Source organism: Mesorhizobium sp. M0001, assembly GCF_040324255.1.
GTDB lineage: Bacteria > Pseudomonadota > Alphaproteobacteria > Rhizobiales > Rhizobiaceae > Mesorhizobium.
The window spans coordinates 287840-344913 of record NZ_JAMYVS010000001.1 but is presented as its reverse complement, the minus strand read 5'-3'; the positions used below and the strand labels follow the sequence as shown (position 1 = coordinate 344913).

At 63.0% G+C, this 57074-nt stretch carries 52 protein-coding genes (2 of these 52 running past the window's edge); 14 read left to right on the top strand and 38 right to left on the bottom strand.

The window, feature by feature from the left end:
- From NKK50_RS01600 to ettA, 3 genes are all read right to left on the bottom strand, one after another.
- A protein-coding gene (locus NKK50_RS01600) for a beta-ketoacyl-ACP synthase III (protein WP_023833915.1) crosses the window boundary here: on the bottom strand, window positions 1–657 show its 5' portion. Its footprint begins 465 nt before the window's first position; the window shows 657 of its 1122 coding nt (coding positions 1–657); it begins with the start codon at window positions 655–657; its stop codon lies off the left edge, out of view.
- 131 nt (window positions 658–788) lie between these two features.
- The gene (gene tam, locus NKK50_RS01595) at window positions 789–1559 is read right to left on the bottom strand and encodes a trans-aconitate 2-methyltransferase (protein WP_023682165.1); all 771 of its coding nucleotides are present in this window, start codon (window positions 1557–1559) and stop codon (window positions 789–791) included.
- Window positions 1560–1608: 49 nt separating this feature from the next.
- Window positions 1609–3258, bottom strand: coding sequence for an energy-dependent translational throttle protein EttA (gene ettA, locus NKK50_RS01590; RefSeq protein ID WP_023688009.1), 1650 nt, complete (start codon window positions 3256–3258; stop codon window positions 1609–1611).
- Between the two features lie 235 nt (window positions 3259–3493).
- On the opposite strand from ettA, the gene NKK50_RS01585 reads away from it, so the two are divergent.
- On the top strand, window positions 3494–4780 hold the full coding sequence (locus NKK50_RS01585) for a GGDEF domain-containing protein (protein ID WP_023725380.1): 1287 nt from the start codon (window positions 3494–3496) through the stop codon (window positions 4778–4780).
- Between the two features lie 5 nt (window positions 4781–4785).
- Here NKK50_RS01585 and NKK50_RS01580 read toward each other — a convergent pair whose 3' ends face one another.
- From NKK50_RS01580 to NKK50_RS01565, 4 genes are all read right to left on the bottom strand, one after another.
- Window positions 4786–5400, bottom strand: coding sequence for a hypothetical protein (locus tag NKK50_RS01580; RefSeq protein WP_155923541.1), 615 nt, complete (start codon window positions 5398–5400; stop codon window positions 4786–4788).
- A 70-nt stretch (window positions 5401–5470) separates the two neighbouring features.
- Entirely contained in the window at window positions 5471–6478 is a 1008-nt protein-coding gene (locus tag NKK50_RS01575; RefSeq protein WP_023833916.1) for a ribonuclease T2 family protein, read from the bottom strand.
- Between the two features lie 98 nt (window positions 6479–6576).
- The gene (locus tag NKK50_RS01570) at window positions 6577–7026 is read right to left on the bottom strand and encodes a MarR family winged helix-turn-helix transcriptional regulator (RefSeq protein WP_023705574.1); all 450 of its coding nucleotides are present in this window, start codon (window positions 7024–7026) and stop codon (window positions 6577–6579) included.
- Window positions 7023–7898 carry an alpha/beta fold hydrolase gene (locus tag NKK50_RS01565; protein WP_023833917.1) on the bottom strand — a complete coding sequence of 292 codons (876 nt, stop codon included), beginning with the start codon at window positions 7896–7898 and terminating at the stop codon, window positions 7023–7025. The genes NKK50_RS01570 and NKK50_RS01565 overlap by 4 nt, the downstream gene beginning before the upstream one ends.
- A 137-nt stretch (window positions 7899–8035) precedes the next feature.
- Between NKK50_RS01565 and NKK50_RS01560 the strand changes: the two genes are divergently transcribed.
- The 3 genes from NKK50_RS01560 to NKK50_RS01550 are packed head-to-tail and all read left to right on the top strand — an operon-like array spanning window position 8036 to window position 11870.
- The gene (locus NKK50_RS01560) at window positions 8036–9013 is read left to right on the top strand and encodes an alpha/beta fold hydrolase (RefSeq protein WP_352499716.1); all 978 of its coding nucleotides are present in this window, start codon (window positions 8036–8038) and stop codon (window positions 9011–9013) included.
- 35 nt (window positions 9014–9048) lie between these two features.
- Window positions 9049–10224 (top strand): CaiB/BaiF CoA transferase family protein, encoded by a 1176-nt coding sequence (locus tag NKK50_RS01555; RefSeq protein ID WP_352543043.1) that lies wholly within the window; start codon window positions 9049–9051, stop codon window positions 10222–10224.
- On the top strand, window positions 10221–11870 hold the full coding sequence (locus NKK50_RS01550; protein ID WP_352543042.1) for a thiamine pyrophosphate-binding protein: 1650 nt from the start codon (window positions 10221–10223) through the stop codon (window positions 11868–11870). Before NKK50_RS01555 ends, NKK50_RS01550 begins: the two co-directional genes overlap by 4 nt.
- 133 nt (window positions 11871–12003) lie before the next feature.
- Here the strand turns inward: NKK50_RS01550 and NKK50_RS01545 are convergent, their stop codons facing one another.
- On the bottom strand, window positions 12004–13287 hold the full coding sequence (locus NKK50_RS01545; RefSeq protein WP_023688001.1) for a cystathionine gamma-synthase family protein: 1284 nt from the start codon (window positions 13285–13287) through the stop codon (window positions 12004–12006).
- A gap of 123 nt (window positions 13288–13410) precedes the next feature.
- Between NKK50_RS01545 and NKK50_RS01540 the strand changes: the two genes are divergently transcribed.
- The gene (locus NKK50_RS01540) at window positions 13411–13869 is read left to right on the top strand and encodes an Lrp/AsnC family transcriptional regulator (RefSeq protein ID WP_023682177.1); all 459 of its coding nucleotides are present in this window, start codon (window positions 13411–13413) and stop codon (window positions 13867–13869) included.
- A gap of 48 nt (window positions 13870–13917) precedes the next feature.
- On the opposite strand, the gene NKK50_RS01535 is transcribed toward NKK50_RS01540, so the two are convergent.
- From NKK50_RS01535 to NKK50_RS01520, 4 genes are all read right to left on the bottom strand, one after another.
- Window positions 13918–14889, bottom strand: coding sequence for an ABC transporter substrate-binding protein (locus NKK50_RS01535; protein WP_023668223.1), 972 nt, complete (start codon window positions 14887–14889; stop codon window positions 13918–13920).
- 38 nt (window positions 14890–14927) lie between these two features.
- On the bottom strand, window positions 14928–16082 hold the full coding sequence (locus NKK50_RS01530) for an ABC transporter permease (protein ID WP_352543041.1): 1155 nt from the start codon (window positions 16080–16082) through the stop codon (window positions 14928–14930).
- A complete protein-coding gene (locus NKK50_RS01525) occupies window positions 16079–16957 on the bottom strand; it encodes an ABC transporter permease (protein WP_352446029.1) in 879 nt (292 codons plus the stop codon). The genes NKK50_RS01530 and NKK50_RS01525 overlap by 4 nt, the downstream gene beginning before the upstream one ends.
- 340 nt (window positions 16958–17297) lie before the next feature.
- On the bottom strand, window positions 17298–18089 hold the full coding sequence (locus NKK50_RS01520; protein ID WP_023682182.1) for an ABC transporter ATP-binding protein: 792 nt from the start codon (window positions 18087–18089) through the stop codon (window positions 17298–17300).
- Window positions 18090–18199: 110 nt separating this feature from the next.
- Here NKK50_RS01520 and NKK50_RS01515 point away from each other — a divergent pair, with 110 nt between their 5' ends.
- Window positions 18200–18604, top strand: coding sequence for a cupin domain-containing protein (locus NKK50_RS01515; RefSeq protein WP_031193071.1), 405 nt, complete (start codon window positions 18200–18202; stop codon window positions 18602–18604).
- Between the two features lie 17 nt (window positions 18605–18621).
- Here the strand turns inward: NKK50_RS01515 and NKK50_RS01510 are convergent, their stop codons facing one another.
- From NKK50_RS01510 to aptA, 6 genes are all read right to left on the bottom strand, one after another.
- The gene (locus NKK50_RS01510; protein WP_352543040.1) at window positions 18622–19005 is read right to left on the bottom strand and encodes a hypothetical protein; all 384 of its coding nucleotides are present in this window, start codon (window positions 19003–19005) and stop codon (window positions 18622–18624) included.
- Window positions 19006–19021: 16 nt separating this feature from the next.
- The gene (locus NKK50_RS01505; RefSeq protein WP_245260000.1) at window positions 19022–19315 is read right to left on the bottom strand and encodes a hypothetical protein; all 294 of its coding nucleotides are present in this window, start codon (window positions 19313–19315) and stop codon (window positions 19022–19024) included.
- An 80-nt stretch (window positions 19316–19395) separates the two neighbouring features.
- Complete coding sequence (hydA, locus tag NKK50_RS01500; protein WP_023699634.1) at window positions 19396–20847, bottom strand: dihydropyrimidinase; 1452 nt, start codon at window positions 20845–20847, stop codon at window positions 19396–19398.
- A 61-nt stretch (window positions 20848–20908) separates the two neighbouring features.
- Entirely contained in the window at window positions 20909–22159 is a 1251-nt protein-coding gene (locus NKK50_RS01495; RefSeq protein WP_023690832.1) for a Zn-dependent hydrolase, read from the bottom strand.
- Between the two features lie 3 nt (window positions 22160–22162).
- Entirely contained in the window at window positions 22163–22582 is a 420-nt protein-coding gene (locus NKK50_RS01490; protein WP_352543144.1) for an endonuclease domain-containing protein, read from the bottom strand.
- Between the two features lie 139 nt (window positions 22583–22721).
- A complete protein-coding gene (gene aptA / locus NKK50_RS01485; protein WP_352543039.1) occupies window positions 22722–24050 on the bottom strand; it encodes an omega-aminotransferase AptA in 1329 nt (442 codons plus the stop codon).
- A 255-nt stretch (window positions 24051–24305) separates the two neighbouring features.
- Between aptA and NKK50_RS01480 the strand changes: the two genes are divergently transcribed.
- Window positions 24306–24935, top strand: a complete 630-nt coding sequence (locus NKK50_RS01480) for a TetR family transcriptional regulator C-terminal domain-containing protein (protein ID WP_352543038.1) — start codon at window positions 24306–24308, stop codon at window positions 24933–24935.
- A 10-nt stretch (window positions 24936–24945) separates the two neighbouring features.
- Here NKK50_RS01480 and NKK50_RS01475 read toward each other — a convergent pair whose 3' ends face one another.
- The gene (locus NKK50_RS01475) at window positions 24946–25818 is read right to left on the bottom strand and encodes a helix-turn-helix transcriptional regulator (protein ID WP_023697054.1); all 873 of its coding nucleotides are present in this window, start codon (window positions 25816–25818) and stop codon (window positions 24946–24948) included.
- A 99-nt stretch (window positions 25819–25917) separates the two neighbouring features.
- Here NKK50_RS01475 and NKK50_RS01470 point away from each other — a divergent pair, with 99 nt between their 5' ends.
- Both NKK50_RS01470 and NKK50_RS01465 read left to right on the top strand, forming a co-directional pair.
- On the top strand, window positions 25918–26757 hold the full coding sequence (locus tag NKK50_RS01470) for an SDR family oxidoreductase (protein ID WP_352543037.1): 840 nt from the start codon (window positions 25918–25920) through the stop codon (window positions 26755–26757).
- Entirely contained in the window at window positions 26754–27476 is a 723-nt protein-coding gene (locus NKK50_RS01465) for an SDR family oxidoreductase (RefSeq protein ID WP_352543036.1), read from the top strand. The genes NKK50_RS01470 and NKK50_RS01465 overlap by 4 nt, the downstream gene beginning before the upstream one ends.
- Before the next feature lie 3 nt (window positions 27477–27479).
- Here NKK50_RS01465 and NKK50_RS01460 read toward each other — a convergent pair whose 3' ends face one another.
- From NKK50_RS01460 to NKK50_RS01435, 7 genes are all read right to left on the bottom strand, one after another.
- Entirely contained in the window at window positions 27480–27857 is a 378-nt protein-coding gene (locus NKK50_RS01460; RefSeq protein ID WP_023699639.1) for a DoxX family protein, read from the bottom strand.
- Window positions 27858–27938: 81 nt separating this feature from the next.
- On the bottom strand, window positions 27939–28397 hold the full coding sequence (locus tag NKK50_RS01455; protein WP_023668206.1) for a carboxymuconolactone decarboxylase family protein: 459 nt from the start codon (window positions 28395–28397) through the stop codon (window positions 27939–27941).
- 31 nt (window positions 28398–28428) lie between these two features.
- Window positions 28429–28947 carry an RrF2 family transcriptional regulator gene (locus NKK50_RS01450; RefSeq protein WP_023668205.1) on the bottom strand — a complete coding sequence of 173 codons (519 nt, stop codon included), beginning with the start codon at window positions 28945–28947 and terminating at the stop codon, window positions 28429–28431.
- Window positions 28948–29056: 109 nt separating this feature from the next.
- Entirely contained in the window at window positions 29057–30370 is a 1314-nt protein-coding gene (gene preA / locus NKK50_RS01445) for an NAD-dependent dihydropyrimidine dehydrogenase subunit PreA (RefSeq protein WP_023729383.1), read from the bottom strand.
- A gap of 59 nt (window positions 30371–30429) precedes the next feature.
- The gene (locus NKK50_RS01440; RefSeq protein WP_352543035.1) at window positions 30430–30783 is read right to left on the bottom strand and encodes a hypothetical protein; all 354 of its coding nucleotides are present in this window, start codon (window positions 30781–30783) and stop codon (window positions 30430–30432) included.
- Between the two features lie 109 nt (window positions 30784–30892).
- On the bottom strand, window positions 30893–31216 hold the full coding sequence (locus NKK50_RS31305) for a hypothetical protein (protein WP_023729384.1): 324 nt from the start codon (window positions 31214–31216) through the stop codon (window positions 30893–30895).
- Window positions 31209–32576: an NAD(P)-dependent oxidoreductase gene (locus NKK50_RS01435; protein ID WP_352543034.1), complete on the bottom strand. Its 1368-nt coding sequence runs from the start codon at window positions 32574–32576 to the stop codon at window positions 31209–31211. The genes NKK50_RS31305 and NKK50_RS01435 overlap by 8 nt, the downstream gene beginning before the upstream one ends.
- Window positions 32577–32788: 212 nt before the next feature.
- On the opposite strand from NKK50_RS01435, the gene NKK50_RS01430 reads away from it, so the two are divergent.
- Window positions 32789–33232: a hypothetical protein gene (locus NKK50_RS01430; RefSeq protein ID WP_156935986.1), complete on the top strand. Its 444-nt coding sequence runs from the start codon at window positions 32789–32791 to the stop codon at window positions 33230–33232.
- Between the two features lie 68 nt (window positions 33233–33300).
- On the opposite strand, the gene NKK50_RS01425 is transcribed toward NKK50_RS01430, so the two are convergent.
- On the bottom strand, window positions 33301–34020 hold the full coding sequence (locus NKK50_RS01425; RefSeq protein WP_023699643.1) for a gamma-glutamylcyclotransferase: 720 nt from the start codon (window positions 34018–34020) through the stop codon (window positions 33301–33303).
- Between the two features lie 194 nt (window positions 34021–34214).
- On the opposite strand from NKK50_RS01425, the gene NKK50_RS01420 reads away from it, so the two are divergent.
- Window positions 34215–34991, top strand: coding sequence for a VOC family protein (locus NKK50_RS01420; RefSeq protein ID WP_023699644.1), 777 nt, complete (start codon window positions 34215–34217; stop codon window positions 34989–34991).
- A gap of 76 nt (window positions 34992–35067) precedes the next feature.
- Here the strand turns inward: NKK50_RS01420 and NKK50_RS01415 are convergent, their stop codons facing one another.
- Complete coding sequence (locus NKK50_RS01415) at window positions 35068–35556, bottom strand: hypothetical protein (RefSeq protein ID WP_023735990.1); 489 nt, start codon at window positions 35554–35556, stop codon at window positions 35068–35070.
- Window positions 35557–35763: 207 nt separating this feature from the next.
- Here NKK50_RS01415 and NKK50_RS01410 point away from each other — a divergent pair, with 207 nt between their 5' ends.
- On the top strand, window positions 35764–36156 hold the full coding sequence (locus NKK50_RS01410; protein ID WP_023735991.1) for a DoxX family protein: 393 nt from the start codon (window positions 35764–35766) through the stop codon (window positions 36154–36156).
- A 93-nt stretch (window positions 36157–36249) separates the two neighbouring features.
- Here NKK50_RS01410 and NKK50_RS01405 read toward each other — a convergent pair whose 3' ends face one another.
- Together NKK50_RS01405 and NKK50_RS01400 are read right to left on the bottom strand one after the other, a co-directional pair.
- A complete protein-coding gene (locus tag NKK50_RS01405; protein ID WP_023804946.1) occupies window positions 36250–38691 on the bottom strand; it encodes a GcvT family protein in 2442 nt (813 codons plus the stop codon).
- Between the two features lie 78 nt (window positions 38692–38769).
- Complete coding sequence (locus NKK50_RS01400) at window positions 38770–40308, bottom strand: trimethylamine methyltransferase family protein (protein ID WP_023815599.1); 1539 nt, start codon at window positions 40306–40308, stop codon at window positions 38770–38772.
- A 217-nt stretch (window positions 40309–40525) separates the two neighbouring features.
- Between NKK50_RS01400 and NKK50_RS01395 the strand changes: the two genes are divergently transcribed.
- On the top strand, window positions 40526–41116 hold the full coding sequence (locus NKK50_RS01395) for a transglycosylase SLT domain-containing protein (RefSeq protein ID WP_023682203.1): 591 nt from the start codon (window positions 40526–40528) through the stop codon (window positions 41114–41116).
- A gap of 56 nt (window positions 41117–41172) precedes the next feature.
- On the opposite strand, the gene NKK50_RS01390 is transcribed toward NKK50_RS01395, so the two are convergent.
- The 8 genes from NKK50_RS01390 to NKK50_RS01355 form a co-directional block, all read right to left on the bottom strand.
- Entirely contained in the window at window positions 41173–41610 is a 438-nt protein-coding gene (locus tag NKK50_RS01390; protein WP_023682204.1) for a TA system VapC family ribonuclease toxin, read from the bottom strand.
- Window positions 41607–41834 carry a hypothetical protein gene (locus tag NKK50_RS01385; protein ID WP_023668191.1) on the bottom strand — a complete coding sequence of 76 codons (228 nt, stop codon included), beginning with the start codon at window positions 41832–41834 and terminating at the stop codon, window positions 41607–41609. The genes NKK50_RS01390 and NKK50_RS01385 overlap by 4 nt, the downstream gene beginning before the upstream one ends.
- A gap of 143 nt (window positions 41835–41977) precedes the next feature.
- Window positions 41978–44194 (bottom strand): dipeptide ABC transporter ATP-binding protein, encoded by a 2217-nt coding sequence (locus NKK50_RS01380; RefSeq protein ID WP_023804942.1) that lies wholly within the window; start codon window positions 44192–44194, stop codon window positions 41978–41980.
- A gap of 42 nt (window positions 44195–44236) precedes the next feature.
- The gene (locus NKK50_RS01375; protein ID WP_023690814.1) at window positions 44237–45394 is read right to left on the bottom strand and encodes an ABC transporter permease; all 1158 of its coding nucleotides are present in this window, start codon (window positions 45392–45394) and stop codon (window positions 44237–44239) included.
- Between the two features lie 13 nt (window positions 45395–45407).
- Window positions 45408–46442: an ABC transporter permease gene (locus NKK50_RS01370; RefSeq protein WP_023668188.1), complete on the bottom strand. Its 1035-nt coding sequence runs from the start codon at window positions 46440–46442 to the stop codon at window positions 45408–45410.
- Window positions 46443–46665: 223 nt separating this feature from the next.
- The gene (locus NKK50_RS01365; RefSeq protein ID WP_023668187.1) at window positions 46666–48318 is read right to left on the bottom strand and encodes an ABC transporter substrate-binding protein; all 1653 of its coding nucleotides are present in this window, start codon (window positions 48316–48318) and stop codon (window positions 46666–46668) included.
- A gap of 253 nt (window positions 48319–48571) precedes the next feature.
- A complete protein-coding gene (locus tag NKK50_RS01360; protein WP_023833930.1) occupies window positions 48572–54619 on the bottom strand; it encodes a translocation/assembly module TamB domain-containing protein in 6048 nt (2015 codons plus the stop codon).
- Window positions 54620–54621: 2 nt separating this feature from the next.
- Complete coding sequence (locus NKK50_RS01355; RefSeq protein WP_352543033.1) at window positions 54622–56550, bottom strand: autotransporter assembly complex protein TamA; 1929 nt, start codon at window positions 56548–56550, stop codon at window positions 54622–54624.
- Between the two features lie 277 nt (window positions 56551–56827).
- On the opposite strand from NKK50_RS01355, the gene NKK50_RS01350 reads away from it, so the two are divergent.
- On the top strand, window positions 56828–57074 hold the 5' portion of the coding sequence (locus NKK50_RS01350; RefSeq protein WP_352543032.1) for an alpha-2-macroglobulin family protein. The gene runs 5240 nt beyond the window's last position; 247 of the gene's 5487 nt are visible here — the first part of the coding sequence; it begins with the start codon at window positions 56828–56830; its stop codon lies off the right edge, out of view.

Genomic DNA, 57074 nt, shown 5'->3' with positions numbered 1-57074 from the left:
GAAGCGCCCCGGCCGCTTCTCGCCCCTGGCCAGCCCCTCGACCACCATCGCCACCGACGCATCGCCGAAGATGAAATGCGTCTGCCGGTCGCGGAAATTGAGATGGCCGGTGATGATCTCCGGCGTGACCACCAGCACGCGTTTGTGCGCGCCCGCCCGCACCAGATTGGCCGCAATGTGCAAGGCGGCCGCGGCCGATGAACAACCAAGCCCCATATCGAAGCCGGCGCCCTTGGTGCCCAGCGCCTGCTGCATTTCGATGGCGATCGCCGGATAGGGCCGCTGCTGGTGCGAGGCCGAGCAGATCACCAGGTCGATGTCGGACGGCTTCAGGCCGGCATGGTCGAGCGCCTTCCTGGCTGCGGCGACGCCGAACTCGGCCTGCAGCGACAGCGCATCGTCGGGCCGCGCCGGAATGCGCGGCGCCATGCGGGTCGGATCGAGAATGCCTTCGCGCTCGATCACATGCCGGGTCTGGACGCCCGAGGCATGAACGATGAAGGCGCTGTCGGATTTCTGCAGCAGCGTCTCATCCGTGCCTTGCCGGCGTGCATTCTCGGTGTCGACCCAGGCATTGAAGCTGGCGACCAGTTCTTCATTGGTGATCTTGGCTTCAGGGATTTCAACGCCAATGCCGCTGATGATGACGCGATGCATATCCAGTCCGTCCATGCGCAGGCGTTGTCGTTCTCATGTGAACGACGAAGGGGCGCGACACAACACTTTTCTCACCCCACCGGTTTACGCCGGCTTAAACCATAGGCTGTGGCCGGATGTCATCGGGAGTGCTAGCCGGCCCGCTTGGCGACGATGAAGATACGCGGAAAGCGCAGCAGCACCTTGCCGTTTGCGGTCTTCGGATAGGCCTCGGTGATCTTGGCCGTGTAGCTGTCGAGGAAGGTCTTGCGCTCGCCGGCGTCCAGCGGATCGAGGAAAGGCTTCAGCCCCGTCGACTTCACCCATTCGACGATCGCCTCGGCGTCGGTCAGCGGATGATTGTAGGCTGTATGCCAGATATCCACCCGGTCGGAGAGCGGCGACAAGAGATCATAATAGAACGACACCGCCGGCAGCGGTCCGCGCGCAGCACCTGCCATCTTGGCGGCGAACGGCATTTCGGCGGCCGTCTCGCGCATCACCTGATGCGACGGCTCAAGCAGATTGTCGGGCATCTGGACGGCGAGCGCGCCACCGGGGGCGAGAAAGCCCATCAGCCGCTGAAACACAGCCGGATGGGTGGGCAGCCACTGGAACACGGCATTGGCGAAGATGACATTGACCGGCTCGGCCGGCTGCCACGTCGAGGCATCGGCGAGGTCGAAATTGACGCTGGGCAGGCGCGCCCTCGCCTTCTCGATCATGTCGGGCGAGGTGTCGAAACCGCTCACCTCGGCATCCGGCCAGCGCTCGACCAGCAGCTCGGTCGAATTACCCGGCCCACAGCCGATGTCGACGACCCGGCGCGGGAAATCCACCGGCACCTGCGCAACAAGATCGCGCGCGGGCCGCGTGCGCTCATCCTCGAATTTCAGATATTGGGCGGCTGACCAGTCGGTCATTCAAGCTTTCCTCGTATCAGTTGAGAAATTCGCCGCCCCGGTTGCTCCCTTACCGCGTCAGCCTCTTGTAGGTCATGCGGTGCGGGTTGACGGCCTCGGGGCCGAGCCGGCGGATCTTGTCCTGCTCATAATCCTCGAAATTGCCCTCGAACCATTCGACATGACTGTCACCTTCAAAGGCCAGGATGTGCGTGGCCAGACGGTCGAGGAACATACGATCATGCGAGATGATGACGGCGCAGCCACCAAAATTTTCCAGCGCGTCTTCGAGCGCCGCCAGCGTTTCTGTGTCGAGATCGTTGGTCGGCTCGTCGAGCAGCAGCACATTGCCACCGGTCTTCAGCATTTTTGCCAGATGCACGCGGTTGCGCTGGCCGCCGGAGAGGTTGCCGACCTTCTGCTGCTGGTCGCCGCCACGGAAGTTGAACGACGCACAATAGGCGCGCGTGTTGGCCTCGAACTTGCCGAGCTTGACCACTTCTGCGCCGCCGGAAATCTCCTCCCACACCGTCTTTGACGGATCGAGCGCATCGCGGCTCTGGTCGACATAGCCGAGCTTCACCGTTTCGCCGATGCGGACAGAGCCGGCATCCGGCGTTTCCTGGCCGGTGATCATGCGGAACAGCGTCGTCTTGCCGGCGCCGTTCGGGCCGATGACACCGACGATGCCGCCCGGCGGCAGCTTGAATTCCAGGCCTTCGATCAAAAGCGTGTCGCCAAAGCCCTTCGACAGGCCTTCCGCCTCGATCACCACATTGCCGAGCCGCTCGCCATGCGGAATGACGATCTGCGTATCGCTCGGCCGCCGCTTGTCGGCTGCATCCAGCAGGTCCTGGAACGCCTGGATACGCGCCTTGGACTTGGTCTGGCGGGCTTTCGGGCTGGACTGGATCCACTCGCGTTCGCGACCGATGGCGCGCTGGCGGGCGTCGTCCTCGCGACCTTCCTGCTTGAGGCGCTTGGCCTTGGCTTCGAGGTACTTGGTGTAGTTGCCCTCATAGGGGATGCCGCGGCCGCGATCGAGCTCGAGAATCCATCCGGTGACATTGTCGAGGAAATAGCGATCGTGGGTGATGATCATCACCGCGCCGGGATAGGCGCGCAGGTGTTTTTCCAGCCACGCCGTGGTCTCGGCGTCGAGATGGTTGGTCGGTTCATCGAGCAGCAAGAGGTCGGGCTGACGCAGCAGCAGCTGGCAGAGCGCGACGCGGCGGCGCTCACCGCCCGAAAGCTTGGTGACCTCGGAATCCTTGGGCGGGCAGCCCAGCGCTTCCATCGCCATCTCGACCTGCTGTTCGAGATCCCACAGGTTCAACCGGTCCATCTCGTCCTGGAGCTTGGCCGACTCGTCAGCCGTCTCGTCGGAGTAGTTCATCATCAATTCGTTGTAGCGCTCGATGATGGCGGTCTTGGCGGCGACGCCTTCCATGATGTTCTCGAACACCGTCTTGTTGGCATCGAGCGCCGGCTCCTGCGCGAGATAGCCGACGGTGGCGCCTTCGGCGAGCCACGCTTCGCCGTTCCACTCCTTGTCGAGCCCGGCCATGATCTTGAGGATCGTCGACTTGCCCGAGCCGTTGGGGCCGAGGATGCCGATCTTGGCGTCGGGATAGAAGGAGAGATGGACATTCTCAAGCACCTTCTTGGTGCCATAGGCCTTGTTGAGGCCGGCCATGTGATAGATGAACTGGCGTGCCACGCGCGCTTTCCTTGATGATTGACCGAAAATGTCGGATTGAATGGAGGTTGGCCGCTATGTAGGCGATGCCGGGCCGAACGGCAATCGCTTTTGCCATTTCAAGCCGGGTGTACACCGCACGTTAAGTTTTCCGCCGGTTGTAGGGAGCGTTGAAATCCCCGGTTAACCCTTCAGCGTCAAAACAGGATCGATCGCTGGCCTGTCGCGATCGAAAGTAGAGATCGGACCGAAGGTAGTGCTGAACAGTTTCCTGCTCCTTGCCGAAGCGGTCGTCTACTTCAGCGTCATGGTCACGCTGTTCCGCTTCAGGGATCGCATCGGCCTCGGCGTCTTCGTATGCGCGCTGGGCGCCATGCATTTCCTCGAAACCTATCTCGCCAGCGTCTTCTATGTCGCCCTGCCCTTCGGCATGGTCTCGCCAGGCTCGGCGGTGCTGTTTTCCGGCAAGCTGGTGATGCTGCTTCTGCTCTACATGAAGGAAGATGCGGCCACGGTGCGCCAGCCGATCTATGGCCTTTTGCTCGGCAACGCCTTGATGATCGGGCTGGTCCTGATCCTGCGCCTGCACGATATTTCAGCCCTTTCCGACGGCAAGCTTCCCGATATCGGTTTCATCGACCAGTTGGGCTGGCTGATGGTGTGGGGCACGACGCTGCTCTTCATCGACGCCATCCTGATCATCCTGCTTTACGAAAAGCTCGGGCGTTATCTGCGCAAGGCGCCGTTCTCCCGCATCCTGATTTGCGTCGCCTGCGTGCTCACCTTCGACCAGGCCGGATTTTTCACCGCCCTGCATTTCGTCGCCGGCGCACCGATTGCGGTCTTCTTCGGCGGCTGGTTGGCCAAGATGGGTGCCGCTTTTGCCTACAGCGCCATGCTTGTCGCCTACCTCAGATGGTTCGAAACGCGTCAGGTCGTGGCACCCCGCGGGCTGTCCGACGTCTTCGACACGTTGACCTATCGCGAGCGCTACGAAGCCCTGGTCGAACATGTCGGCCGCGACGGCCTCACCGGCCTCTTGCACAGGGGACGCTTTGACAGCGACGGCGAACGTCTGGTTGCTGTCAGCTTGCGCACGGCCCAGCCGCTCAGCCTGCTGATCGTCGACGTCGACCATTTCAAGTCGATCAACGATCGCTTCGGCCATGCCGAGGGCGACAGGGTGCTGAGATCGATCGCCCAGGTACTGACCCAGGCGGCCGGCGCGCACGATCAGGTTTTCAGGATCGGCGGCGAGGAGTTCGCCATCCTTTGCTCGCAGCCGCATGCGGTCGCCAGGTTGCTCGGAGAAAACCTCCGCCAGGCCGTCAAGGCGTGCGTAAACCGGTTCGACATCAGCGTCAGCGCCGGCATCGCCACTGTCGACGAGACCGTAGCCTCGCTTGCCGATCTCTTCGCCCTTGCCGACGAGCGTCTCTACAGGGCCAAATCCACCGGGCGTGACCGCGTCGTCGGCGAAGCGCATGACGATGCCGAAGACCTCAGTGCCTGGACATTGTCCACACGTGGCGTCAGCGGATAAGGTTGTCAGCTCCGCTTGCGCTGCTGCAACGCGCCGACCGCAACTGAAACGGCTATCAGCGCGATGGCCAGCCATTTCAGCGTGGTGATGATCGGACTGGCGTCGATGTCATAAGCGATGAACAACAGAATGCCGGGCACCAGCAGGCCGCACATGACCAGCATGATGCGGTTGATCTGCCAAGACACTTTTGCTGCCAGCGCTTCGTCACCGGCTTCGCCGACAAGACCGGCGCGCATCTCCCGGGAGATGGCCAACGCGCTCGACAGGCGCATGGAGATCGGCAAGCCGAGCCCGATTATGAGAAAGGCACACGCCGCCAGCAGAGCCGAGAATTTGAGCGCGCTGGTGTCGGCCGGCACCGGAAACAAAAGTGTCGCCAGCGGCAGGAAGACACAGACGATGCCGAGCGCGGCAATGGCGATGAAGATCGCGGCATTGACCCAAGTGAACAGCTGGTAGCGGCCTGCCCCGATCGGCGCGGCAAGCACGCGCATGCGCGCCCACTCGGCATCGGTATAGGAAAAGCCCGGCCATTCCATGCGGCCGTCTTTTATGGCGGTCATCCCCCTGGCCCAGAAAGCCAGCCGCGCCAGCGCGCCTGATGTCATGCCACTCATCGCCACCCCCGCCGAATGAAACACATCCAGACCATATCACCGCGTCACTGCCAAGCGACAGACGGATATCCTACTGGAACCCGGCCGCATCGACCGAGCCCTTCGGACAGCCCGCCTTGGTCGTCGGCGCCGAGGCGAGCATGAGAGTGCCCAGCGAACTGTCGGGGCCGATCGGGCCGGTCAGGCCGAGCGTCAGCTCGCCGATCAGCCGCCTGCCGCTCGACGGATCGACCAGGCAGGAGACACGCACCCGCGCGCCGGCTCCATTGCCGAAGGCGCTGTCGAAGGCGCTGCGGATCTGGTCCGAGGTCAGCTGCTTGCCGACGTTCCTGGTGAAGAGCTCGCGCACAGGCGAGGCATTCACCGCCCGCATCAGGTTCAGCGCCTCGGCAAAATACTCCTGCTGGCTCTTGCCGTAGCAGGTGCCGTGCTTGGTCCATTCATGCCGCTCGAGCTTGGATGCGGTGCCGGGCATCACCTGGTCGAGTTCGGCGCGCGTATTGGCATCGAGATCGACCGGCGGCAGGTCGGCCCAATGTGCCGGATTATCATTGGCCTTGTCGCCCGCCGGCACCTGGCAATAAAAATTGCCGTTCGGCTGCGGCCAGAGCCCATGCAACGTGAAATGCGACGCGTCGAAGCCGCCCGCCGTCTGCGCCTGGCATTCGGGCTTGCTCGACTTGGTTTCGCAGAAGGCCGGCTGCCAGCTCAGCGCGAAAACATATTCGGGTTTTCCCGAAGCCGCAGGCTTGCCCTGATCGGCGGGCGCGGCCGGCAGGGCGGCTGCGCTGCCGCCGGCGACGTGACCGCAGCTGATCTTGACCCAGCGACGCTCAGGATCGGCGCCCGGCACGCGGATGAGGTAATGCGTCGGCGCATCCTTGTTGCCGGCCAGGAGGTCGTAGCTCTGTCCAGCCGTTGTCGCGATATTGCCGGGGTTCTTGCCGCTCTTGATTGCCTGCGTTGCTGGACAGGCAGCATCGGCCACGAAGGAGCCGCTCATCTTCACATCGGCGCGCGCTAGGCCGACACCGGCCAGCGCCACCAACACCGCACCCCATATCGCCGATATCCGCATTCCAGCACTCCTAGCGTTTCATAGCGCAAGCTAGAAACGTGTGACATGTCAGAATTACGATTTCTTTCGTCCGCCGCAAAAAACAATCGCTCGGTCGATCAGACCCCGCCCTCCTCGACCCGCTTCGTCAACATACGCAGCAGATCAAGCGCGGTCTCAAGCACGCGAGGCTCGATGCCCTCGCTGATGCGGTTGGCCCAGACATGCTGGCGCGTGCCGATATCCCTGATCGCGGCCCGGCCCGCATCGGTCATCGCCAGGAGCTTGGCGCGGCGGTGCGCCGGGTTGTCCGCATAGGCGGCGAGCCCTTCGGCGGCCAGAATGTCGGCAAGGCGCTGCACGCTCTGACGGGCAAGCCCCATGTCGCGGGCAATGTCGGCCACCGATTTCGGCTCCTTCAGCACCGCGCCCAGAACCTGCCAGCGCGCCGCCGTCAACCCGGCAGGCTCCGCCAGCCGGTCGGCCGCGTCGAGAAACCCGCCATTCAGCCGGAACACGGCAAGCACCAGTTCGGTGAGCACATCTCCGGCTTCGGTCCTGCTTGTCATTTCTGGCCGGCCTCGATGGTGGAAACGAAAGTGTTGACGGCTTCAGCCACCGCCTCCGGCTTGTCAAGCATCACCCAATGGCCGGAACCGGCGACGGTTCTGTGGCCAATTCCGCTGCGCAGCCGAAACAGGGCCGCCGCATTGTCATTGGCCTCCGTGGCCAGCACGAAGATCGGCCCGTGATAGGCGTCGAGCGTCGGTTCGGGATTCCATTCCGCCAGCGCCTTGCCGACGCCTGCCCGAGCCGCCGGATCGACCACCGCCGCATCGGCGATGACCTGTTTGCGGACATCTTCATTGGAGCCGGCGATCGAGGTGTAATAAGCGCTCAGGACATCGCCGCCGTTTGGCCCCGCCAGATCGCGCACGAACCCGTCGCGAATCTCTTTGGGCAGGGCGCGCGGATCGGTCGCCGGATCGACCAGCAGGATGCCGGCAACACGGTCGGCATGGCCGGCGGCATAGGCGAGCGCGGCCCCACTGCCGCCGCTATGTGCAACGAGGACAAACCGCTTCAGGCGGAACGCATCGGCCACCGCACCAATATCGTCGGCACGGCCGTCATAGCCGTAGTCGGCATCAGCTGCAGGCGCCGATGCGCCATGGCCGCGAAAATCGAAGGCGACCGCCTCACGGCCACCTGCGGTGAGCTGCATCACCCGGTTCCACTGTGTGGCGCGGCTGCAATCACCATGCGCGAACAGGATCGGCAGGCCGTCGCCGGATTTGATGTCGTAGCCGGCAAGCTGGCCCTGCGGGCCGGCAATGGTCTTCATGGTCATCTCCCTGGTTTGGCTGGAAGCAATGCCGGGCAGGAGCATTGCGGATGAAAGGCTCGCCAGCAGAAACGCGCGGCGCGAAACGGTTTTCATGGTCATACTCCGATCCAATTGACAGTATGCTGTCATATAGCCAAATTGACAGCAAGCTGTCAATAGTGGCCCCGGCTGATTTCGACCTCCCCTTGACGTCGGTCCCGCGTCGCTCAACAGTCGCCGAGGAGCGAGACATGGCATTTGACAAGCAGACGACGCTGGCCTCACCGACCGGGGCCACGCTCAACCTCTATGTGAAGCACGCGAGCGGCTCTCCACGGGCCGTCGTCCAGATTAACCATGGCTTGGCCGAACACGCCGCGCGCTATGCCCGCTTCGCGGATTACCTCAGCACCCGCGGTTTTCACGTCTACGTCCACGACCATCGCGGCCATGGCGCGACCAAGGCGCCCGATGCCCCGCTCGGCAGGTTCGCCGGCACAGGCGGCCCGGCCAAGGTGATCGCCGATGTCGATGCCGTCCACGATTTGATCGCAAGGGAGCAGCCCGGCCTGCCGGTCATCCTGTTCGGCCATTCGATGGGTGCGTCGGTGGCGCTCAACTACCTCCTGGCGCACTCGCCGCGCGTCCACGCCGCGGCGATCTGGAACGGCAATTTCTCACAAGGCCTGCTTGGTCGGCTTGCACTCGCCATCCTCGCTTATGAGCGCTTCAGGCTCGGCTCCGATGTTCCCTCACGCGTCTTGCCCAGGCTGACCTTCCAGGCCTGGGGCAAGGCGGTGCCCAACCACAAGACGCTGTTCGACTGGCTGTCGCGCGACGAGGCTGAAGTGGCCAAGTACATTGCCGACCCGCTGTGCGGCTGGGATGCCTCGATCTCGATGTGGCGCGACGTCGTGGAGATGACGCAGAAGGGCGGCAAGGATGCGGGCTTTGCCGGCATCAGGCGCGACCTGCCCGTCAGCATGGTCGGCGGCGAGAAGGATCCGGCCTCCGACTATGGCAAGGGCATCGACCATCTCGCCAAACGCATGCGCGCGATGGGCTTTTCGAATCTGGTTTCAAAAATTTACGCCGACACCCGCCACGAAAGCCTGAACGAGGTGAACCGCGACACCGTCATGAACGATTTTGCCGCGTGGGCCGATGGTGTTGAAACGCTGACATCGCTGGCCTACCGCAAGGCCCGTGACAGCGGCATCCCGGGTTGATAGAGGCTGCGGTTACGACCCGTTTTTGGTGATTTATGGCTGAACCTCCGCTGAAAGGCATCCGCGTCGTCGAACTCGCCCGCATCCTGGCCGGCCCGTGGGCAGGACAATTGCTGGCCGATCTCGGCGCCGATGTCATCAAGGTCGAGAGCCCCGATGGCGGCGACGATACCCGCAAATGGGGTCCGCCCTTCGTCATGAGCCATGATGGCGAGAACCTGTCGGCCGCCTATTACCACTCCTGCAATCGCGGCAAGCGCTCCATCGCGGTCGATTTCTCGACGCCCGAAGGGGCCGAGACGGTGCGCCGGCTGGTTGCCACGGCCCACGTTCTGATCGAGAACTTCAAGTTCGGCGGCCTCAAGAAATACGGGCTCGATTACGAGAGCCTGAAGGCGATCAATCCAAAACTCGTCTACTGCTCGATCACCGGCTTCGGCCAGGACGGACCTTACGCCCCACGCGCCGGCTATGATTTCATCATCCAGGCCATGGCCGGCATGATGTCGATCACCGGCGAGGTCGGGCGCGAGCCGCAAAAGGCCGGCGTCGCTATTTCCGACATCTTCACCGGCCTTTACTCTGTGATCGCCATCCAGGCAGCGCTTCGCCATGCCGAAAAGACCGGCGAAGGCCAGCATATCGACATGGCGCTGTTCGACACGCAGATTTCCGCACTCGGCAACCAGAACCTCAACTATCTCGTCTCCGGCAAGGCGCCGGTGCAGATGGGCAATGCGCATATGAACATTGCGCCCTATGAGGTTGTCCCGGTCAGGGACGGCCACATCATCCTGGCGGTCGGCAATGACGGCCAGTTCGCCAAATTCTGCGCTGCCGTCGGTCTCGACCATCTCTCAGCGAATCCCGATTTCGCCACCAATCCGGCCCGCGTCGCCAACCGGGTGAACTTGCGCGAGCACTTGATCGAGACGCTGAAGAATTGGGATCGCGACCCGTTGCTGGCCAGGCTCGAAGCGTCAAGCGTGCCGGCGAGCCCGATCAACGACATCGGCCAGATGTTTGCCGACCCGCAGACGATCGCACGCGGCATGCGCCTCGACCTCGACGATGGCCATGGCAATCGTCTGCCCTCGGTGCGCGCGCCGATGGTGATGTCGGGCACGCCGCTCGTCTATGAGCGTCCCTCGCCTCGCCTTGGCGAACATACCGAAGAAATTCTTGCCGAACTGGAGAAGTCTGGACGATGAAGACCGGTGGACAACTGATTGTCGACGCACTCGAGGCGAACGGCACCGACCGCATCTTCTGCGTGCCTGGCGAATCCTATCTCGCTGTGCTGGACGCGCTGCATGACTCGCCCATCCGCACCATTGTCTGCCGCCAGGAAGGCGGCGCCGCCATGATGGCCGACTGCCAGGGGCGGCTGACCGGCAAGCCCGGCATCTGCTTCGTCACCCGCGGCCCCGGCGCCACCAATGCGTCGGCCGGCATTCACATTGCCATGCAGGATTCGATACCCGTCATCCTGTTCATCGGCCAGGTCGCCAGCCACGCCAAGGAGCGGGAGGCTTTCCAGGAGGTCGACTACAAGCGCTTCTTCGGCGACATCGCCAAATGGGTGGTGGAGATCGACGATGCCGCGCGCATCCCCGAACTCGTCACCCGCGCCTTTGCTGTCGCGACATCGGGCCGCCCCGGCCCCGTCGTCGTCTCGCTGCCGGAGGACATGCTGACCAGTCTTGTCGACGCGCCCGCGGCCTTGCCGCACACGCCGGTCGAAACCCGGCCCGGCGAAGCCGAACTCGATGCTTTGGAAAAGCTTCTGGCCAAGGCCAAGCGTCCCTTCGTCATCCTCGGCGGCACACGCTGGGACGAGGAAGCGGTGGCACGTATGCGCACCATTGCCGAGGCCTGGTCGCTGCCGGTCGGCTGCTCCTTCCGCCGCCAGATGCTGTTCGACCATCTGCACCCGAACTATGCCGGCGATGTCGGCATCGGCATCAACCCGAAGCTGGCCACCGCCATCAAGCAGGCCGACCTGGTGCTGCTGATCGGCGGCCGCATGGGCGAGATGCCGTCCTCCGACTATACGCTGCTGAAGAGCCCTTACCCCGACCAGACGCTGGTCCATGTCCATGCCGATGCCGGCGAACTCGGCCGTGTCTACCGGCCGACCCTGGCGATCAACGCTGCGCCGTCAGCCTTCGTCGAAGCCTTCGCCAAGCGCAAGCCAACCTCCACGCCAGCCTGGGCGGAGGAGACAGCGAAAGCACACGCTGCCTACCTCGACTGGTCGACGCCTCCTGAGACCGGCCCCGGCACGGTCCAGATGGGGCCGATCATGAACTATCTGGAAAAGATTTTGCCCGATGACGCCATTTTCACCAACGGCGCCGGCAATTACGCCACCTGGGTGCACCGCTTCCACCGCTTCCGCCGCTTCGCCACGCAAGGCGCGCCGACCTCCGGTTCGATGGGTTACGGCACCCCGGCTGCGGTCGCCGCCAAGGCGCTCCATCCCGACCGCACCGTGATCGCCTTTGCCGGCGACGGCTGCTTCCTGATGAACGGACAGGAATTCGCTACCGCCGTGCAATACGACCTGCCGATCATCGTCATCGTCGTCAACAACGGCATCTACGGCACCATCCGCATGCACCAGGAGCGCGATTATCCCGGCCGTGTCGTCGCCACCGATCTGAAGAACCCTGACTTTGCCGCTCTTGCCCGCGCCTATGGCGGCCACGGCGAGACGGTCGAGAACACGGCAGATTTTGCCCCTGCCTTCGAGCGTGCCCGCGCCAGCGGCAAGCCGGCGATCGTCGAGATAAGGCTCGATCCCGAGGCGATCACGCCGACGCGGACGATGACGCAGATCCGCGACAAGAGCTGAGAAGTTGGCAGCTAAAGCCGAGTTCCGTCACACCCCCCTCTGTCCTGCCGAACTGTCCGGCAGGCCAGAGGGGGGTGGTCCCGCCGACGCTGCCAAGGCGATCGCCCCTTTCCTGATATCTACAAGCGAGCTATCAGACCGCTGCCAGCGCCTGCGTCAGGTCGGCGATAAGATCGTCCGGATGCTCGACGCCGATCGACAGCCTGACCGTGGTCTCCAGCACGCCGATGCGCTGGCGCACGTCGAAGGGAATGCCGGAGTGCGTCATCGCCGCCGGGTGGCTGGCGAGTGACTCCGTGCCGCCAAGGCTCACCGCCAGCTTGAATATTTGCAGCCCGTTGAGAAAGGCGAAGGCCGCCTTCTCTCCGCCCTTGATATCGAAAGAAAATGTCGAGCCGGCGCCGCTGCATTGCGCTTTGTAGGCCCGTCCCGCTGCCGTGTCCTCGCCCAGGAACGGCAGGTAATGCACCTTTTCCACCTTGGCGTGATCGCGCAGGAATTCAGCCACGAGCCGCGCATTGTCGTTGGCGCGCTCCATGCGGATCGACAGCGTTTCCAGCGAGCGGCCGAGCATCCAGCAGGAATGCGGATCGAGCTGCGTGCCGATTGCGCCGCGCAACGCCTTGATCGGCTTGGTCACCGCCTTGCTGCCCATCGCCGCACCGGCGATCAGGTCGGAATGGCCGCCGACATATTTGGTCAGCGAATAGACGGAGACATCGGCGCCATGTTCGATCGGCCGCTGGAACACCGGGCCGAGCAGCGTGTTGTCGCAGACGATGATCGGCGTTGATCCTTGGCTTGCGCCGATCTCGTCGGCAAACTTCCGGATCAGTGCGATGTCGACCAGGCTGTTGGTCGGATTTGACGGCGTTTCGATGAGAATGACCGAGACACGCCCCTTCGCCACCGCTGCATCAGCAGCGGCCCGCACCGCCTTCTCGTCGACGCCGTCGGCGAAGCCGACAGCGCCGATGCCGAAGCCGGACAGCGTGCGCGTCAAAAGCGTCTCAGTGCCGCCGTAAAGCGGCTGCGAATGCAAGATGACATCGCCCGGGCGGGCATAGGCGAGCAGCGTCGTGGCGATCGCCGACATGCCCGACGAGAACAGGATGCAGGCGTCCGTTCCCTCATAGACCGCCAGCCGGTCCTCGACGATCTCCGAGTTGGGATGGTTGAAGCGCGAATAGACCAGGCCGGACGCCGTGCCGCTCGGCGGCTCCTTGCGGCCGGATGTGTAGTCGAAGAAGTCGCGCCCCTCCTCCGCCGATTTGAACACGAAGGTCGAGGTCAGGAACACCGGCGGCTTGACGGCGCCTTCCGACAGTTGCGGATCGAAGCCATAGCTCAACATCAACGTTTCCGGATGGAGCTTGTGGTTGCCGATGTGGGTTTTCGACGGGCGCGGCGCGGTCATGGCTTTTCCTGCGTTCTGGAGGAGTCTCGTCCAGCAATTTATGCGATCCCGGTCCACCAGTCCTTGCTATTTTCGGCCTCGCATGGCTGCATCCCGGCAACAAATTGCCGAGCGAGAGCAAAAGTGCAGCAGAAGATAGCCGACGATTTCGACCGCAAGATCCTGCGCGAGCTGCAGGCCGACGCCCGCATCACCAACAATGAGCTTGCGGAGCGCATCGGCCTGTCGCCGTCGCCATGTTTGAGGAGGGTACGCCGGCTGGAGGAGGCCGGCATTATCCGGGGCTATACCACGCTGGTCGACCCGGCCGCCTTCGGCTGGAACATGGTCGCCATCGCCACCGTTCGGCTCAGCCGCCAGAACGAGGACGAGATCGTCATGTTCGAGGACGCCATCCGCGGGTGGGAGGAGGTGCTGGAATGCCACCTCGTCACCGGGTCGCGCGACTATGTGCTGAAGGTGGTGACCGGCAGCCTCGAACAGTACGAGCGCTTCATCAAGGAAAAGATCGCGCGGCTGAAATGCGTCGCTTCGATCGAGACCAGCTTCGTCATGAACACCATAAAGGAACGGCGCCTCTGACATTTGGTCAAAGGCGCCGCTCTCGAGGTCGAAATTGCCTGGCCAGGCTTATTTGATCGCCTTGTCGGTGATGGCCGTGGTGTAGGCGCCGGTCGGCGCCTTGGTGATGATCTTCTGGTCGAGCAGCGCCTTGGCGGTGCGCTCGTAGGTCGCCGGGTCGAGCTTGCCGTCGGCATTGTCGATCAGCTTGGCGACTTCGCTCATCATCCGCTTCTGGTGGTTTTCGTCCTGGCCACCGCCGTCCATGACAATGCCCGCGGCCTCGTCATTGTTGTCGATGGCATATTTCCAGCCCTTCATCGAGGCGCGCACGAAACGCACCATCTTGTCTTCGAAAGCCGGATCCTTGAGCTTGTCTTCCGAGGCATAGAGCCCGTCCTCAAGCAGGTCGTTGCCCATCGCCGAGTAGTTGAACACGGTGAGCTGGTCCGGCTTGTAGCCGGCATCGATCAGCTGCCAGTACTCGTTGTAGGTCATGACCGAAATGCAATCCGCCTGCTTCTGGATCAGCGGCTGCACGTCGAAGCTCTGCTTCAAAACCGTGACGCCATCCGGGCCGCCTTCGGTCTTCAGGCCGAGCTTGTTCATCCAGGCGTAGAAAGGATATTCGTTGCCGAAGAACCAGACGCCGAGCGTGTGACCCTTGAAATCGGCTTCGGTCTTGATCGGGCCATCCTTCGGGCAGACCAGCTCCATGCCGGCCTTCTTGAACGGCTGGGCGATGTTGACCAGCGGCACGCCCTTTTCGCGCGCGGCGAGCGCCCCACCCATCCAGTCGACGATGACGTCGGCGCCACCGCCGGCGATCACCTGCTCGGGTGCGATATCGGGACCGCCCGGCTTGATGTCGACGTCGAGGCCTTCGGCTTCATAAAAACCCTTGGCCTTGGCGACATAGTAGCCGGCAAACTGCGCCTGCGTGACCCATTTCAGCTGCAAGGTCACCTTGTCGGCGGCCATTGCCTGGAACGCGCCCAGCGACATCGCGCCGGCCAGCATCGGAATGATCAGTCTTTTCATGTTTTTACCCTCTGAAGTTAACACCCGAACCCACCGCCCTATCCACCACGGACAGAGGGATGCCAAAACGTGACGGCTCTCTCGACGAGAGCGACCACGCCATAAAAGACCGAACCCGCCAGTGCTGCAACTGCGATTTCGGCCCAGACCATATCGATGTTCATCCGCCCGACCTCGGTCGAGATGCGAAAGCCCATGCCGACCACAGGCGTGCCGAAGAACTCGGCGACGATGGCGCCGATCAGCGCCAGCGTCGAGTTGATCTTCAGCGCGTTGAAGATGAAGGGCGCTGCCGCCGGCAGCCGGAGCTTCAAGAGTGTTGGCCAGTAGCCCGACGCATAGGTGCGCATCAAATCGCGCTCCATATGGCCGGAGGCGGCAAGACCGGCAACCGTGTTCACCAGCATCGGGAAGAAGGTCATGATGATGACGACCGCGGCCTTGGACGGCCAGTCGAAGCCGAACCACATCACCATGATCGGCGCCACACCGATGATCGGCAGCGCCGAGACCATATTGCCGATCGGCAGCAGACCGCGGCGCAGGAACGGCACGCGGTCGGCCGCAATCGCCACCAGGAAGCCGGCGCCGCTGCCGATGACATAACCGAAGATCACCGCCTTGAAGATGGTCTGCCTGATATCGGCGCCGAGCACCGGCAGGGAACTGGCGATGCGCACACCGATGGCGCTCGGCGGCGGCAAAAGGATGAAGGGAATGCCGGCGCCACGCGTCACCGCTTCCCATATGATCAGGATCCAGGCGCCGAAGATCGCCGGGATGATGAGGCGCAGCGCCATCCGCGCCCCTTTTGCCATCGGGCGAAGCCCCGACAGCACCGCCACACAGCGCCAGGACAGCAGCCAGGCAGCGGTGAGCAGCAGGAAATACGGCGCCAATGCCGTGCCTTCGAAACCTGTAATGCCCGAGATCAGCATCCAGGCGACGAGATGAGCGCCGATGAACAGCACCGCAGCCTCGGCCAGCGGCGAAATCCTGAGCATCGAGATCAGCCCCGCCAGCACGGCCAGGCCGATCATCGGGGTCTTTATACCGAAATAGGGGTAGTCGAAACTTGCCGTCGGGTCTGCAAGGGTGGCCGCTTCCGGCTTCGACATCGCGCCGAGCGCGACGGCGACGAGGCACAGCGCAATGGCCAGCACGGCTTGCCAGGAGGGCTTCAGCCAGTTCATGCCGGCCTCCCGCCCATCGCGCGGTCAACGAGGCGCCCGGCTATGCCGACCACCATGACCAGAAGGGCCGCCACCACCGAGCCCGCCACAAGGGCGGACCAGATGTCGATGGACTGGCTGTAATAGGCGCCTGCCAAAAGCTTGGCGCCGATGCCGGCGACAGCACCGGTCGGCAGTTCGCCGACAATGGCGCCGACCAGGCTCGCCGCCACCGCCACCTTCATCGAGGTGAACAGGAACGGCACCGAGGCCGGCACCCGCAGCTTCCAGAAGGTCTGCGAGACACTGGCATTGTAGGTGTGCATCAGGTCGAGATGCATGAGTTCGGGCGAGCGCAGGCCCTTCACCATGCCAACCGTCACCGGGAAGAACGACAGGTAGGTCGAGATCATCGCCTTTGGGATCAGACCGCTGATGCCGATCGCCCCCAGCACGACGATGATCATCGGCGCCACCGCCAGAATGGGAATCGTCTGGGAGGCGATGATCCACGGCATCAGGCTGCGGTCGAGCGTCGCCACATGCACGATGCCAACCGCGATGACGATGCCGAGCGCCGTGCCGAAGGCAAAGCCGAGCAACGTCGACGACAGGGTCACCCAAGCATTGTAGACAAGGCTGCGGCTCGATGTGATGGGCCGCAGGAACGTGTTCTCGAAGAAGTTCACCGCCACCTGATGCGGTGCCGGCAGCGTCGGCTTCGGCTGCGACAGCGTCTTGCGGATGAATTCGACGGTGCCGTGGGTTTCCCCGGCGCGCCGGTCGAGGTCGCGCTGGAAGGGCGCGTTTAGGATGACGGCGAAGACATACCAGAGCACCACCACGCCCAGGAGGATGGAGGTCACGGGGATGAATTTTTCGCGGAAGGTGTCCATCTATCGCGCCTCGCCAGCGGGGCGCCCTCCTCTCCCCAACGGGGAGAGGGTGGCCGGAGCGAAGCGGAGGCCGACCACCTCCGCGTTCGTCATCCTAGGGCGGAGCGACGCGAAGCGTCGTGCAGACCCTAGGATCCATTCCGTGACGTTGGCCGAGGGGTATAAGCGGTTGAGAATGTTCGCCTTCGCGGGCGCAGCGGCGTGTGCACCGTTTTGCACCGTTGCGAACCGTATAGGTAACGGCATGGATCCTAGGGTCTGCGCCGCGTCGCTTCGCTCCTTGCTTCGCCCTAGGATGACGAAGGCGTGGCGGCGACGTCCGCACTCATTCGCTACCCCCTCAATCATCATAGCTGTGCCCTGCCCGCAAGCCATCGCGTACCCTGGCCGCGATCGCCAAAAATTCCGGCGTCTCGCGGATATCCAGTGGCCGCTCCTTTGGCAGCGTCGATTCGATGATGTCGGTAACCCGACCTGGGCGCGGCGACATGACGACGATGCGCGTTGACAGATACACCGCCTCGGGGATGGAATGGGTGACGAAGCAGATCGTCTTGTTGGTGCGCGCCCACAATTCCAGAAGCTGTTCATTGAGATGGTCGCGCACGATCTCGTCCAGCGCGCCGAAGGGCTCGTCCATCAGCAACAGGTCGGCGTCGAAGGCGAGCGCGCGGGCGATCGAAGCGCGCTGCTGCATGCCGCCGGAAAGCTGCCAGGGGTATTTCTTCTCGAAGCCGGAGAGGTTGACGAGCTCCATCGTGCGCTTGATGCGCTCGGCCTGCTCCGCTCTCGAAAGGCCGATGATCTCCAGCGGCAGCGCCACGTTACGCTCGATCGTGCGCCACGGGAAAAGGGCTGCCGCCTGGAAGACGTAGCCATAAGCGCGTTTCTCGCGCGCCTGTTCCGGCGTCATGCCGTTGACCGAGATCATGCCCGATGTCGGTTTTTCCAGATCGGCGATGACGCGCAGCAAGGTGGTCTTGCCGCAGCCCGATGGGCCGATGAAGGAGACGAACTCGCCCTTGCCGATGGTCAGGTCGACATTGGAGAGCGCCTCTACCGGACCGTCATTGGTCTGAAAGGTAAGGCCAAGTCTGCTTGCCGAGACGACGGCTGGCGATTGTCCCGTCATCGCTTGCTGCCTGCCTCTCGCAGCCGCCCAGGATGAAATGCCGTTGCATTCGCGTTGATGTTGCTTTCCACTCGTCCAATCCCACCCAATCGACGCCCGGAGCCTTGCCGATGTCGCCCAAACCCACTTGTCACCTTATCCGTCCTGAAAGCACTTATGAAGGCAAGCAGGGACTGACCTATTTTGCCGGCATTGCAGCCGAGACGGTCGGCTCGTCCGGCATCTGCATGCATCTGCTCACCCTGCCGCCTGGCGCCCGCGCCAAGGCGCATCTGCATGAAAGCCATGAGACGGCGATCTATGTGCTCTCGGGCGAGGTCCACACATGGTATGGCGACAGGCTCGAGAACCACATCGTCGTCAAGGCCGGCGACCTCTTCTACATCCCGGCCGGCGTACCGCATCTGCCGGCCAATCTGAGCAACGCCCCGTCCTCGGCCGTCATCGCCCGCACCGATCCCAATGAACAGGAAAGCGTCGTCCTGTTGCCGGAGCTGGATGCGCTGGTGGCCTGACGCTGACGGGACTGCCGTCATTTGCACCGCGCCACTTCGCCCATGACATTGCCGCCGTCGTCGGCGACCGTCAGCTTCTTGGCGTTCTTGGCGCTGCGCTTGATGGTGAATTTGGTCGGCTCCTGTCCTTCTTCGCCTTCCGCCTCGCATGTTGCCGTCACCACCAGCGAACCATCAGCCTGCGCTTGCTTCTCCGTGAAGGTGCAGGCGCTGGCGGCGGTGACCAATGCCTCGTCGGTCAAAAGCAGCATCCGATCGGCGGCGACTTCCTGGCCGTTGCGGTTGATGCAGCCATATTTGTCCCCATAGGGTTTCGTCAGGTCGATGCCTGCCGCAAGGGCCTGACCCGCAGCCAGAACGACTACCATCGCAACAGACGGCCCCAAACCGCGCGCGCTCATTCCCCCAGCTCCAACGTCACGAACACGGTTGCAACGGCCCCATTTCTTCAAGACCGGGAATGGTCACGAAGAACCCACCCTCGCCCTTGTTGGTGACCACAACGGTTTCAGCCGTCGTCCCCGCCTCGCCTTCGGCGGAACAGGTCGCATCAAGTGATTGCGTGCCCGGCGCCCACGTCAATTGCTGCGCGAACCGGCAGCCGCTGCCATAGGTCTCGATGCCCTCGGCGGTCAGCACGATATAATCGTCGCGGCCCTGAAAGCCGGCCTTTGCAAAGACACAGCCGGCATCGTTGCCCCAGAAGCCCACCAGCCTCTCGGCCCCTGTTGCCGGACCAGCGACCACCATCGCCACGACCAGTGAAATGAGCGCCCCCGGGCTCCGCAACGTCAAACGCCTGTCGCCGGAATGCCGGTGCGTTCGACCTTGCGCGGCGCGGTGATGTCCTTCCAGGTCGATAGAGCCCGGTTGACCGCCGCGTTCGGCTCGCGGGCGACGAATTCGCCATGGCCGGGCTTGGCCTTGACCTCCGCTTCCTCGACCGACAATTCGCCGCGCGAAAAGACGAAGCGCGGCAGGCCGGTCACCTCAAAACCTTCGAAGACGTTGTAGTCGATCACCGATTGCTGCTTCTTCGAGGTGATGGTCTTCTTGGCGCTGGGGTCCCACACCACGATGTCGGCGTCCGCGCCTTCGACGATGGCGCCCTTCCTAGGATACATGTTGAGGATCTTGGCGATGTTGGTCGAAGTCACCGCGACGAACTCGTTCATCGTCAGCCGCCCGGTGTTGACGCCCGTCGTCCACAGCACGGGCAAGCGGTCTTCAAGCCCGCCAGTGCCGTTCGGGATCTTGGTGAAATCGCCGACGCCGTTGCGCTTCTGCTTGGTGGTGAAGGCGCAGTGGTCGGTCGCCACCACCTGCAGCGATCCCGCCTGCAGGCCGGCCCACAGCGAATCCTGGTGCAGCTTGTTGCGGAAGGGCGGACTCATGACGCGGCGCGCCGCATGGTCCCAATCCTTGTCGAAATACTCGCTTTCATCCAGCGTCAGATGCTGGATCAGCGGCTCGCCGAAAACCCGAATGCCCTTCTGGCGGGCGCGGCGGATGGCTTCGTGGCTCTGCTCGCAGGACACATGCACGACATAGAGCGGCACGCCGGCCATGTCGGCGATCATGATGGCGCGGTTGGTCGCCTCGCCCTCCACTTCCGGCGGCCGCGAATAGGCGTGTCCCTCGGGGCCATTATTGCCGGCGGCGAGCAGCTTTTGCGACAGCGCCGCAACCACGTCGCCATTCTCGGCATGAACGAGCGGCAGCGCGCCGAGATCGGCGCAGCGCTGGAACGACGCGTACATCTCGTCGTCGTCCACCATCAGCGCGCCCTTGTAGGCCATGAAATGCTTGAACGAGGTAATGCCTCTGTCGACGACGGTGGCCATCTCGTCGAACACCTGCTTGCCCCACCAGGTGATCGCCATGTGGAAGGAGTAGTCGCAGGCAGCCTTCGAGGTCTTGTTGTCCCACATCTGCAACGCTTCCAGCAGCGATTGCTGCGGCGCCGGCAGGCAGAAATCGACCACCATCGTGGTGCCACCGGAAAGGGCCGCACGCGTCCCGGACTCGAAATCGTCGGCCGAATAGGTGCCCATGAACGGCATTTCGAGATGGGTGTGCGGATCGATGCCGCCCGGCATGACGTAACAGCCGCTGGCGTCGAACTCATGGTCGCCATGCAGGTTCGAGCCAATGGCGACGATCTTGCCGTGCTGCATCAGCACATCGGCCTTCCAGGTGCGGTCGGCGGTGACGATGGTGCCGTTTCGGATGACTTTGGTCATTGTCGTGTTCCCTTGTTCTCTTCGCGCTTCTTGTGAGCGTCGTTTTGATACAGATCTTAGTTCACGCCACGATCCCCGCTGTCTCTACCACCGCATGGAACAGCACGTCGGCGCCGGCGCCGGCCCATTCCTTGGTGATTTCCTCAGCCTCGTTGTGTGACAACCCGTCAACGCAGGGGCACATCACCATGGCGGTCGGCGCAACGCGGTTGATCCAGCAGGCGTCGTGGCCGGCGCCGGAGACGATGTTGCGGTGGGAATAGCCGAGCCGATCGGCGGCGTCGCGGATCGCCTTGACGCAGCCGGCATCGAAGGTGACCGGATCGAAAGCGCCGACCTGCTCGACCTTGTACTGGATGTCGAGCGCCTCACAGATTGTGTCGATGCCTTCGCGTATGCGCCCATCCATCGCGTCCAGCACTTCCTTCTCGGGCGAGCGGATGTCGATAGTGAAGACGGTGCGCCCGGCGATGATGTTGCGCGAGTTCGGAAACACCTCCATGTGGCCGACCGCGCCGACGGCGTCGGGCTGGTAGTCCATGGCGATCTCGTGCACCAGTTCGATGACCCGAGCCATGCCGAGCCCGGCATTACGGCGCTTGGGCATCGGGGTCGAGCCGGTATGCGCCTCCTTGCCGGTCAGCGTTACCTGCAGCCATTTCAGGCCCTGGCCGTGGGTGACGACGCCAATGTCGATGCCTTCGTCCTCAAGGATCGGCCCCTGCTCAATATGCAGTTCGAAGAAGGCGTGGATCTTGCGATCACCGACTTTCTCGGTGCCTTTCCAGCCGATGCGCTCCAGCTCCTCGCCAAATTTCCTGCCCTGTTTATCAGTGTGCTGATACACGTCCGCCTGATCGAGCACACCGGCGAACACGCCGGACGCCATCATAGCCGGGGCAAAGCGCGAGCCTTCCTCATTGGTCCAGTTGGTAACGACGATTGGATGCCTGGTCTGGATGCCGAGATCGTTAAGCGAGCGAATAATCTCCAGCCCGCCGAGCACGCCGAGCACGCCGTCATATTTGCCGCCGGTCGGCTGCGTGTCGAGATGGCTGCCGACATAAACCGGCGGCAGGCTGGGATCAGCGCCTTCCCGGCGGGCAAACATGGTGCCCATTTCGTCGAGCCCCATTTCGAGCCCGGCCGCCTCGCACCAGCGCTTGAACAGATGCCGTCCCTCGCCGTCCTCGTCGGTCACGGTCTGGCGATTGTTGCCGCCGGCAATACCGGGGCCGATCTTCGCCATCTCCATGATGGAATCCCACAAACGGTCTGAATTGATTCGCAGATTCTCGCCTGGGGCGGCCATGCTCTAAAACCTCATCGGTTGCGGGGCGGCGGCGTCCCCCTCCCCCTCGAGGGGAGGGTGGCCGCGAAGCGGTCGGGTGGGGTCGCCCGCGACGCGCGCGACCTTCTCTTTGACCACCTGCGCGACGTGCCAAGCGCTGTTTATGACATCGGGCTCGTCAACACGGAAGACTTCAAATCCGAGCGATCGCAGATAAGCATCGCGAACGGCATCGTGCCGCCTACCCCTGTCGTGTTCGTGCATGTCGCCATCGACCTCAACGATCAGCTTCACCGCCAAGCAGGCAAAATCGACGATGTACGGCTCAATCGGCCACTGACGGCGAAACTTGATGCCGGCTGATTTCAGGTCCCGCAGTTCATACCGCAGCAGCGATTCTCCCTTGGTCGCGTGAACTCGAAGCGCTCGCACCTTTTGGCGCATTTCGAAGCTCACGCGGGTACGGGGCATCAGGAGCGGCCTCGGAACAAAAGAGCAGGTCGGCGTCCGGTCGCACCGACCCCACCCGACCGCTTCGCGGCCACCCTCCCCTCGAGGGGGAGGGCTATCCGCGCCCGGTTTGTCAATCGATCGCCCTCAGCACTTCTCTGACATGGTCGATCAATTCGTTGATCTGGCCCTTGGTGATGATCAGTGGCGGCGACAGCGCGATGATGTCGCCGGTGGTGCGGATCAGCGCGCCGCGCTCGAACGCCTTGACGAAGGCCGAGAAGGCCCGCTTGGTCGGGCTGCCGGCGATCGGCGCCAGTTCGATCGCGCCGATCAGGCCGATATTCCTGATGTCGATGACATGCGGCTCGTCCTTCAGCGAATGCAGCGCATCTTCCCAGTAGGGCGCCAGTTCCTCGCCGCGGGTCAGCAGGCCCTCTTCCTTGTAGGTGTCGAGCGTGCCGAGTGCCGCGGCGCACGCAATCGGATTGCCCGAATAGGTGTAGCCGTGGAAGAACTCGATCATGTGCTCGGGGCCGGTCATGAAGGCGTCGTGGATGTCCTTCTTCACGAACACCGCGCCCATCGGGATGACGCCGTTGGAGACGCCCTTGGCGGTGGTCATGATGTCCGGCGTGACGCCGAAATAATCCGCTGCGAACGGCGCGCCGAGACGGCCGAAACCGGTGATGACCTCGTCGAAGATCAGCAAAATGCCGTGCTTGGTGCAGATCTCCCGCAGTTTCTGCAGATAGCCCTTCGGCGGCAGGATGACGCCGGTGGAGCCGGCGACCGGTTCGACGATGACGGCGGCGATGGTCGAGGCGTCATGCAGGGCAACGATGCGCTCCAGCTCGTTGGCGAGTTCCGCGCCATATTCCGGCACGCCCTTGGAGAAGGCGTTCTTTTCCGGCAGATGCGTGTGCGGCATGTGGTCGACGCCGCCGAGCAGCGTGCCGAACATCTTGCGGTTGGTGACGATGCCGCCGACCGAGATGCCGCCGAAATTGACGCCGTGATAGCCGCGTTCGCGGCCGATCAGGCGGGTGCGCGCGCCCTCGCCCTTCACACGGTGATAGGCGATCGCCATCTTCAGCGCCGTTTCGACCGATTCCGAACCGGAATTGGTGAAGAAGACATGGTCCATGCCCTTGGGCGCGAGATCGACCAGGCGGTTTGCCAGTTCGAACACGATCGGGTGTCCCATCTGGAAGGCCGGCGCATAGTCGAGTTCGGCCGCCTGATGCTGGATCGCTTCCGTGATCTTGGGACGGCAATGGCCGGCATTGACGCACCACAGGCCGGCGGTGCCGTCGAGCACCTTGCGGCCGTCGCTGGTGGTGTAGTGCATGTCCTTGGCGGACACGAACATGCGTGGCGCCTGTTTGAACTGCCGGTTCGCGGTGAACGGCATCCAGAATGCGCTGAGATCGTTCGGCGTGACTTTCAGCCGGTTGGACATGACCAAGACTTCCCCTTGTAACCTGTTTCGGTGCGGCTAACGCTTGGTCTTTCCAAAGCTTGGTCTTTGCTGCGTTTTCATGCTACGCAAATTTTTGACCGATTGGACAAACGTTAGCACCGCCCTGTCGGCGGTCAAGGGATTACTAGCGAAAATGCGGCCTGCGAAGTGCGCTCCACGGGTAAGAGAAAAACTGGTCCAGAGAATTGGTCCAGATGAACCCTGCGGCCAAGGCTTGCAGGGGTGAGCGGCGCCATGGAAGGCTCAGCCCCTCGCCGCACCCGCATCCAGCAGGAAAAGCGCGAACTGATCCTGGAGGCAGCCCTCGAAGTCTTCTCCGCCAACGGCTTTCGCGGTTCGACCATCGACCAGATCGCCGAGGCCGCCGGGATGTCGAAGCCGAACCTGCTCTATTATTTCCGCCGCAAGGAAGACATTCACGAGACGCTGATGGAGCGGCTGCTGGCGACCTGGCTGGCGCCGCTGCGCGAACTCGACGATATCGGCGATCCCCTGACCGAGCTCAGGAGCTACATCAGGCGCAAGCTCGAAATGGCGCGTGATTTTCCCAGGGAGAGCCGGCTGTTCGCCAACGAGATCCTGCAAGGCGCGCCACGCATCATGCCGCTGCTGGCGGGTGAACTGAAGACACTGGTCGACGAGAAGGCCAACGTCATCAAGGGCTGGATGCGCGCGGGAAAAATCGCCCGCACCGATCCCTGGCACCTGATTTTTTCGATCTGGGCGACGACGCAGCACTATGCCGATTTCGATGTCCAGGTCCGTGCCGTGCTCGGCGCCGATCCCGGCGGCGACGGCCGCTTCGAGGATGCGGCGCGCTTTCTGGAGCAGTTGTTCATTGATGGGCTGAAGCCGAAGGGCTGACCTTTGGGCGTCAGGCGCTGCGGCGCTCCGCCGGCATCGCCTCAAGCAAATTCTGCAGCTTCTCGATCGAATTCTGTTCGGCCAGCGGCGTGTAGACGATCAGCTTCATGTCCGAGCCGTCGTCGATCGACAGGCTCATATGCTCGAACGTCATGGCGCCGGCGCTCGGATGTCGGACATGTTTCACCCCCGACAATCGGCGTGCCACGTCGCGTTGCGGCCACCAGTCGCGAAACTCCGGACTTGAGCGCGTCATAAGCACGATCAGCCGCTCGAAATCCGCATCGCCCACATAGCGGGCGCTTTCCGCCCGGAACGAGGCCAGCACGGTGCGCGCCAATTGCTCCCAGTCAACCAGCAGGCGCCGGTGATGCGGATTGGTGAACACCATGTGGACGATGTTGCGGGCGTCGCCCTCTAGCAGGCCATAATCACCGAACACCGCTACCGCCGCCGGATTCCAGGCCAGCACATCCCAGCGCCGCCCGACGACATAGGCCGGCTGCAGCACCAGGCTCTCCAGCATATGCATTAGCGGGCCATCGACCTTTTCCGGCGCAGCCACGCGGTTCTCCGGTTGCTGGCGGCCTGCCAGGATGAACAGATGCCGCCTTTCAACGGCGTCGAGGCGCAGCGCTTCGCTGAGCGCCGCTAGCACCTCCACCGAGGGTCTGACCTCGCGCCCCTGCTCTAGCCATGTGTACCAGGTGGTGCCGACGCCGGCGATCATCGCCACTTCCTCGCGACGCAAGCCTGGCGTGCGTCTCCGCAGGCCGGTCGCGATGCCGGTGGCGGACGGCGTCAATCTTTCGCGGCGCGAGCGCAGGAAGGCGCCAAGCTCGCGCCGGCGGCTGTCTTCAGCGGAGTGCGTGGGAGCATCCATGAGAGCTATTATAGCAGTATTGATGCCAGGATAAAGTTTGAACTGTTTGGGCTGCGTCAGGCGCCCCATCTTCCATCCAGAGAGATGGAGGCTCTGAATATGGATCTGAAAGACAAGACAATCCTCATCACCGGTTCGACCGACGGCGTCGGCCGTGTCGTCGCGCAAAGGCTGGGCGCCGGCGGCGCGCGCGTGCTGGTGCATGGCCGTGACGCGGCTCGCGGCAAGGCAACCGTCGCAGAAATCGAATCCGCCGGCGGCAAAGCCGAGTTCCTCGCCGCCGACCTCGCCTCGCTAGCCGAGGTCCGCCGCCTTGCCGAGGCCGTACGCGCAAAAACCGACCGGCTCGACATCCTCATCAACAATGCCGGCATCGGCACGGCCGGCGCCAAGCGACAGCTCAGCGCCGACGGCTTCGAACTGCGCTTTGCGGTCAACTATCTCGCCGGTTTCCTGCTGACCTCGGAACTGCTGCCGCTGCTCAAGGCGAGTTCGCCGGCGCGCATCATCAACGTCGCTTCGGCCGGCCAGCAGGCGATCGATTTCGGCGATGTCATGCTGACACGTTCCTATGACGGCGTGCGCGCCTATTGCCAGAGCAAGCTGGCGCAGATCCTGTTCACCATCGACCTGGCCGGAGAGTTGAAAGGCAGCGGCGTCACCGTCAACGCTCTGCATCCAGCGAGCTACATGAACACCACCATGGTCCGCCAGGCCGGCGTGACGCCATGGAGCTCGGTCGAGACCGGCGCCGACGCCATTCTCAACCTCGCGACATCGCCCGCGCTGGAGGGCCGCAGCGGCCTCTATTTCGACGGCCAAAGGGAGGCCCGCGCCGACGCACAAGCCTATGATGCCAAGGCCAGACAGCAATTGCGAACCCTGAGCCTCGACCTCGTCGGCCAGGCTTCCCCAAAATCGAAGGAACAGCATTCATGACCGGCAAGATCGAACACACGGTCGTCATCGGCGGCTCATCCGGCATCGGCCTCGCATCGGCGCGAAAACTGCTGGGCCCAGGCATGAAGGTGACCATCACCGGACGAAACCAGGACAAGCTCACCAGCGCCTGGAAGAGCCTCGGCGGCGCCGCCGAAAAAGCTGCCTTCGATGCTTCGAAGCCGGACGAAGTTCGCCAGTTCTTTGGGGAACTCGGACCGTTCGATCACCTCGTGCTGGCCGCCAGCGGCGGCAAGGGACTTGGGCCGTTCGAAACCCTCGACCTCTCAGACATCGCCGGCGGCGTCGACGAGAAAGTCCGGCCGCAGCTGTCCTGCCTGCAGTCTGCCTTGCCGACGCTCGACAGATCGGGATCGGTCACCTTCATCTCGGCGGTGTCCGCCCAATTGTCGGCGCCCGGCGTGGCTGGCATTGCCGCCGTCAACGGCATGCTGCTGACGGTGGTGCCGATCCTGGCGGTCGAACTGAAGCCTCTGCGCGTCAACGTCGTGGCGCCCGGCGTCATCGACACGCCATGGTGGGATTTTCTGGCCGAAGACCAGCGGCAGGCGGTGTTCAGCGAATATGCCGGCAAAACCCCGGTGGGCAGGATCGGCCGCGCCGAGGACGTCGCCGGCGCAATCGCCTTTCTCGTCTCCAACGGCTTCATGACCGGCCAGGTGCTGACCTGCGATGGCGGTTTGCGCTACGCGGCGTAGTCGCTAAAGCGACTGCGCAATCAGCGTCAGGAATCCGCCGGCCAGCGCAACATTGCCGACAAAGCCATTGATGCGCGACGCCCGGTCCGGGCCCTGATGGTCCCAGAAATTGTGGAACATCGGCGTGGCAACGATGAGGAACAGCACCAGCACAGCACTTGCGATCGCGGTCCACACACCTGCCATCACCAGCGCGCCGGCAATGGTCTGCAGGACGATGCCGGCCCACAGCGCCAGCTTGGCCTGCGGCACGCCGCGCGCAGTCATCAGCCCGGTCAGGAAGGCCTCGTTCTGGACATTGCGCAGGCCGGCGACGACGAAGGCGCCGCCGAGCAAAAGGCGGCCGACAAACAACAGGCAAGAAGGCAAATCGACAGGCATAAACGCTCCCCTTAAAAACATTAGGTCTTGAAACAATTGGAGCGCCGCCCTTTCGACGGCGCTCCATGACTAACCGGACGGTCAGGCTGCTTTGGCAGCCGGCATCGGGTGAATGGCGTGGAACGGGATGCAGAGCCGGTTCCAGGTGTTGATCATGCCGATCGCGACCGACAGCTTGACCAGTTCCTCTTCCGAGAAGTGCTCTAGCGTGCGGGCATAGAGTTCGTCCGAAACGCCATTGTTGGCGATCAGGGTCGTTGCCTCGGTCCAGGCAAGCGCCGCGCGTTCGCGCTCGGAAAACAGCGGCGACTCCTTCCAGGCCGAAACCAGATAGAGCCGTGTCTCGGTTTCGCCATCGCGCCTCGCCTCGCGGCTATGCATCTCGACGCAGTAGGAGCAGCCATTGATCTGCGAGGCGCGGAGCTTGATCAAATGCAGCAGGCTCACTTCAAGCCCGCATTCGTCGACCGCCTTGTTGAGCGCCGACACGGCTTTCATGATCTCAGGCGCCTTGGCGAAGAATTGCAGTCTCTGTTTCATCGTCTTTCCTTTCACATCTGTTTGCGGGGGATTAAATCTGTTTGGTCGAAGCGGGTTTCTGCGGCCGCTGATGGCGCGCCACAAAGGCACAGCTGGCGGCAAACGATCGCGGATCGCCTTCGGCCTTGTAGTCAGCCACGATGTCGGACAACCGGGTTTCCGCGAGAGCGGCACGATAGGCACGCTCGGCTTTCAGCATCGCGGCATTGATGCCGCACGGCTTCACATAGGCCGAAGCATCGATCTTGACCGGGCCGCGCTGGCGGATCTCGCCGCAGCGGAAGGCCGGCTCGCGACCCTCGACCGCAAGCACGATATCGAGCAGCGTGATGCGCTCGGCCGGACGCGCCAGCCGGTAGCCGCCCGCCGGTCCCGGCACCGATTCCAGGATGCGCGCAGCAGTCAGCTGGTTCAGATGTTTCAGCAGATAGCTCGGCGACAGGCCGAAGGACTCTGCCAAAGCAGCACCCGGTATCGTGCTGTTGCCCTCCACGCTGGCCAGTGTGGCCGCGCAATGGATGGCCGCTTCTACACCCTCGCCCAGTTTCACGATGTTGCGCTCCTATTCATGGATATCTTTTATCCTAGATAGATTTTATCTGCAATAGTAAAATGAAAAACGGCGCTCGAAAGCGCCGCTTTTTTCTTCGACCCGTTCCCTACTCTGCGGCCACCTTGGCCATCGGGTTGTTCGGGTGCGTCGTCCAGTTGGCATAGATCGGCGACACCGGCTTGCCGGTGCGCTGGTCCATGACGCCGGCGGCCAGCGGCTCCATGGTGATGCAGTTCTCGACCGGGCAGACATTGACGCACAGATTGCAGCCGACGCATTCGGCCTCGATCACCTCGAAATGCCTGACGCCGTCGACCATGTTGGTGATTGCCTGGTGCGAAGTGTCCTCGCAGGCGATGTGGCAGCGGCCGCATTTGATGCAGGCGTCCTGGTCGATATGCGCCTTGGCGATGTAATTGAGGTTGAGATACTGCCAGTCGGTGACGTTGGGCGTGGCGCGGCCGACAATGTCGTTGAGCGAGGCGTGGCCTTTCTCGTCCATCCAGTTTTCGAGACCGGCGATCATCTCCTGCACGATCTTGAAGCCGTAAGTCATCGCCGCCGTGCACACCTGCACATTGCCGGCGCCGAGCGCCATGAATTCAGCCGCATCGCGCCAGGTGGTGATGCCGCCAATGCCGGAGATCGGCAGGCCGCGCGTTTCCGGATCGCGGGCGATCTCGGCCACCATGTTCATGGCGATCGGCTTCACCGCCGGGCCGCAATAGCCGCCATGCGAGCCCTTGCCGTCGATGGTCGGCTGCGGCGCGAAACTGTCGAGGTCGACGCCGGTGATCGAGTTGATGGTGTTGATCAGCGACACCGCGTCGGTTCCGCCGGAGAGTGCGGCGCGCGCCGGCTTGCGCACATCGGTGATGTTCGGCGTCAGCTTGGTGATGACAGGCATGCGGGTGTTGGCCTTGCACCAGCGCACTACCATTTCGATGTATTCAGGCACCTGGCCGACAGCCGCGCCCATGCCGCGTTCCGACATGCCGTGCGGGCAGCCGAAATTGAGCTCGATGCCGTCGGCTTCGGTCTCCTCGACCACCGGCAGGATCGCCTTCCAGCTTTCCTCGACGCATGGCACCATCAGTGAGACGACGATGGCGCGGTCGGGCCAGTCCTTCTTGACCTGTTTGATCTCGCGCAGATTGACCTGCAAATCGCGGTCGGTGATCAGCTCGATATTGTTGAGGCCGAGCAGGCGCCGGTCCGCCCCCCAGATCGCGCCATAACGCGGGCCGTTGACGTTGACCACCGGCGGACCTTCTTCGCCCAGCGTCTTCCACACGACGCCGCCCCAGCCCGCCTTGAAGGCGCGGATGACATTGTAGGCCTTGTCGGTCGGCGGCGCCGAAGCCAGCCAGAACGGATTGGGCGATTTTATGCCGACGAAATTGTTGCGGATGTCTGCCATGGGTCTTTCTCCTCTGGCCGTGGCGGGCTTACCGCCACCTTAAAGCGTTGCCTATCGGATCATTCCTCGCATCGAAGAAAAACCGATGGCGGTTCACCTTCGACCGTTACCGTGATCTGGTCCGGATCGCCCTTGCGCGCTTCCAGCCCGACCATTTTTTCATCCATGCGCACGGTCTCGTCCCCGTTGAGATAGACGCTGGCGCATGAAATCCTTGTCTCAACATGATCGCCGCTTGGCGGCCCGGATGTCCATTGGCAGATCGTGTGCTCGCTGAAGCCGACACCGGATGCCTCGACGGACATCCGCTCTTCACCCTTCGCGTCACACCATTGCGTATAGAGCCAATAGTCCGGTGAAGCCGCCGGCAATGCCGCGGTGCCGATGACGGCAGCGAGGATCGGCGCGATCATCGCAGTGCCCGGTTGATCAAGCGGGTCGGCTTTACCGAGGCCAACCAGAACGGATTGGGCGATTTGATGCCGACGAAATTGTTGCGGATGTCGGTCATAACTCTCTCCGCTAGCTACAGATCACAACAAGAGTCATCTGAACTGCTACAGGCTCACTCGAAACGTTTCGGACGACGACCTGCCACACATGGTCGCTAAACGGATAACTTGCCGATACAACCAACGCAGTAGGGTTGGCCGGCGGGATATCAAGCGCGTAACCTCCAGAGATGAGCTCCTCGTTCCCGCACCCAAGCATAGGAGAGAACGCCTCCCCTGCGCGAACGTCCGGTTGATCAAAATATCTGGTCACACGATGAGCCGCCGAGGCGTTGGCAGAAAACAGCAACAGGCTCGTGCTTAAAGCTCCAACGAACTTGACGACGTTAGGCATTCCAGCTTCCTCCAGCCAGTGCCCGGTTGATGCTCTCAGCCGCGTCGCGGCCCTGCGCGACGGCCGAGACCGTCAAATCATCGCCGCCGAAAATGCAGTCGCCGCCGGCCCAGACATTGGCGAGCGAGGTTCGCCCTTCCGCATCGACCTTGATGCGGCCGGCTTCGAGGTCGATCGAGGCACCGCTTCCGTTGAGGGCTGCCGGCACAAAACTCTGGCCGATCGCCTTGAACACCTGGTCGGCGGGGAGCGTTAGCGTCTCGCCGGTGCCGGCGAGCTTGTCTCCGTTCATGGCGGTGTATTCGAGTTCGATGCCCGACACTTTGCCGCCTTCGGCAATGACCCGCTTCGGCTGCAGCCAGTGGCGGATGGTGACGCCGTTGGCGGCGGCCAGATCCTGCTCGAACTCGGAGGCGTTCATATGCTCCTGGCCGCGCCGGTAACAGATCGTCACCTCCTCGGCGCCGAGCAGCTTCGACTGCACCGCGGCGTCGATCGCCGTCATGCCGCCGCCGATGACGACGACGCGCCGGCCGACCGGCAGGCTCGCAAGATCGCTGGCCTGGCGTAGCTCGGCGATGAACTCGACCGCATTCACGACGCCATCGGCCTCCTCGCCATCTGCGCGCAGCGCGTTGACGCCGCCAAGTCCCATGCCAAGAAACACCGCATCGTAATTCCGGATCAGATCCGACAGCTGGTAGTCGCGGCCGAGCGCCCTGCCGTTCTGGATATCGATGCCGCCGATCCCCGTGACATAGTCGACCTCGGCCTGGGCGAAATTGTCGATGCTCTTGTAGGCGGCGATGCCGTATTCGTTGAGGCCGCCGGCCTTCGGGCGGGCTTCCAGAATGGTGACGTCATGGCCCTGGCGGGCGAGCCGGTGGGCCGCGGCAAGACCGGCCGGTCCGGCGCCCACGACGGCGACCGACTTGCCGGTCGATTCAGCGCGCGGATAAAACTGCTTGTGCTCGGCCATGGCGACATCGGTGGCGTAGCGTTGCAGGCGGCCGATCTGCACCGGCTTGCCTTCCGCCACCTCGCGCACGCAGACCTCTTCGCAAAGCGTCTCGGTCGGGCAGACGCGGGCGCACATGCCACCCAGTATGTTCTGGTCGAAAATCGTCTTGGCCGAACCGATCGGGTTGCCGGTCGATATCTGGCGGATGAACAGCGGAATGTCGATCGAGGTCGGGCATGCATTCATGCACGGCGCGTCGTAGCAGAAATAGCAGCGATCGGATTCGACCAGCGCTTCGTGGTGATCGAGCGGCGGATGCAGATCGGAAAAATTCTCGGCGTACTGGTCGGCGGCAAGCCGGCCGCCGGCAATGCCGTCCTTGAACTGGCCTTCTGGCATCGTCAGTTCCCCTGTTTTCGTTTTGGGGAAGGCTAGCACGTTTTATTTTTTTATCAATTGGTCAATTTTCGACCCAAGCCGCTGAAAAGATTAGCTGATAATATGATTTAGTTGCTCATGTTATGAGTGACGGTTGCGTCCTCAAAGAGGGGAGCGCGACAAGCTCCAAGTCGCGGCAAGCTGTTCCAGGCCAGCGCGAAATGATAGGGCGCTTGAGCACGATGCGCGGCTTTCATTCAACGGAGAAGGCGATGACCGATGATAGGGAGACGGCTCACCGGTGGGAGCCCGTGGGAGATTTACCTCTGGCTGCCTGTCAGGTGTGGCGTCTAAAATCCGACAATAACTTTGAGCTGACCGTCGAAGGCGACTTCGGGACATCGGAACGAACTCTCAAGATCGATTTTCAAGGGGTAGTAGCCCTGGCTGCCCATGATGACATGCTGGGACTGACCAAAATCCGTGCGGACACCTCGATCCCATTGATTGGATCTGGCAGGCAAGCCTCCTACAGGTGGCCGATCCTGCGAGTGGAGAACTCGCACTGGTTGCGATCGACACTTGGCCCGACAGAAGACTGTACGCATTTTCTGCTGCTCAGTCTCGAATGCACGGTTGAGGTCATTGCTCGTGAAGCCACTCCTTCTTGGATCTGATCACCCGGGGAGCGAAACGCCTTGAAACCGCATACGCTCCGGCACAGGCCAAGATTGGTGGCTGTTCGCTACGAAGGTGCCAGCTGTAGGCTGGCATCTGAGCGGCCGCCATGGATCGACCTGATCTCGTCGGCAACCAGTTGCTGCAGCCGCCACAGATTGCGGTCGCGGATGCCGAATTCCTCGAGGTGGCTGACGGTGTTGTAGAGATATTCCGCGCCCGAGCCGACATGGCCGCAGGCTCTGGCAAGCACCCCCGCCACCGTGTCCAGCGGCTGCCCGAGCGACGTTCCCCTGCCGGTCACCCCGACCCAGAAGCCGAGCGCCCGTATCCGGCCCTGCTCCGTGCGCACGGGAACCCACCGGACCGAGCTGACACTCTCATGGTCGTCGATCTCGCGCCGCAGCAGTCTTTCGATCTGCTGCGGCTTGTCGCCGTCGGGCAGGCGGTAGATGACGCCGTCGCATCGGCCGCCGCGTTCGAGCGCCATCATCAGCCCCGGCTGCGCGACGCTGCCGCGCCAGCGCACCATGTCGAGGCAGAAGGAGCGATGCCAGCCAAACGCAGTGGCGCGCTGGCGTTCGACGGACTCGAAAGCCGGCTTCCAGATCAGCGAGCCATAGGCGAACACCCATAACGGCCCCGCATCGGCTTCGTCGGAGAGCTGTAAGGCAAGCGTGCGAAAATCCTCGTCGTTCAGCTGCGTCCAGCTGCCGTCCGGCCCGGGATCGACCTCTTCGCGATGACACAGTGACACAAGCTCAGGCGTGAGCGACATAAGGCGCATGAAACGACTACCCCTCGTTTGCCCAAGGAAAGTCGAAAACCGCCGCACGTGCAAGGCGTCGAGCGGGACGAAGTGCGGAACGATGTGTCAACGCAGCCGTTGAACTTTCTCCGCTTCGCTGTCGGATTCGCGTCGCTGAAACGTCCTTTGATGGATCGGACGACGATCTATGCATGAAGGTGAGGAGACCGAAAATGCCGAAATCCCCAATGCCCTTCTTCTGGTACGAGTTGATGACCAGCGACCTCGATGCGGCGCAAGCGTTCTACACCAGCGTGGTCGGCTGGCGGGCCGAGCCCTTCGACAAGGCGCCCGGCATGCCGCGCTATATCGTGGTGAACTCCGCCGAGCGTGGCGTCGGCGGGCTGATGACCCTGCCCGAGGAAGCAGCCAGGACGGGTCTGAAGCCGGCCTGGTTCGGCTATATCCACACCAGCGATACCGATGCCTCGACCGAGGCACTGAAAGCCGCCGGCGGGGCTGTTCACCGCGAACCCGACGACATTCCCGGCGTCGGCCGTTTCTCCGTCGTCGCCGACCCGCAAGGCGCCGCCTTCATGTTCCTGCAGCCCAATGGTCCCGACCAGCCCGTCCTTCCGGCAACGACGCCGGGCCATGTCGGCTGGCACGAGCTTTATGCGGCCGACCGCCAGAAGGCCTTCGATTTCTATTCAAGCCAGTTCGGCTGGACCGATGCCGGTAGCATGGACGTCGGCGAGATGGGCATCTATCAGACCTTCTCGGCCGGCCCTGAATCTGGCGGCGGCATCATGAACAAGCCGCAACAGCTGCCGGTGCCGGTCTGGCTGTTCTACTTCAATGTCGACGCCATCGACGCAGCCGCCAAACGCGTCACCGACAATGGCGGCAAGATTGTCATGGGTCCGATGCCGGTGCCGACCGGCCAATGGATTGCCCAGTTCACCGATCCGCAAGGCGCCTATTTCGCGCTGATCGCGCCGGGCCGCTGACCCCCTCCGGTACTCGCCTGCACGGAAACTGCTCTCATCGCACTGCCGGTGCGATGAGAGGCGCGTCCGGGCGCGGTCACTCCGGCGCCAGCACCGCGACTTTGAGGTTCTCTTTCCTGGCGCCGCTGAGCTGGATCGTGGCTGCGCCAGGCGTCAGCTTGAAGCGCACGCTCTTGCGGATGCCGGGGCAGGTCTTCACGCCGCTGAAACCCGCTGATTTCACGGCTTGGCCATCCTGAATGACGTCGACCCAGGCCTCGTCGGACAGGCTGATCTGGAGCTCTCCTTCCGCTGGCACGGCCACGTTTGCCGTCGCGCCGAACGTGCCGGCTGCCGGCGCGCGTTGCGGTGAGACCGTGAAGCTGACCGCATCGACGGGCTCCAGCGCCATATCCGCGGCTTCGCCGAAAGCAAGAGAGGCACCGGACTGCGCGGCGGGCGCTGCCGGAAACAGTTCCTGCTCGCGTGTCACCGGCCATTTGAAGGCATCGCAGCCAGCATCAGCGGCCATGGCGAAACTGGTGCTTGCGAGGATTGCGAACAGGCTGATGGCGGCTTTTTTCATGGCGAAGGAACCCGTCTGGTTTGGAGTGTCTACTCGCAGATATACAACCTTAACGAGATCTATGCAACCATAACGAGAGCAAATTTCGAAGTCAGACTGGAAATAATTGCAATCACCGATTGTTGATGACAGGCCATGGGAAGTGAATGGTCCAGCGCCGGGTGATGATTTATGGCCGGGCCACATGGTTGGAAAAATGGAGTTTAGATGAAGCTTTTTGACGGTCTCGCCAGATTTCAGCCGCAGGCACTCGGCGTCCTGCGCATCATGACGGCCCTGCAGTTCCTCGAGCATGGCTCGCAGAAACTGTTCAATTTTCCGGTCAGCGCCGAGCCTCACGCTCTTAGCGGCCTGACGGCGACGGCAGGCATCCTGGAGTTCGCCGGTGGCATCCTGCTGGCGCTCGGTCTGTTCACCCGCCCGGTCGCGTTCCTTCTGGCCGGCGAGATGGCCATCGCCTATTTCATGGCGCACTATCCGCGCGACTTCTTCCCGGTCAACAACGGCGGCGATGCGGCGATCTCCTTCTGCTTCATCTTCCTCTATCTGGTGTTTGCCGGCGCCGGCGCTTTCGCGCTCGACAACCGCCGCAGCACCTGACGCGCCTAATGCATGTCGCCCAAAAGTGCGCAGCGGTTTTGGGATAACGACTTGCACCAAGAATCTGAAGCGCCTCGGCGAAGCCGAAGCGCTTCAGGCGCGCATTCGCTCGAAGTTCGCGTCAAAGAGCGGCGCTGCCTGAACGCGCGCCGCGTGGCGCTTGCCCAAAAGTTCGATTTCGAAGCCGTCGCTCTTGTCTGCGATCTCCTTCGGCACATAGCCGATGGCGACGGATTTCTTCGAGTGATGCGCATAGCCGCCCGACGTTACCCAGCCGCGCACCGCGCCATCGTACCAGATCGGCTCGTCGCCGATGACATCGGCATCGTCGGCATCGAGGATAAATGTGCGCAGCCTGAGCTTGCCGCCCTGCTTGCGCTCGGCAAGAGCGCCGGTTTTACCGATGAAATCGGCATCCTTGCCATAGGCGACGAAACGGTCGAGCCCGGCCTCCAGCGGCCCGTAGATCGGCCGGTATTCGCGCGCCCATGAGCCGTAGTTTTTCTCCAGCCGCAGCCCATTGAGCGCGCGCGAGCCGAACAGGCCGAGGCCGAATTCCTCGCCTGCCGCCATCAACGCCTGGAAGGCAGCGCGCTGATATTCCGGCGCCACCCAGATCTCGTAGCCGAGATCGCCGGTGTAGCTGACGCGGCCGACCAGGCACGGCGCCGTGCCGATGTCCATTTTCGCGACCGCCATGAAGGGGAATGCGGTGTTGGCGACATCCGCGCGGCTGACCTTTGCCAGCACCTCCCTCGCCTTGGGCCCCGCAATGGCGAGGCCGGTCAGCCTCTGGCCCAGCGCCTCTATGCGCACTGAGCTATCCGCAGGTAAATGCGCCTCGAACCAGCGCATATGATATTGCTCGGCAATGCCGGAGCCGGCGATGAACCACTCGGTCCCGTTGGAATTGGGGGCACCGATATTGGCCAGCGTGAAATCGCCGATGAGCTTGCCGTCATCCTTCAGCATCGGCGCCAGCGTCATGCGGCCTGGCTTGGGCAACTTGCAGGCAAAGATCAGGTCGAGCCAAGCGGCCGCCCCTTCTCCCGTCACCTTGTATTTGGCGAAGTTCGAAATCTCCGCCAGGCCGACGCTCTCACGAACCGTCGCGACCTCATTGGCGACATGGGAAAAATCGCTGGACCGCCGCCACGAGAACTCGTCCCTGACACCCTCGGGCGCAAACCATAGCGGCACTTCCAGCCCATAGGACACGCCCCATTGCGCGCCCTTGGCCGATAGCAGATCGTAGATCGGAGTCGTCTTCAGCTGCCGCCCCGCGGGCAGTTCCTCATTGGGGAAGCGGATCGAGAAGCGGCGCGAATAGTTCTCGCGCACCTTGGCATTGGTGTAGGCCATCGTCGCCCAGTCGCCGTAGCGCGCGACATCCATCGCCCAGATGTCGGCGCCGGGATCGCCCTCGATCATCCAGTTGGACAGCGCCAGGCCGACGCCGCCGCCTTGTGAAAAGCCCGCCATGACGCCGCAGGCGACCCAGAAACCCGGTAGCCCGCGCACCGGCCCAACCAGCGGATTGCCGTCCGGTGCAAAGGTGAAGGGCCCGTTGATGATCTGCTTGATGCCGGTCCTCTCGAAGGCCGGGAAATGCCGGAAGCCGACCTCGAGCGACGGCGCGATGCGGTCGATGTCCGGCTCCAGCAGTTCATGGCCGAAATCCCAAGGCGTCTGGAACTCGGACCACACCTTGTTGGCCTTCTCATAGGTGCCCATCAGCATGCCGCCGCGCTCCTGGCGCAGATAGAGCTCACCGTCGAAATCGACGGCGTGGATGATCTCGGTGCCGGTCTTGGCGTTCCACGCCGCGACTTCCGGCATATCCTCGGTGATCAGGTACATGTGCTCCATGGCCAGCACCGGCAGTTCCAGCCCGACCATGCGGCCGACCTCGCGCGCCCACAGGCCGCCGGCATTGACGACATGCTCGGCCACGACCTCGCCCTTGTTGGTGATGACCCGCCACATCCCGTCGGGCCGGCGCACAATGTCTTCCACCTTGGTGAAGCGCTCGACCTCGGCGCCAAGCTTGCGCGCGGCCTTGGCGTAGGCATGCGTCACACCGGAGGGATCGAGATGGCCGTCTTCCTTGTTGCGAACGGCGCCGACGAACTGCTTGGGATCAATCAGCGGCATCAGTTCAGCCGCTTCGTTGGCCGATATTTCCTCGAGATCGATGCCGAGGTAACGCCCTTTGGCAACGACGCCGCGCAGCCAGTCGAGCCGCGCCTCGGTCGCCGCCAGCAGCACGCCGCCGGTCAGATGCACGCCGGTCGCCTGCCCCGACAGCTCCTCGATCTCCTTGTAGAGCGAGATCGTGTATTTCTGCAGCTTGGCGACGTTGGGGTCGCCATTGATCGTGTGCATGCCGCCGGCCGCATGCCAGGTCGAGCCCGAGGTCAGCTCGTCGCGCTCCAGCAGCACGACATCGGTCCAGCCATGGCGGGCCAGATGGAACAGCACCGAACACCCGACGACGCCACCGCCAATGACCACGACCTTTGCATGCGATTTCATGAGTTTTTCTCTGTTATCAATGAGTTGAGGAGATAAGGTGAATCAGAAAGGCAGCGCCGCGCGCCGACGCTGAAAAAGTCACGGCTCGCCCTGCCCGATCGCTTCCTTGCGCCTGGCCATGTATGCCTCCAGCGCCTCGCGCACGGCGATGTCCATCACCGGCTCGACATAGTCTTCCAGCGCCTTCTTCCACAGCCGGGTCGCGCGCGCCGTGGTGTCGAGGCCGCCGGCTTCCTGCCAGGCCTCGTAATTCTGCCAGTTGGACAGCATCGGCTGGTAGAAGGCGGTGGCATAGCGTTCCAGCGTGTGCGGTTCGCCGAAGAAATGGCCGCCGGTCGGCACCGCGCCCAGCGCCTCGACAGCAAGCTCCGCCTCGTCGACGACGATCGGGCGCAGGAATTCCATCATGTGCTGGATCATCTCGACATCGATGATGAGCTTTTCGAACGATGCCGTCAGCCCGCCTTCCTGCCAGCCGGCGGCATGATAGACGAGGTTGCCGTGGCCAAGCACAGCGCCCCACAGCGCCATCAGCGTCTCGTAGGCGCCTTGCGCGTCCGCCGCATTCGATGCCGACCCCGGTGTCGTGCGGTAGGGCAGATTGTAGCGCCGCGCCAATTGCCCCGAGGCGATGTTGGCCTTGGTGTTCTCCGGCGTTCCGAAGGCCGGCGCGCCCGACTTCATGTCGACGTTGGAGGTGAAGGCGCCGTACATCACCGGCGCGCCGGGGCGCACCAGTTGCGTCAGCACCACGCCGAACAGTGCTTCGGCATTCTGTTGCGCCAGGGCGCCGGCGAGCGTCACCGGGCTCATCGCGCCCATCAGCGTGAACGGCGTCACCGCCACCGACTGGCCGAACTCAGCCATGGTCATCAGCCCTTCGGCCATCATCTCGTCGAAACGCCGCGGCGAGTTGACCGAGATGATGGTGGCAATGCCGGGATCATCGCGCATCTCGTCCAGCGTCAGCCCGCGCGCGATTGCCATCATCTCGATGCCGTCCAGCGCCCGGCCTCGTCCGATCGCCGAGACATGGAAAGATTTGTCGGTCAGCGTCAGATTGTTGAAATAGGTATCCATGTGCCTGGTGTTCGCCGGCAGTTCCACCGGCGCGCAGACCTGGTTGCCGAGCATGTGGATGCAGTTGAAATGCTGAGCCAGCCGGGTCAGATCGGCATAGTCGTGCAAGTTTCCAGCGCGCCGGCCGCGCTCCATGTCGTGCACATTGGGCGGCCCGGCGACGAGGGTGAAATTGATCGTGTTGCCGCCGAGATGAATGGTGTTGGCGGGGTTGCGCGGCGTCAGCCGATAGCTGGACTGCGTGGTCTTCAGCGCCTCGGCGACAAGGCCCCGGTCGATGCGGACATTCGCGGTCGCATGGTCGACTTTTGCGCCCGCCTTCTCGAACAGCGCCAGCGCCCGCTGAGACATCACCTCGATGCCGAAATTTTCCAGAATATGCATCGACGCCTGGTGGATCGTTTCGACCTGGTCGACTGAGAGCATCGCCATCGGCGGATAGGGATTGGTCACCCGCCGCAGTGGAAGTTGCGGGATGGCGGCGGGCCCCCGGTTGCTGGTTCGCTCCGCGCCGCGCTTTCGTCTTGGTTCATTCATGCCTGGCATCAGAGCGCCGGCATCCGGATATCGCTGTCAGAAATCCGCCCTTCGCGGGCGTGATTTTAGCCAAGGCGGCATTTTTGAATTCGTATGGAGACAGAGGCGACGCAAAAGGTCGGAATAATGATACAGGTCCCACTCAGCGGAGCCGGGCCGGCAAGCCGTTAAGAAACGCCGCAAGATTCCCTTTATGATTTCAGCCTATCCGTCTTCCATGCGTAGTTCGAATTTGAGTAAAATTGTAGCGGTTGGCGTGCTGCTGGCTTTGCCGGCCTGCGCGACGCCGCCCAACCATATCAACAATGTCTGCGCCGTCTTCGACCAGAACGACGGCTGGTTCGACAACTGGCAGTCGGCCGCCGAGCGCGCCTCGCAGAAATACGGCGTCCCTGTCCCCGTGCTGATGGCGACGGTGCGCAAGGAATCCGGTTTCAAGAGCAATGCCAGGCCGCCGCGTACCAAACTGCTCGGCTTCATTCCGTGGAAACATGTCTCGTCGGCCACCGGTTTCTCGCAGGCGCTCGACGGCACCTGGTCGCAATATCAGAGCGAAACCGGCAGCTGGGCGGCGCGGCGGACCAAGTTTGCCGATGCCGTCGATTTCGTCGGCTGGTATCATTCCAAGACATCAGACACGTTCGGCGTCGCCCGCAACGACACCTACAATCTCTATCTCGCCTACTATCTCGGCTGGACCGCCTACGGCCGCGGCAACCGTGGCGATGCCGGCGTGCAGGGCTATGCCAGGGCGACCGAAAAGATGGCCCGCGACTATGCCGAACAGCTGCAGCAATGCGGCAGCTGACGTTGCCAAGCGGTCTTGCAGCCACGCAGTTTGCGATCGAAGCAGAACTCAGCCATTCATTCGCTTGGGATCAGGTGGAGGATCGACCTCCCTCCCTTTACCGCTGCCGTCGACAGCTTTCGGTCAAACGTCGCCAATTGGCCGTCACGCGCCTTGGCGAGTCCCAACAAATAGCTATCCGTTACCTGTGCCGGGGTGAGGATCCTGGCTGCATCGATGTCGTTGGAACCGACAAGGCTGATCTCGTCAGGCCAGAACTGATGTCCTGAAAGGGCATGCAGCTTGCCGACAATCTGCGCCACCACGGCGGGCGAACCCGGAGAATTGGGGTATTTCGGGTTGCTTACAATCCTGATGACGCCATTCTCGGTAATGGGACATGTTGCCCATGATAAATGCCCGGTGGATTGAAACCACCGATGGGCATCTTCATGCGCGACGTGAGCCGGATCGATCAACGCAATCAAGACATTGACGTCGAGCAGGAAGGTCACGGCAATTCGTCGCGAAGCGCATTGACCATTTCGAGATCGACCATCGGGCCGTCGGGCCGCGATGCAAGCAAGGGGATGCCGTTGCGTTCACCGCCGGTCGGTGGCCTGCGCAGTGAGCGGCGAGCCAGATCGGAAATGACATCGCCAACGCTGCGATCCTGCTGTCGCGCCATGGCCTTGGCCGCAAGTAGGACATCGTCATCGATTGCAAGTGTGGTTCTCACAATATGCTCCCTATCGCGCATCAAACATCACGCATCACATAAAGCAATGGACAGCAATATTCAAGCGAACGTAGCCTGTCGTTCCTTGAGCTATGGCGACGCTGCGGCAATGCGCCAACGAGCGGCATTGCCTCTATGGCTGGTCAGCTCGGCTTCTTGCCATGCGGGCGCTTCGGCGGTTCGCCGGCGAAACCGGGGCCGATCCCATCCGGTGCGTCTTCCGGCACGCCCTCATGCGCTGCGTGTTCCCTGTCGAACTTGATCACCGGCTCCATCGTCGCCAGCACATCGTCCGACAGCCAGCACAGGCTCATATGGCCATCGCCGAGATGCTTCACCGGCGGCACCTTGGTCTCGCACAGATTGTCCGGCACCAGCCTCTTGTAGCCGCAGCGCGTCTGGAACGGGCAGCCGCTCGGCGGGTTCATCGCCGACGGGATGTCGCCTTCGAGCACGATGTGCCGTTTGACCACGCTGGTGTCGGCGATCGGGATCGCCGACAGAAGCGCCTCGGTGTAGGGGTGGTAGGGCGGCGCGAAGATCTGGTCGGTCGTACCCTGCTCGACGATGTAGCCGAGATACATGACGACGACCCGGTCGGCGATGTAGCGCACGACGGACAGATCGTGACTGATGAACAGCATCGTCGTCTTGTTCTTGCGCTGGATGTCCATCAGGAGCTCGGTCACCGCCGCCTGCACCGAGACGTCGAGTGCCGACACCGGCTCGTCGGCCACCACCACCTTGGCATCGCCGGCAAAGGCGCGCGCCACGCCGATGCGCTGCTTCTGGCCGCCTGAGAGCTGACGCGGCTTGCGCGTCTCGAAGGCCCGCGGCAGCTTCACCAGGTCGAGCAGCTCCAGCATGCGCTTGCGCCGCTCGGCGACATTGTTGCCGACTTTGAATTTTTCCAGCGTGCGGATGATCTGCGAGCCGACGGAGTGGCTGGGATTGAGCGTATCGAACGGGTTCTGGAACACCATCTGGATCGACGACACCGTTTCGACGCTGCGCTTCTCGATGCCGGTCGACTGGATCTCCTTGTTGCCCAGCGTCACTGTGCCGGCACTTGCCGTCTCCAGCCCCAGCAGGACCTTGGCCAGTGTCGACTTTCCACAGCCGGACTCGCCGACGATGGCGACGGTCTCGGATTCGCGCGCCATGAACGAGATCGTCTCATTGGCCTTGACGACGCGGCCTTCGCTGGAGCCGAACACTTCGCTGCCGCCGACCTTGTAGTATTTTCTCAAATCCTCGATCTTGAGCACCGGGGCGCCGGGCACGACCTTCTCATTGACCTTCTTGGCGCCGGGAGGCAGCGCTTCCCAGTCGATCTCGTTGAAGCGCACGCAGCGCGAGAAATGCCCTTCGTGACCGGCGACCTCGATCATCGGGATTTCGGCGGCGTTGCAGACGCCCTCGACGAAATGGTGGCAGCGCGGCCCGAAATTGCAGCCCTTGGGCCGCTCATGCGGCAGCGGCAACTGGCCGGGGATAGAGATCAGCGGCCGCGAATTCTTGTCGGCGCCCGGCAGCGGAATCGAGCGGAACAGCCCTTGCGTATAGGGGTGACGCATCCGGTCGAACACGTCCTTGATCTTGCCGGTCTCGACCGCTTCGCCCGAATACATCACCGTGATGCGGTCGCAGGTCTCGAGGATGAGGCCCAGATTGTGCGACACGAAGATCATCGACGTGCCGAACTTCTCGCCCAGCCCCTTGACCAGTTCGACGATGCCGGCCTCCACCGTCACGTCGAGCGCCGTCGTCGGTTCGTCGAGCAGAAGCAGCGCCGGCTTCGACAGCAGCGCCATGGCAATGACGATGCGCTGCTGCTGGCCGCCGGACAGCTGGTGCGGATAGGAACGCATCATGCGTTCGGGATCGGGCAATCTCACCGAGCGCACCATTTCGAGCGCCCTTTTGTAAGCCTCTTCCTTCGACACCTTGTCGTGGATCAGCGGCACTTCCATCAATTGCTGGCCGACCTTCATCGCCGGATTGAGGCTCGCCATCGGCTCCTGGTAGATCATGGCGATCTTGTTGCCGCGGATGGAGCGCAACTCCTCGTCGGACAGCTCGCCCATGTCCTTGCCCTGGAACTTGATCTTGCCGCCGACAATCTTTCCGATGTTGGAGAGGTCGCGCATGATGCCGAGCGACACGGTCGACTTGCCGCAGCCGGACTCGCCGACGATGCCCATGGCTTCGCCCGGCATCACCGTGCAGGAAAAGTCCATGACGGCGGGGATCTCGCCCTTGCGGGTGAAGAAGGAGATCGACAGGTTCTCGATCTCGATGATCGGCGCAGCGCTTGGCCCAAGGGTCGGCTTGCCGGGATTTCGAACTGCCTCATTCATGGGTCGCTCCAATCCTATTTTCATGCTCGCGGGACCCGCAGATCAGTCTTTCATCGATTGTTCGCGCAGCGAGTCGGCAAGCAGGTTCAAGCCCAGCACGAACGACATCAGCGCGATTGTCGGCGGCAGCGCCGGGTGGATGAACGAGCGCAGCAGGCGGCTGGCGTCCTTGATCGCGGTGCCCCAATCCGGGCTCTCCGGCGCCAGGCCCAGCCCGAAATAGCCGAGCGTGCCGAGCAGGATCGTGGTGTAGCCGATGCGCAGGCAGGCATCGACGATCAGCGGTCCGCGCGCATTGGGCAGGATCTCCCACAGCATGATGTACCAAGGCGATTCACCGCGCGTCTGCGCCGCCGCCACATAGTCGCGCGTCTTGATGTCCATCACCAGGCCGCGCACGATGCGGAACACGCCGGGGCTGGAGGCGAACACCACCGCCACGAAGATGTTGAGCTGGTTGGGATCGATGTGGATGATCTTGAACGGATCGGCGTCGAACACCAGGCCGGCATAGACCCAGCCGCCGATGATCAGCGTCAGCCCGAGCAATATATAGAGGCGGTCCGGCCGGTTCTTGTAGCGGGTCCAGAACAGCACCGAAAAGAAGATGATCGGGAACAGGAAGAACAGCCCGGCCATGGCGTAGGGGATCGGCGTATCCATGATGCCCGGCGTCACCAGCAGGTAAAACAGCAGGATCACCGGGAAGGCCAGCACCAGATTGGCTAGGAACGACAGCACGGTGTCGATCCGGCCGCCATAGTAACCGGCGGGCAGACCGAGCGTGATGCCGACCATCAGCGCGAAACCGGTCGCCGCCGGCGCGATGATCAGCACGATCTGGCTGCCATAGACCATGCGCGAAAAGACGTCGCGGGCGAGCTTGTCGCCGCCGAAATAGTAGATGAGTTTCGATACCGGCTCGAGCGCGCCCGGCAGCGCATCCTTCATGATCGGGACCTGGGCGAGCGGATCGAAGGGCGCGACGGTCGACGCGAAGATTGCCGTGAACAGCCAGAACAGGCAGATGCCGACACCGACTATGCCGACGCCGCTATCGAACAACTGGCCGTAGAGGCCGAGCCTTTTCTTGTAGGTGAAGCTCACCCCCATCACCAGGGCAAGCCCTAACCAGACCGGCCAGAAACGCCCAATCACGCCGAGCACGACATTGAAGGCACCGATATATTCGACCTGCATCTGCCCCAGCCCCCTATTGAACTCTGATACGCGGATTGAGGAACGCGTAGCCGACATCCGAGATGAGCTGCGTGATCAGCACGATGAACACCGACACCAGTGAACAGCCAAGCAGCAGATCGATGTCGTTGTTGCCGGCGGCCTCGACCAGCGTGTAGCCAAAGCCCTGGTAGCGGAACATCACCTCGACGATGACGACGCCGGTAAGCAGCCAGGGAAATTGCAGCATGATGACGGTGAAGGGCGCGATCAGCGCATTGCGCAGCGCGTGCTTGACGACGACGCTGCCGAAGGAAAGCCCTTTCAGCCGGGCGGTGCGGATATATTGCTGCGTCATCACCTCGACCATCGAGGCGCGTGTCATGCGGGCGATGTAGCCGATGCCGTAGATCGCCAGCGTCATCACCGGCAGGGTGAAATTGTAGAAGGTGATGCCCTGGCTTGCCGAGGCGGCCGAACCGTTCAGCCAGCCGAGCCAGGAGGCGAAGATGACGGTGAAGATGACGCCGGACACATATTCGGGCGTCGCCGTCGACGCGATCGATGCGACGGACAGCGTTCGGTCCGTTCGCGAGCCCTCGCGCATGCCGGCCAGGATGCCGATCAGCAGCGAAATTGGCACCATCACCAACAGCACACAGAGCATCAGGATACCGGTGGCGGCGAGTGCGGGGAAGAGCTTTGACGCAACGGAGGTTTTGAACTTGGTCGAGCAGCCGAAATCACCTTCCAGGATGCCGGAGAATTTCGGCTCCAGCGGATCGTTGCAGAAGGAGAAACGCTGCGTCGGCTTGCCGGTCGCCGGATCGGTCACCGGTTGCTTCGGGACGACGCCCAGCCATTGCCCGTAGCGCACGAAGAAGTTCTGCCGGTAGCCATGGTTGACCAGCCAGCTTTCGAGCTGTTCGGCCGATGTGTGCATTTCGGTCTGGCTGATCGCCAGCTTCTTCAAATTCGGCTCGAGGTTGATCAGGAAGAAGACGATCATCGTCAGGCACAGCATCGTCAATGCCATGGTGCCGAGACGCCGGATTACGAAAGAAAGCATGGCGGTCCCCTGCCGGTCTGGTTGGGGTTGGAGCCAGTTCGAAAAACCAGCTTTGCCGTTGCCGGCAGAGTTGGCCGTCAAATCGGCACTCGGATGCAATCAACCCAGTTTTATTGAACGGTCTTTCAGGAGAGTCCGCAACTTTTTGCTGCGGCGGCTTCCGGTTCTGGGCCATGCGAGGCGTGACGGGAAGGAGCGAAGCGCCCCTTCCCTGACGTTCCAATCACGCCTGGTCGAGCCAGACCTTGCCGTAGTCGCGCTCGAAGGTCGGATGCATCTTGTAATTCTGCACCGCCTTGACCGAGTGGCTGTAGAGCTTGCGCCAGTATGGCTGGATCATGATGCCGGAATCCTGCAGGATCTGCTCGATGTCCTTCATCATCTCCTTGCGCTTGGCCGCATCGGCAACGGCCAATGCTGCATTGAGCTTGGCATCCCATTCGGGGTTGGAATAGGCCGACTCGTTCCACGCCTCGCCGGTGCGGTAGCCGATCGCCAGAACCTGGACGCCGAGCGGGCGCATGTTCCAGTTGGTCATGGACAGCGGATACTTGGTCCAGTCGTTCCAGAACGTCGAGCCCGGCAGCACCGTGCGCTTTACCTTGAGGCCGGCGTCGCGCATCTGCGCGGCGATGGCGTCGCCGGTATTCTTGTGCCAGTCTTCGTCGACCGTGATCAGCTCGTGCTCGAAGTCGGCCTGGCCGGCTTCCGCCATAAGCGCCTTGGCCTTGGCCGGATCGCGAGCGACTTTGGGCAGCTCGTAATATTCCGGGTGGATTTGGCAGACATGGTGGTTTTCAGCCACCGTGCCGGCATTCCCGTAGCCAAGCTGCAGGACGACATTGTTGTCGACCGCCAGTTGCAGCGCGTTACGCACCTTCTGATCGCCGTAAGGCTTGTTGTTGATGTTGGTGCGGCACACGATGGTCGAGGCGGTGACGATTTCGGACTTGACCAGGTCCAGTCCGTCGAGGATCGACACATAGTCGGCCGAGGTCTCGAAATTGGTATGGACTTCGCCGGCCTCGAAGGCACTGACCATGGCTGCCGGATCGGTGCCGTAGTCGACGAATTCGATGCCGTCGAGGAACACCTCGCCGTCCCACCACTTGTTATCCTCGCGGCGCTTGTAGACCACCTTCTGGCCGACATCGTAGGAGACGAGCTCGAACGGGCCGGTACCGATCGGGCAGGCTTTGAAGTCGCCGCCCTTCTCGTCGAAGCTCTTGTGCACGATGAGGCCGGGATAGTCGCACATGTTCGGAATGAGCGCGATGTCGGCCTTGCCGAGCTTCAGCTTGACGGTGTGGTCGTCAACCTTGGTCACGGCGCTTTCGTCGAGTTTGTCGTCCTTGACCAGCGTGCCGAGACGGCCAGGCATCGAATTGCCCTCGGCCTTCTTGTCGGCCCAGCGCTTGAGATTGAAGATGACGTCATCGGCGGTGAAGGCATCGCCATTCGACCAGGTCACACCCTTGCGCACATGCAGCGTGTACTCGGTGGCGTCGTCGTTGACCTCCCAGCTCTCCAGAAGGTACGGGCGGAACGTGTATTCGCTGGTGTACTTGACCAGCGGCTCAAGCGCCTGGCGCTCGGCATTGGCGATTTCCGACCAATCGGCCTTGCGTGGATCCTTGGGATCCTTGACCCATTGCGCGACTTTCAGGATGCCGCCCTTCTTGCCCTGCACCTCTTCGGCCCTGGCTTGGGTCGGCACGGCTACGCCGAGCATGCCGTAGGCCATCGCAGTCGACGCGCCGAACACGCTGGCCATGGCGAGGAACTCGCGGCGATCGACTTTGCCTGCCTTGGCTTCTTCGGCCATGGCCAGGATGTGATCGGGAACGCGATCGCCATTACTCTTGTAATTTGTCATACCTTAACTCCCATTGTTGGCTTTCCGCCTTTTAACATTCCGCATCCCTGCCGTGATGTCAAAGACGGCATGGCTACGGAACCTGTTAGGGAATGTGCAACTTTGAAAAGGGAGCGGTTCGCGTGATAACGACAGACTTGGCGCAAAAGTGCTAGCGCGCCCAGATTCCGCCGGAATCTGCTTAGGCGAGTAATTGATACATTTTGGGCTGGTTGAGACAGCGCCATTTCCGGCGGCGGTAAGGGCCAGGAACTCAATATTCCTTTTCGTAGAATATGCCGCCCTTGGCCTCACCGCCATCGTTGGCCTCGCCGCGCAGCTTGACGCCGCGTCCGACATTGAGGTCGATCGTCGCCTTGCCCGATCCTGGCCTGTCGCCTTTCTGGATCGTCACATAGGTGCGGTCATTGAGGTACTTGCCCGCCGACACGGCGGTGCCGCCCTGGTCATCGGTGGTCACATCCAGGTCATCGACGCCGATTGCACTGCGCAGGTTTTCGAGCAGCGAGGTCGAGCCGCCGACGCCGGCCAGTTGGCCGGCGGCCTCGGCCAGCTGCGCGATCTGAAGCGGCGACAGGTTCGACATAGAGCGGCCGAAAATCAGCTGCGCCAGCACCTCGTCCTCGGGCAGCGCCGGCACCGAGGAGAAGTCGAATTTCGGATTGGTCGCTTCGCCCGAGACGACGATGGTGACGGTGGCGCTGGTCGTGGTCGATGTCGCGGTCAAGTTGAGGTAGGGCACCAGCGAGCCCGAAAAGCCGACCGTGCCTTCGGTAAAGGTCAGCCGCTTGCCGAGAATCGACAGCCGCCCACGCTGCAAGGTGAAGGTGCCGACCGCCTGCGGCGAAGCCGCCGGGCCGGTCAGCCTTAGCGAACCGCCGAACTCGGCATCGACGCCCCTGCCCTGGATGAAGATCTGGTTCGGCGCATTGACCGTGACGTCGAGGACAAGCCCACTGCCGCCACCACCGCTGGCCGCCGCCGGTCGCAAGGCCTTGTCCTGCGCCCGCACGGAGGCGGGCGCGTTCTTGTGCTTGACACCGAGCGCTGCCAGCGAGCCCGGCAGCTTATCGGGAACGGTGATGACGGTCTTGGCCAGGTTGACGGTGCCCGAAATCACCGGCGCCGAGGTGAGCGGCCCCTTGATGGTCAGGTCGCCGCCGAGATTGGCTGTCACCACCCTGCCGTCGGTATAGCGGCCGTCGACCAGCTTGATCGACAAATCGGCTGGGAAACCTTGCGCCGGATTGATGCCGAGGGTGCCGGAGGCCGACAGGCTGCCGCGTGTCGATAGCGTGCCGGTCAGCCGGTTGATCCGGGCAACGCCGTTGCCGATCGAAATGTCGGCGGCAATGTCATTGACGGCAAGACCGGAACGCGCGTCGACCAGGCGGGCGCCCGACGTGCTGACCGTGCCGCCGATCACCGGCGACGCCGCCGGGCCGCGCATCTGGATATTGACGTTGGCGGTGCCGCTGAGCGACAGCCCTTGCGCCGCAAGCTTGGCGGCCAGGAAGGAAAATGGCACCTTGCCGTTGAAGTCGAGCACCAGCGCTGGTGTGCCGGCCGTCGTCACCGTACCGCCGCCCTTGAGGCCAAGCCCGGCGCCGTCGCTGATGTCGGCGTTGAAGGTGAGCTTCTTGCCGGCGAATGTTCCCGACGAAGAGATATTCATGCCGCCAAGACCGGCGCTGCGCGTCTGCGAGGTCTGCACCCCACCAGCATCGATATCGAAAGCGACAGTCGGATTGCCCGGCGCGCCGGTTACCTTGACTGTTCCCGAAATCGAACCGGCGGCCTGGAGGCCCGGCGAAAAACTGTTGGCCAGCGAAGCCGGCACCTTCGACAGCGCGGCACTGATGTCGAGTGCCTGCCCGACCTTGCCGGTCACCGTCGCCGTGCCGCCACCGAGATTGAGCACCAGCTTGTCCAGCGTCGTGGTGCCGTTGGCGATGCTGACGGTCGAGGCCTGGGCGATGGCCGCCTTGATGCCCTGCACCGTGGCCTGGCCGGAAGCGAGTTCGATGGTGGTGGTGCCGCCAGCCACCTTTACCCTGCCCGCAGCCCTCGCCGGAATGCCCTTGACGGTGGCGCCGCCGGAAAACCCGGTCCAGTCGCCGTCGCGCTTCAAATCGACATCGATGCCGCTGATGGCGGTGCCGCCGGAAATGACGCTGTCGGCGCGAATCTTGCCCGAGATGACCGGCGCGGCGAGATAGTTGGCGACCAGCGCATCGATCGACACCGTCTTCGCCTGCAGGTCGCCGCGCGTGATCGAAGCGGTCGCAGCCTTGACGGCGACGTTCGGGCCATCCGCGGTCTTGGAGAATGCAATAGTGCCGCGCACATCGCCTTCGGCCTTTTCCAGCGCCAGCGCCGCCAGCGGTCCGATATCGGGCAGGTCGAGCGCGATGGTGCCGACCGGCACGAAAGCCTCGTCGAGCGCAAGGTCGCCGGAAATCCTGTTCTTGCCGAGTGACAGCAGCAGGCCGTTGATGGCGCTCTTGCCGTCCGCCGTCGCCAGCACCGCGCTACCTTGCAGCGCCTGTCCAGCGACATTGCCGGTCAGTTGCACATTGGCCGCCGGATTGGCGGCATCGGCCTTGCCGGTGGCGGTCAGCTTCAACCCGGTGATTTCGCGTTCCGCCACCAGCAGCCGGTCGCTGTTGACCGTCAGCGACAGGTCCGGCGCCAGGCTGGGCCCCTGCGCGTTGAGTGCAAAGCTGATCGCGCCTTTGGCATCTTTCGACAACAGTGAGATGTCGGCCAGTGCACCCTTGATATCTGCGCTGAGCTTGTTGTCGGCGAGACTGGCCTGACAGTCCGCGGTCAGTGCGCCCGACGCCAGTCTGACCGGATTGGCGCTGACATTGCCATTGGCATCCCGCTTCAGCGTGGCGCTGAGCTGCGTGCGCTCTGCCAGCACGCCGCGCGCCGCAGCCGGCAATGCCGCGGACAGCACGTCGGCGTTGAGGTTGAGGTCGATTGCTCCATCGGCAAAGCCGACACGGCCATTGAAGGCACTGCCCAGCGCATCGGCCTGCACCGAGCCGCTGTCGATGGTGATCGCGTCCGCCGCCAGGGTGCCGGCGATCTTGGCGGTGATCTTGCCGGCGATCAGCGGCGCGATGGTCGGATTGTCCAGACCGATCTTGTCCGCCGTCACCGTGCCCGAGATCGGACCGGTTCGGCTTTTCATATCAAATGCATCGGAATGCAGCGCAAGCGCAATGCCCTCGACCTTGGCGTCATCCGTCGCCACCGAAGGCAGTACCGCCGAGATGTCGAGCTTGGCTTGCGCAGCCTGCCCGGCCGCCTTCACCGACAGCGCCTGCAATTCGAGCTTGATCGGGCTTTCCGCGCTGCCCAGCGTCAACGGCAGGCTCGGACCGGACGATGTCAGATCGAGCGCGAAATCGCTGGCGCCGTTCGGGTTGACGGTGCCGGCTGCCTTGCCGGAGATTTTTTGGCCCGACAGCGTCGCCTGATCCAGCACGATGCCGCCGGCCGTCGAATAGCTGCCGGCCGCATCGACATCGAGCGGTCCGAGCCCGGCCTGACGGGTCTGGCTGGTCTCGGCGCCGGCCAGTTTTGTATTAAAGCGAATGTCGGGATTTGCTGACGGCCCGGTGATTTGCGCCGTGCCGTCGAGCGTGCCCGCGGCATCGAGGCGGGGCGAAAAGCCATTGGCAAGCGCAGCCGGCAGCGCCGAGAAGGTCGCCGCCAGATCGAGCGTCTGGCCCGCCGTGCCCGACAGCGTCACCGAGCCGCCGCCGAGATCGACTACCAGCCTTTGAATGTTGGTTATGCCATCGGCAATGGTCAGGCTCGACGGCTCGGCGATCGCCACCTTGATGCCGCGCACCGTCGCCTCGCCGGACGCGATCTCGACGCTGGTCGCGCCGCCGGCAATCTTCGCCCGCCCGGCAGCTGTCGCCGGAATGCCTGATATGGTTGCTCCGCCGGTGAAATTCGTCCAGTCGCCGTCACGCTTGAGGTCGACGCCGATGCCGCTGACGACGGTCGTTCCCGAGATCACGCTGTCGGCCTTGATCGTGCCGGAGATCGCAGGGCTGTTGAGATAGTTGGCGATCAGTGCGCTGACGGTGACTGCCTTGGCTGCCACATCACCGCGCGCGATCGACACGCTGGCTGCATTGATGGTGACGGTGGGCGCCTCGCCGTCTTTGGAGAACACCACGGTGCCGCCGATATCGCCGGCCACCGTCTGCCCGGCCAGCGACGCCAGCGGCGCGATGTCGGGGGCGGAGATCGTCAGCGTCCCCAGCGGCAGGAATTTTTCATCGAGCGCGAGGTCGCCCGACACCTTGTTGTCGCCCAGCGCTACGCTGAGCCCCTTGATGGAGCGCTTGCCGTCGCTCGTCACCAGCGCCGCCTTGATGGCGAGCGGCTGTTCGTCGACCGCGCCGGTCAGCGAGACATCTGCGGCCGGGCTCACAATGTCGGCCTTGCCCGATGCGGTCAGCTTGATGTCCTTGACGGTGCGGCCGGAGGCCGTCAGGCTGGCACTGTCGGCCGAAACCGAGAAATCCGGTGCGTTGCGCGCGCCGCTTGCCGTCAGCGCGAAATCGACCCCGCCGGCGATCGGCACGCCGACGAGCGAAGACAGCACCGAGACGTCGCCGAGCTTGCCCTTGATGTCGGCCTGGATATCGCTGCCTTGCGCGCTGGCGGTGCCGCTGGCGCTCAGCGAACCGGAAGTGAGTTCGATCGAGTTGGCGGCGAAAGAGCCCTGCGGATCGCGCGTCGCGGTCGCCGAGAATTTGACCCGTTCGCCAAGCAGCGAACTGATCTGCGGCGGCAGCGCCGTCGACACAGCATCGGCATTCATCTTCAGCGTCATGGCGAGATCGGCCAGCGTCACCTTAGCCGTCAGCCCGGCATTGAGAGCATCGCTGCGCAGCGTGCCTTCGTCGAGCGAAATCTCGTCCCTGCTGATCGAACCGGCAAGAGAGGCCGTCAGCTTGCCGGTGATCAGCGGCGCCAGCGTCGCCACGTCGGTCTTCAGCCCGGCGGCCGCCAGACTTACACTGACCGGGCCGCTGCGGCTCTCGATGTCGAAACCGTCGGAATGGATATTCGCATCCAGATTGTTCACCTGAGAGCCGCCCGCCACCACCGAGACCAGTGAAGCGCTGGCGTCAATCATCGGCGCCTTGCCGTCACCGAAGGCGCGCGCGGTCACATTGTTGATGGCCACCATGATCGGCTGCGCCTGGGTACCGACATTGACCGTGACCGGCTTGGCTTTGGCCACGAGTTCGACCGAAAGGTCGCTGGCGCCCTTGGGCTCGACCATGCCGGCAGCGGTACCATGAACTGCGTCGCTCTCGATCGCAGCGCGCTCGATGTCGACGCCGCCGGCCGCGGTCGCGGTGCCGGCTAGGTCGAAGCTGGTCTTGCCGGCAAACAGCGACTTGAACCGTTCCGGCAGGAAGCCTTCGAACGAACCGTCGCCCTTGGCCTCGATCCGGTTGCCCTTGTCGGTGAGCTGGTGCCGGCCGGTGAGCTGGGTAACGATCTGACCGTCGACCATGAAGGTGCCGATGCCGCTCCAGTTGGCCAGCGGCCCGGTGCCCGAGACGACGATGTTGACCGGCGGCGCGCCGGGTAGCTTGAGCAGGTTGGCGATGATGCCGCCGGCCGGCTCGGAAGCCTTGAGATCGAGGTCGAGCTTGTTTTCATCCGGCGCGAAGTGGATGTTGGCGTCGACATTGCCTTGCTTGCCGTCATGGCGGGTAACGTTGAGCACCGTCTGGATCGCCAGCGGCGACGCATCGACCTTGGCCGATCCCTTGGCCGCAAGTTCGGCAATGCCGCTGCCGGCAAGTTGCTGGCCGAGCGCGATCTCCGGCAAATCGATCGCTCTGATATCAAGCGAAACCGGCAGGCCGGTCGACCCGCTCTTGCTCGGCTCGGTGCTCGCCACAGGCAGCCGTGCCAGTTCTATCCGTTCGGCCGCTATGCGGTCGGCGCTGAAATTCTTCGACAACAGCGCCAGCGGCGACCAGTCGACGGCCACCTTGCGGGCCACCAGCCAGGCGCCCTCGCGGTCTTCCAGCACGACATGGTCGACCGTCAGCGCGCCGGACCAGATACCGTTAATGCCGCTGACCGTGACTTTGCTGTCCCCTGACGAGGCCATGTCAGAGATGATGCCGGCGAGATTTTCGCGGCCGCGCTCGGTTTTGGTCAGCACGACCAACGCGCCGATGCCCGCCGCCGCCACGATCAGCAGCGTGTAGAAAAACAGGCGAAGGATGCGTTTCAAAATCTTCATCGTCAGAACGCCTGTCCGATCCCGGCATAGATGCCGAAACGCGGGTCGCCACGGTCGCGGTTGAGCGGCACGGCGGCGTCGATGCGCAGCGGCCCGAACGGCGTGATGTAGCGCAGGCCAACGCCCGCGCCGACCTTCACGTCGGAAAAGTCCGGCGTCGCTGTGGTCGAGACAGTGCCAGCGTCGACGAACGGCACGATGCCGATCGTGTCGGTCAGCGCAATGCGCATTTCGACCGATGTTTCGAAGAAGGAAAGCCCGCCGATCGGCTGGTTGTCGATGTCCTTCGGTCCGATGCCCTGATAGGCATAGCCCCGCACCGAGCCGCCACCGCCGGAATAGAAGCGCCTGTCGGCTGGAACGTTCTGAAGGCCGGTGCCGACGATCGAACCCAGCGCGACGCGTTCGGCAAGCACGAATTTCGAGGCCGTGTCGAGCGACTGATAGGCCGACCCCTCGCCCCTGAGCTTGAGGAAGGCGGCGCCGCTCAGAATGTCGTAGCTCGGTTCGGCATAGGCCAGAACCCTGAAGCCGCTGGTCGGGTTGAGCCGGTTGTCCCTGTTGTCATAGACATATTGCAGCGGAATGCTGGCGATCAGGTATTTGTGCTTGCCGAAGGCGTCGGTGATCCTGGAATAGTCCAGCGCGATTTCAGCCGAAACCGTCTGCTTCTTGTCGATCTCATAGGACAGGCCGGTGCTGCCCTTGACCGAGAAATGGTCGTAGGCATCGGGATGTTCGAGGACGGTCTTGACGCTGGCGATGAATTTCGAAGCCGGCCCGATCACGCCCGGCTTCTCGAACATGATGCCGGCATTGTAGTTGAGCTCGCTGAGATCGTTGCTGCCGATGCCGCTGATCTTGCCCTCGATGCGCAGCTTTTCGGCCCGGCCGAACAGATTTCGGTGGCCCCAATAGCCTTCCAGGCCTAGCCCTTCGGTGTTGGAGAAAGTGCCGCCGACGCCGAAATAGCGTGGTTTGCGCTCGCTGACCTGAACGCCGATCGGAATGTTGCCGTCGGCGTCGAGACTGTCGGCTTCCTTCAGCGTCACGCTGTTGAACACTTCGAGCCTCAGCAGCCGGTCGCGGGCATCGTCGATCTCGTCGGGCGAATATTGCCGGCCGCGTTTCAGCCCGGTCATATATTCAGTGAACTCGCGATTGACCTTCTCGGTGCCATCGACGGTGGTGTCGCCATAACCGGCAACCGGCCCGGCGGCCACCGTCAGCGTCACGTCTAGCGTCGAGGTGGTGTGCTCGGCCACGACCTGCCTGTCGGTGATCCGGGCCAGCGGCCGGCCCTCCTGCTTCAGCGCCCGCACGATCAGCGCCTCGGCCTTGAGCACGGCGCCCGAGCCGGCATCGCCGCCGGCTATCAGGCCGAAATCGGCGCTCGCCAGCCCGGCGGCATCGCCCTCCAGCCGAATATTGCCGAGCGTGAATTTGGGCCCGCTCGAGATGCTGATCACCACCGGGATCGGCTGCGGACCCGTAAATTCGGCATCGGGCGGCAAATCGTCCAGCGCCTTGCCCTGGATGGTGATGGTGACGACGCCTTCATAACGGGCGTCGGCATAAAGCGCGGCGACCAGCTGTTCGCGGTCGCTACGCGCCTTGGCCAAAAGGCCGAGCGAGCCGGAAACCGGGCGGTCCTCGTCGGATTTCAGCGACGAGGCGTTTTCGAGCTTCTTGATCAGGTCCTTGTCGGCATCGGGCGCTTCGATGGTCACCGCATAGCGCAGCGGGTCGACGATATCGGCGTCCTCGTCATTCGAAGAGCCCCACAATTTGATGCCGAACAGCTCGAAGGCGGCCGCCGACCCCGATTCGGCAACGAGCACGCTCGAGCACGCCAACGCCACAATCAGCGCGCGCGAAAGCGTGCGCCGTGGCGCACTTACCTTCGACATCTGCGCTTCATACGCCGGCATCAGGACAACCTAGGTTACAAAACTAAAATTGGAATGAAGTTTTGAAGCGCTCGTAAAGGGGCCACAATCCAATTGTCTGAAATAGGCAGGGCTTGGAATTCACACCTTCTGCGTTTTCGCAAGAAAGCGTGATCCCTTTCCCGTGGATGAACTATCGGCATACCGGTCATTGGCCGGTTTGGGAACCGTTGGCGGGCGGAAACCTGCCCGTCCTCGTGTTGACAAGCTTGACTGAAGCTTGAACATGCCGCGGACGTAGCAGTGTCTGGAGGGTGTTATGGCGATGCGCGCGGCGGCTCGTGGTCTGTCGATCTTGATTCTTCTCATTTTCGCCTGGGGGTCTGTAGCGCAAGCGGCCGAAGCCCGCCGGGTGGTGACCTCAAATAATTCCGACTATTTCGGCTTCGATCTCAGATCGGACCAGAATGTCAGCCTCGATCAGTGCAAGACGACATGCCTCGGCGACCCCGCCTGCCGCGCCTTTACTTACAACAACAAGGCCAAATGGTGCTTCCTAAAATCCG

Bases quoted from the DNA above. Each gene is read 5' to 3' on its own strand.
- NKK50_RS01490 (WP_352543144.1), bottom strand. From the start codon at position 22,582: ATGCGCCAAAAGGTGCGAGCGCTTCGAGTTCACGCGACCAAGGGAGAA.
- NKK50_RS01365 (WP_023668187.1), bottom strand. From the start codon at position 48,318: ATGACAAATTACAAGAGTAATGGCGATCGCGTTCCCGATCACATCCTG.
- NKK50_RS01400 (WP_023815599.1), bottom strand. From the start codon at position 40,308: ATGAATGAACCAAGACGAAAGCGCGGCGCGGAGCGAACCAGCAACCGG.
- NKK50_RS01410 (WP_023735991.1), top strand. From the start codon at position 35,764: ATGAAGCTTTTTGACGGTCTCGCCAGATTTCAGCCGCAGGCACTCGGC.
- hydA (WP_023699634.1), bottom strand. From the start codon at position 20,847: ATGACCAAAGTCATCCGAAACGGCACCATCGTCACCGCCGACCGCACC.
- NKK50_RS01555 (WP_352543043.1), top strand. From the start codon at position 9,049: ATGGCTGAACCTCCGCTGAAAGGCATCCGCGTCGTCGAACTCGCCCGC.
- NKK50_RS01530 (WP_352543041.1), bottom strand. From the start codon at position 16,082: ATGAACTGGCTGAAGCCCTCCTGGCAAGCCGTGCTGGCCATTGCGCTG.
- NKK50_RS01470 (WP_352543037.1), top strand. From the start codon at position 25,918: ATGGATCTGAAAGACAAGACAATCCTCATCACCGGTTCGACCGACGGC.
- NKK50_RS01480 (WP_352543038.1), top strand. From the start codon at position 24,306: ATGGAAGGCTCAGCCCCTCGCCGCACCCGCATCCAGCAGGAAAAGCGC.
- NKK50_RS01495 (WP_023690832.1), bottom strand. From the start codon at position 22,159: ATGGCCGCCCCAGGCGAGAATCTGCGAATCAATTCAGACCGTTTGTGG.
- NKK50_RS01415 (WP_023735990.1), bottom strand. From the start codon at position 35,556: ATGAAAAAAGCCGCCATCAGCCTGTTCGCAATCCTCGCAAGCACCAGT.
- NKK50_RS01545 (WP_023688001.1), bottom strand. From the start codon at position 13,287: ATGACCGCGCCGCGCCCGTCGAAAACCCACATCGGCAACCACAAGCTC.
- NKK50_RS01420 (WP_023699644.1), top strand. From the start codon at position 34,215: ATGCCGAAATCCCCAATGCCCTTCTTCTGGTACGAGTTGATGACCAGC.
- NKK50_RS01380 (WP_023804942.1), bottom strand. From the start codon at position 44,194: ATGAATGAGGCAGTTCGAAATCCCGGCAAGCCGACCCTTGGGCCAAGC.
- aptA (WP_352543039.1), bottom strand. From the start codon at position 24,050: ATGTCCAACCGGCTGAAAGTCACGCCGAACGATCTCAGCGCATTCTGG.
- NKK50_RS01465 (WP_352543036.1), top strand. From the start codon at position 26,754: ATGACCGGCAAGATCGAACACACGGTCGTCATCGGCGGCTCATCCGGC.
- NKK50_RS01560 (WP_352499716.1), top strand. From the start codon at position 8,036: ATGGCATTTGACAAGCAGACGACGCTGGCCTCACCGACCGGGGCCACG.
- preA (WP_023729383.1), bottom strand. From the start codon at position 30,370: ATGGCAGACATCCGCAACAATTTCGTCGGCATAAAATCGCCCAATCCG.
- NKK50_RS01515 (WP_031193071.1), top strand. From the start codon at position 18,200: ATGTCGCCCAAACCCACTTGTCACCTTATCCGTCCTGAAAGCACTTAT.
- NKK50_RS01360 (WP_023833930.1), bottom strand. From the start codon at position 54,619: ATGAAGATTTTGAAACGCATCCTTCGCCTGTTTTTCTACACGCTGCTG.
- NKK50_RS01405 (WP_023804946.1), bottom strand. From the start codon at position 38,691: ATGAAATCGCATGCAAAGGTCGTGGTCATTGGCGGTGGCGTCGTCGGG.
- NKK50_RS01565 (WP_023833917.1), bottom strand. From the start codon at position 7,898: ATGAAAACCGTTTCGCGCCGCGCGTTTCTGCTGGCGAGCCTTTCATCC.
- NKK50_RS01575 (WP_023833916.1), bottom strand. From the start codon at position 6,478: ATGCGGATATCGGCGATATGGGGTGCGGTGTTGGTGGCGCTGGCCGGT.
- NKK50_RS01460 (WP_023699639.1), bottom strand. From the start codon at position 27,857: ATGCCTGTCGATTTGCCTTCTTGCCTGTTGTTTGTCGGCCGCCTTTTG.
- NKK50_RS01510 (WP_352543040.1), bottom strand. From the start codon at position 19,005: ATGAGCGCGCGCGGTTTGGGGCCGTCTGTTGCGATGGTAGTCGTTCTG.
- NKK50_RS31305 (WP_023729384.1), bottom strand. From the start codon at position 31,216: ATGCCTAACGTCGTCAAGTTCGTTGGAGCTTTAAGCACGAGCCTGTTG.
- NKK50_RS01535 (WP_023668223.1), bottom strand. From the start codon at position 14,889: ATGAAAAGACTGATCATTCCGATGCTGGCCGGCGCGATGTCGCTGGGC.
- NKK50_RS01475 (WP_023697054.1), bottom strand. From the start codon at position 25,818: ATGGATGCTCCCACGCACTCCGCTGAAGACAGCCGCCGGCGCGAGCTT.
- NKK50_RS01375 (WP_023690814.1), bottom strand. From the start codon at position 45,394: ATGCAGGTCGAATATATCGGTGCCTTCAATGTCGTGCTCGGCGTGATT.
- NKK50_RS01435 (WP_352543034.1), bottom strand. From the start codon at position 32,576: ATGCCAGAAGGCCAGTTCAAGGACGGCATTGCCGGCGGCCGGCTTGCC.
- NKK50_RS01425 (WP_023699643.1), bottom strand. From the start codon at position 34,020: ATGCGCCTTATGTCGCTCACGCCTGAGCTTGTGTCACTGTGTCATCGC.
- NKK50_RS01525 (WP_352446029.1), bottom strand. From the start codon at position 16,957: ATGGACACCTTCCGCGAAAAATTCATCCCCGTGACCTCCATCCTCCTG.
- NKK50_RS01550 (WP_352543042.1), top strand. From the start codon at position 10,221: ATGAAGACCGGTGGACAACTGATTGTCGACGCACTCGAGGCGAACGGC.
- NKK50_RS01570 (WP_023705574.1), bottom strand. From the start codon at position 7,026: ATGACAAGCAGGACCGAAGCCGGAGATGTGCTCACCGAACTGGTGCTT.
- NKK50_RS01370 (WP_023668188.1), bottom strand. From the start codon at position 46,442: ATGCTTTCTTTCGTAATCCGGCGTCTCGGCACCATGGCATTGACGATG.
- NKK50_RS01520 (WP_023682182.1), bottom strand. From the start codon at position 18,089: ATGACGGGACAATCGCCAGCCGTCGTCTCGGCAAGCAGACTTGGCCTT.
- tam (WP_023682165.1), bottom strand. From the start codon at position 1,559: ATGACCGACTGGTCAGCCGCCCAATATCTGAAATTCGAGGATGAGCGC.
- NKK50_RS01440 (WP_352543035.1), bottom strand. From the start codon at position 30,783: ATGATCGCGCCGATCCTCGCTGCCGTCATCGGCACCGCGGCATTGCCG.
- NKK50_RS01355 (WP_352543033.1), bottom strand. From the start codon at position 56,550: ATGCCGGCGTATGAAGCGCAGATGTCGAAGGTAAGTGCGCCACGGCGC.
- NKK50_RS01395 (WP_023682203.1), top strand. From the start codon at position 40,526: ATGCGTAGTTCGAATTTGAGTAAAATTGTAGCGGTTGGCGTGCTGCTG.
- NKK50_RS01580 (WP_155923541.1), bottom strand. From the start codon at position 5,400: ATGAGTGGCATGACATCAGGCGCGCTGGCGCGGCTGGCTTTCTGGGCC.
- NKK50_RS01455 (WP_023668206.1), bottom strand. From the start codon at position 28,397: ATGAAACAGAGACTGCAATTCTTCGCCAAGGCGCCTGAGATCATGAAA.